Genomic DNA, 51,096 nt, shown 5'->3' on the forward strand with positions numbered 1-51,096 from the left:
TTCACGAAAGCCCCCAGCATCGCTGGGGGCTTTCGTCGTTTTCCGACCCTTCCCACATGCGCCTGTCGGATGCTGTTCTCTCCGTAGTCGATTCGCTGTGGGTTCGCCGCTGTAGCGTGCGTGCTCTCGACGTCGTCCGGCTACGGAGGTTGTGCGGTGTGGGCAAAATTGGTGCGTCTCGGGTTACTGCTGCTGTTCACCATTTCGCTGCCCGCGCTGCCCGCGCTGCCCGCGCTGCCCGCGCTGCCCGCGCTGCCCGCGCTGCCGGCAGCGCACGCGGACACGGATCTGCCCACCGAGATATCCGGCGGGACATGGAAATCCGGTCATGTGCAGGGCATCGCGATTGATACCCGCAAGGGCTTCATGTACTTCTCGTTCACCGATCTGCTGGTGAAAACAGATCTGAACGGCGCGGTGATCGGTACGGTGACGGGATTCACCGGTCACCTCGGTGATCTGGCGTTCGACGAACGGGACGGCCGGGTTTACGGCTCCCTCGAATACAAGGCCGCTTCCGCGTTCTATATCGCGATCATCGACGTCGACCGGATCGATCAGCAGAACATGGACGCCGAAGCCACGGGCATCGTCAGCACCGTGTATCTGCGGGAAGTGGTGGCCGACTACACCGCTGACATGAACGGTGACGGAAAGTTCGACGGTGACGTCGCCGCGACCGCGGATCACCGGTACGGGTGCAGCGGCATCGACGGTGTGGCGTTCGGTCCCGCGTTCGGCAGTCGCGACGGTGCGCCGAAACTCACTGTCGCCTACGGGATCTACTCCAACAACGGTCGCACCGACAACGACTATCAGGTGCTCCTGCAGTACGACACCGCGAACTGGCGTGCGTACGAGCGCCCGCTCACCCAGCGTGCCCCGCACACCAGCGGGCCGCAGACGCCGGACGGAAAGTTCTTCGTCCGCACCGGCAACACCACCTACGGCGTGCAGAACCTCGAATTCGACGGCCACACCGGAAACTGGTTCCTCGCCGTGTATCCCGGCAAGAAGCCGCAGTTCCCGAACTACCCGTTCTTCATCATCGAGGCCGGTGCTCAGCCGCAACGCCAGGACCTCGCCGGCCAGCCACAACCCGAACAAGGGTCCGTGCTCCCCTTGGCACCAGGCGGCCTACAGGACGAACGATCGGGCACCCGCGGCTGGAAGTTCACGGCACCCTACGGTCTGATCGCCCTCGGCGACGGCCGCTACTACGTAGCGACCTCGAGCACCTCGAAATCCGACGGCACCACATACCAGTCCGGCGTCGCCCATCTGTTCCACTGGACCGGAAACACTCCGACACCGTTCGAGAAGATCGGTTGAGCACTGCCGCGCACTTCTCGTCACCCCGCGCACTTCTCGTCACCCCGCGTGCGTGTCAGTCGACCGACACGCACGCGGGACGCTGAAACGTGCGCGGGACGCTGAACGCTGCGAGATGCGGTCCGGTGTCGCTCACCTGTACGGGGGCCGAGTGCGCTCCGGCGTTGTTCGAGAAGGGCGAAGGGTAGCGATGCGGCGCGTGTCGCTGGGTGGCGTGCCACGATGGGACGGCATCGGTCTCGGAAGGGCCGAGCATCGGCCTCGAGGAGGGCGCGTGTCGGACAGCCGTGCAGAGGATCCGTTCGGGGGGCGTGCGCCGACCAGCCACGAGCGGATGACCGGCTTACCCTGGGACGCTTCGTATCATGACGGCCCCGCACCCTGGGACATCGGCGGTCCGCAGCCCGCGATCGTGCAGGTCGCCGCGTCCGGCGGATTCACCGGGGCAGTACTCGACGCCGGTTGCGGCTCCGGAGAGAACGCCCTGCACCTCGCCGCGCTGGGCCTATCGGTGCTGGGAGTCGATGTCGCCGAAACAGCTTTGGCCATTGCCCGCGCGAAGGCCGCTGCCCGTGGACTCGCCGTCGAGTTCACCATGGCCGACGCATTCGAGCTGAGCCGCCTCGGGCGCATGTTCGACACCGTACTCGACAGCGGAATGTTCCACACCTGCGACGCCGACGAACAGCTCCGCTACGCAGACAGCGTCGCCTCGGTGACCAACCCCGGCGGCACCCTCTACATCCTCTGCTTCAGCAACACCGGCCCCGACCCCGGCCCCCACCCCATCAGCCAGCAAGCCCTCACCGCCGCATTCGCCACCAACTGGGCCATCACCGCAATCGCCCCCACCCGAATCCACACCACCTTCCACCCCACCGGCGCCCCCGCCTGGCTAGCCACCCTCCACCGAACCTGACCAATCCCCACCCCACATCCCAGCCGCAGAGGTGCCTTCCAAACGGTGCGCACGCTCTGTGCTCACTGCGCCGGGCGGTCCTCGAGGTCGTCGTGATAGACCTCGTCTTCAGGCTCGCGGCCACCTCGCCGCACGGCCGTACGCGGAACCACTGCTTTCATCGGGACGTCGGGACAACTCCCGGAGAAGGCGCCACCTTCGTCGTCCTCACCGGAGACGCCGGGCCGGGTTCCGGGTCGTCCGGAGGCGAGGGGTCAAAGGACCGCGAGGGTGGTGGTCAGGTGGCGGGCGGCTTCGGTTACGGCTGAGATGTATTCGTCGCGTTCGGGTTTCGTGGTGGAGGGTTGGAGGGGGCCTAGTTGGACTTCGTGAGTGGCGGTGCCGGCGGGGTCGAAGACGGGGGCGGCGAGGTAGCTGAGGGGGAGGGGGCCGGGGGAGTCGAGTTCGGGCTGGGTGAAGGGGCGCGCGGTGAGTTCGGCCAGTTGGCGCAGGGCGCGGGCGCGCAGATGCGGTTGCAGGAGTTCGGTGCCGACGGCACCGAGCAGGTCGGCGAGGAGGTCGACCAAGCCCGCGTCGTCGGCGCGGGGACGGAAGACGGCGACGCCGCGGGCGCGGACGAGGGTGAGCAGTGCGCCCGCCGTGCGCCGGTCGGCGCCGGTGGCGGTGCGGATCCAGGCGTTCTGTTCGGCGGCCGGACGCCACGGCATGACGCTGGCGCCGGCCGGGAATTGCAGTGGAATGCGGTGTCCGACCGGGATTCCGGGGACGACGCGGGTGCGTCCGTGCCGGATGTCGAGGACGGTGAGCCGATCGGGTTCGATGCGGCTGAAGGTGGCGCCGAATCCGGTGCGGGCGGCGAGTGCGGCGAGTACCTCGCCGACGCCGGGCGGTAGTGCGGCACTGGACAATCCGGCCAGTTCCGGGCCGATGGTGTAGCCGCGCTGCGGGTCTCGGCGCACCCAGCCTGCTGCGGCGAGTTCGCTGAGGATCGCGGTCGCGGTGGCTCTGGCGATGCCGAGGCGTTCGGCGATGCCCGCGACACCGATCGGTTCGTTCGCGGTGGTGAGCAGCGAGACGATGTCGACGACCCGGCGGGTCGGCGGCGACGCGGACCGTTCCGGCATGACGGGACCTCTTGTTTCTGCTCGGGTGGGCAACCTACGATGTGTCGAATATTAGATCACCGAGCGTCGAATATTCGACACTCGTGGATTTCGGCGGGGACGACCCCGCATCGGATGGAGCGCGAATGATCCTGGATCGGTTCCGGATAGACGGACAGGTCGCCATCGTGACCGGCGCCGGCCGCGGCCTGGGTGCGGCGATCGCACTGGCCTTCGCCGAGGCGGGTGCGGATGTGGTGATCGCGGCCCGCACGAAGAGCCAGTTGGACGAGGTGGCCGAGCGGGTGGCCGCGACGGGACGGCAGGCGCATGTCGTCCCGGCCGACCTGAGCGATCTCGACACCACCGCGGCGTTGGCGGCAACTGCGGTGGAACGTTTCGGCAGGCTGGATATCGTGGTGAACAATGTGGGCGGCGCGATGCCGTGCACACTGCTCGATACGACGCCGCAGGCCCTGGTCGACGCGTTCAATTTCAACGTCACCAACGCGCACGCACTGGTGTGCGCCGCGGTCCCGCGCATGCTGGAGACCGCGGGCGGCGGTTCGATTCTCAACATCACCTCCACCATGGGCAGGCTGCCCGGCCGCGCGTTCGCCGCCTACGGCACCGCCAAGGCGGCGCTGGCCCATTACACGAAACTTGCCGCGCTGGACCTGAACCCGCGCATCCGCGTGAATGCCATTGCGCCCGGCTCGATTCTGACCTCCGCGTTGGAGATCGTCGCAGGCAACGAGGCGATGCGTACCGAACTGGAGACCAAGACGCCGCTGCAACGAATCGGTGACCCCGAGGACATCGCCGCGGCCGCCCTGTATCTGGTGTCTCCCGCGGGCAAATATCTCACCGGCAAGGTCATCGAACCCGACGGTGGTTTGATCATCCCGAACCTCCATCTCCCGATTCCGGATCTGTGACATGACTTATCGCGTAGTGCAGTGGGGTACAGGCAACGTCGGCCGGCACGCGCTGGCCGGTGTGATCGCCAATCCCGATGTGGAATTGACCGGCGTGTGGGTGTCCGGTGCGGCGAAGGCGGGCGTGGACGCGGGAACGCTGGCCGGGCTGGAACATTCGGTGGGGGTGCCGGCGACGACCGACGCGGACGCGTTGCTGGCCACCCGGCCGGACTGCGTCGTCTACTGTTCGATGACCGACAACCGCCTGTTCGAGGCTGTGCAGGACCTGCAGCGGATTCTCCGCGCGGGCGTCAATGTCGTCGCGTGCGCACCGGTGTTGTTCCAGTACCCGTACGGCGTGGTCCCCGACGAACTGTTGAAGCCGGTGCAAGAGGCTGCGGCGCAGGGCAATTCGACCCTCTGGGTGAACGGCATCGATCCGGGTTTCGCCAACGATCTGGTGCCGTTGGCCTTGGCGGGCACCTGCCTGCGCATCGATCAGCTGCGCTGTATCGAGATCGTCGACTACGCCAGCTACGACAATCGTGAAGTCATGTTCGACATCATGGGTTTCGGCAAACCGCTCGACGATATCCCGATGTTGTTGCAGCCCGGCGTTTTGTCGCTCGCGTGGGGCGGTGTGGTCCGCCAGCTGGCCGCGGGCATCGGCGTCGAACTCGACGCCGTCACCGAGACCTACGAGCGTGTGCCTGCGCCGCATGCCTTCGATATCGTCACCGGCCATATCCCCGAAGGTTCAGCTGCCGCACTGCGTTTCGAGGTGCGCGGCATGGTCGGCGACACCCCGGTCACCGTGCTCGAACACATCACCCGGCTGCACCCCGACCTCTGCCCCGACTGGCCGCAGCCGGCGCACCGGGAGGGCTCGTATCGGGTGGAACTGACGGGCGAGCCGAGTTACGCCTTGGACCTGGTCACCTCGAGCCGCAACGGCGACCACAATTACGCCACCCTGGTGGCCACCGCCATGCGTATCGTCAACGCGATCCCGGCGGTGGTGCAGGCGCCCGCGGGCATCATGACCGCACTGGACCTGCCGCTGATCACGGCACCGGCCCAGCGTCATTCGCGGGAGCGATAGCGTTCGAGCAGCCGGACGTGCGACGGCTCGAGTTCCTCGATGCTGGCCACGCCCAGGAGTTTCAGTGTCCGCGACACCTGGGTGCGCAGGATGTCGATGGCGCGGTCCACGCCGGGTTCGCCCCCGGCCATGAGTCCGTAGAGGTAGGCGCGCCCGATCAGGGTGAAGCGGGCGCCGAGCGCGAGGGCCGCGACGATATCGGCGCCGTGCATGATGCCGGTGTCGAGGTGGATCTCCATGTCGTCGCCCACCTCGCGGACCACCGAGGGCAGCAGATGCAGCGGCACCGGCGCGCGATCGAGTTGCCGCCCACCGTGATTGGACAGCACGATGCCGTCGGCGCCGAGACCTGCGAGTCGTTTCGCGTCGTCGACGGTCTGCACGCCCTTGACCAGTAGCCGTCCGGGCCATTGCTGCCGGAGCCAGGCGAGGTCGTCGAAGGTGACGGTGGGGTCGAACATCGAGTCGAGGAGTTCGGCGACGGTGCCCGACCAGCGGTCCAGCGAGGCGAAGGACAACGGTTCGGTGGTGAGGAAATCCCACCACCACCATGGGCGGCGCAGCGCGTCGAGCGCGCCGGACAGGGTGATCGAGGGCGGCACCGTCATTCCGTTGCGCACATCCCGCAGTCTGGCGCCCGCGACCGGCACGTCGACGGTGACGACGAGGGTGTCGAAGCCGGCCTGCGCGGCGCGTTCGACCAGCGCGATGGACCGGTTCCGATCGGTCCACATGTAGAGCTGGAACCAATTGCGCGCGTCGGGACCGGTCGATGCCGCGACGTCCTCGATGGCGGTGGTGCCCATGGTGGACAACGTGAACGGAATTCCCGCTCGCTCGGCGGCCCGCGCTCCGGCCGCCTCGCCGGCTGTGTGCATCATCCGGGTGAATCCGGTGGGCGCGATGCCGAACGGCAGCGCGGCGGTGCGTCCGAGTACCTGCACCGAGGTATCGGCGGAGCTGACGTCGCGCAGGATGGTGGGCCGGAACTCGAGGTCCGCGAACGCTTCTCGGGCCCGGTCGAGACTGATCTCGGCGTCGGCGGCGCCGTCGGTGTAGTCGAAGGCGACCTTGGGGGTGCGCTTGCGGGCCAGCTCACGTAGATCCCAGATCGTCTGGGCGCGCGCGAGTTTGCGTGCACGACCACCGAACGGGCGCTCGAATTTCAGCAGTGGCGCGAGTTCCCTGGGCCGCGGCAGCCTGCGCGCGGTCATCGCGTGGCGGCGCGTAGCCGCAGCGAGTGCATACCGGCGTCGACCTCGAGCATGGTGCCGGTGATGGAGGCTGCCCCGGGCCCGGCCAGGAAGGCGACGGCGGCGGCCACCTCCTCGGCCGTGACCAGCCGTCCGTGCGGTTGCCGGGCGCGCAGCGCGGTGAGCTCGGCCGCGGGATCCGCACTGGCCGCGAGAAGCCGCTGCACCCACGGTGTGTCGACGGTGCCGGGGTTGACGCAGTTGACCCGGATGCCCTCGCCGACGTGGTCGGCGGCCATGGCGCGGGTGAGCGAGAGGATCGCGCCCTTGCTCGCGCCGTAGGCGGCCCGGTTGGGCAGTCCGGTGGTCGCCGCGATCGAGCAGGTGTGCACGATCGCGGCCGAGGGCGACCGGCGCAGATGGGGGAGCGCCGCGCGGGAAACGCGCACCGCACCGAAAACATTGACCTCGAACAGATTTCGCCATTCGTCGTCGCTGTTGTCTTCGATCGTGCCCTGCGCGCCGATACCGGCGTTGTTGACGACGATATCGAGGCGGCCGAACGTTTCGTGCACCCGTGCGACAGCGTCGCGCACCGACGCGTCGTCGACCACATCGCAGTACAGGTTGATGCCCCCGGACGGCGGAACGTCACCTGGGTCCCGATCGAGCACCGCGACTCGCGCGCCCGCCGCCGCGAGCGTGTCGGCGATGGCCTTTCCGATCCCGGACGCACCGCCGGTGACCACGGCTACCAGTCCGTCGAACTCGTCGTGCGACGACATACCGACCCCTCGCTCTCGCCTCGCCCCCGAGGCGATGGCACGCCTCGAACAGGTCCGATGTTTACCCCTGGCGAACATAACACCGATCGCGCCGGAACGCGCCAGATTGCCACGGATAAACCAGGATTGACGAATACTCACACCCCTTGCGTCGGAAGACATCCGATGTATAGTCGTGACCCAGATCACTTTCTGGAACGAGGATCATCCCATGGCGCACCTCACGGCGCTGGACACCTTCGACGTCCGGTTTCCGACGTCGCGCGAGCTGGACGGCTCGGACGCGATGAACCCAGACCCCGACTATTCCGCGGCTTACGTGGTGCTGCGCACCGATGACCCGGCCGGACCGCAGGGGCATGGTTTTGCGTTCACCATCGGCCGCGGCAACGACGTCCAGCGGGTCGCGATCGAGTCGCTGGCCGCGCTGGTGGTCGGCCGTTCGGTCGCCGAGATCGCCGGGGACCTCGGAGGATTCGCCCGCGCACTCACCGCCGATTCTCAACTGCGTTGGCTCGGCCCGGAAAAGGGCGTCATGCACATGGCGGTCGGCGCGGTGGTCAACGCCGCGTGGGATCTCGTGGCGAAGCTGGCCGGAAAACCGGTGTGGCAGTTGGTCGCCGAGATGTCGCCGGAGCAGATCGTCGACCTGCTCGACTTCCGGTATCTCACCGATGCGCTCACCCCGGAAGAAGCGTTGGAACTGCTGCGGCGCGCGGAACCGGGTCGGCAGCAGCGAATGGACCGGCTGCTCGCGACCGGATATCCGGCATACACCACCTCGCCGGGGTGGCTCGGCTACTCGGACGAGAAGCTGGTCCGGCTCGCCCGCCAGGCGGTGGCCGACGGTTTCCGCACCATCAAGATCAAGGTCGGCCGCGACGTGGACGAGGACGTGCACCGGTTGCAGATCGCCAGGGCGGCGATCGGGCCGGATATCGGCCTGGCGGTGGACGCGAATCAGCGCTGGGACGTCGACGCCGCGGTGCAGTGGATCTCCCGCCTGGCGCCCGCCGACCCGGCCTGGGTCGAGGAGCCGACGAGCCCGGACGACATCCTCGGCCACGCCGAGATCCGCCGTCGCGTCGCACCGGTGCGGATTTCGACCGGCGAGCACGGCCAGAACCGCATCCTGTTCAAGCAACTGCTCCAGGCCGGCGCGGTCGACATCGTGCAGATCGATGCGGCCAGGGTCGCCGGGGTGAACGAGAACCTGGCAATCCTGTTGCTGGCGGCCAAGTTCGGGATTCCGGTCGTGCCGCACGCAGGCGGCGTCGGGCTGTGTGAGCTGGTACAGCACCTGGCGATGATCGATTACGTCGTGGTCTCCGGCAGCGTCGAGGGCCGCGCGATCGAGTTCGTCGACCATCTGCACGAGCACTTCCGATTTCCGGTGCGCGTGGTGGGTGGGCACTACCTCGCGCCACGTGAACCGGGCTTCAGCGCCGAGCTGCTGCCCGCGTCGCTGCGCGAGTACGAATACCCGACGGGAGCCGCCTGGCGCGCCACGCCGTCCGCACACCACCAGGAGAATTCATGAAAACCGCCAGCCTTGTCGGCGTCGCGCTGGGCGCTACCTTGATCATCGCTTCGGGTGCCGCGTGCTCGCGCGAATCGGTCGGCACCGAGACCGGCCCGGCCGTCACCGTGGGCAGCGGCGCGGACAACGGGGTACTGGTCGGCGCGGACCAGCCCCGGTCGGACTCCGACTTCTGGAGCGCCTACGCGGGCTACCTCGGCCCGAAGGCGGCGTCGGCCGGGGTGAAGCTGGAGAACACCTCGTCCGACAACGACGCCAACCGGCTCAAGTCCAACGTCGACACTCTGCTGTCGAAGAACGTCGCGGCGATCATCATGGCGCCGCAGGACACGGCCGCGGTGAAACCGGCTCTGGCCGCGGCCGCCGCGAAGAAGGTGCCCGTGGTGAGCGTGGACACCCGGCCCGACAGCGGCGGCGTGTACATGGTGGTGCGGGCCGACAATCGGGCCTACGGCACCAAATCGTGCATCTACCTGGGCGAAACCCTGAAGGGCGCCGGCAAAGTCGTCGAATTCCAAGGTGACCTGAGTTCGATCAACGGACGCGATCGCTCGGAAGCGTTCGCCGACTGCATGAAGACGCGCTATCCCGGGATCGAGGTGATCGAGATCCCCACCGATTGGAAGGGCGATCGCGCCGTGTCGGGTCTGCAGGACAAACTGCTGACCGACCCCGATATCAACGGCATCTACATGCAGGCGGGCGGCGTCTTCCTGCAGCCGACACTGGCGCTGCTGCGGCGCAGCGGAAAACTGGTGAAAGCCGGTGCGCCAGGGCATATCACGATCGTCTCGAACGATGGCATCAAGGCCGAGTTGGATGCCATCACGGCGGGCGAGATCGATGCGACCATCTCCCAGCCCGCCGATCTCTACGCGCAGTACGCCGCGTTCTACGCGAAGGCCGCAGTCGAGGGCCGCACGTTCACGCCGGGGCCGACCGATCACGGCTCGACCATCATCGACACCGGCGTCGGCGGCACGCTGGAGGATCAGTTGCCTGCGCCGGTCGTCACCCGCGCCGGAGGCAAGGTGGGCGAACTCGACACAGTGCCGCCCACCGCGCCGGGACTGTGGGGTCACGGCGGATGAGCGGCGAACCGATCGCGGAGGCGATCGAGGTATCGAAACGCTTCGGCCGCAACGTGATCGCGCTGAACCGGGTCGGGCTGCGGGTGGCGGCGGGGCGCACGCACGCGCTGGTCGGCCGCAACGGCGCCGGGAAGTCCACGCTGGTGTCGATTCTGACCGGGCTCGCAACTCCTGATGAGGGGGAGGTGCGGTTCAACGGTCGCCCGGCGCCCGCGCCCGCCGACCGGGACGCATGGCGCGCCAGGGTGGCGTGCGTGTACCAGAAGTCGACGATCATCCCCGATCTGTCGGTGGCGGAGAACCTGTTCATCAACCGGCAGGGCCTGGACCGGCGGATCATCAACTGGCGCAGGCTTCGTGGCCGCGCCCGGGAGTTGCTCGACACCTGGTCGGTGCCCGTCGACGTGGACACCGTCGCCCGTGACCTGTCGGTCGAGCACCGCCAACTGGTGGAGATCGCCCGGTCGCTGTCGTACGGCGCGCGTTTCATCATCCTGGACGAACCGACCGCGCAGCTGGACGGACCGGCGATCAAGCGGCTGTTCGACCGGATCCGAGATCTGCAGGCGCAGGGCGTCACGTTCCTGTTCATCTCCCATCACCTCGACGAGACCTACGAAATCTGCCAAGACATCACGGTTTTCCGGGACGCCGAGCACGTGCTGACCGCCCCCGCCGCCGAACTGGGCAAGCAGGACCTGATCGCGGCGATGACCGGTGACTCGGTGGAACTGCAGACCGCCGCCCCGCGCGGCGCCCCTGACCTGGCCGCGACGCCCACGCTCCGGGTCGAGGGACTCAGCGGCGCAGGGGAGTTCACCGACGTGACGTTTCAGGTGTCCCCGCGCGAGATCGTCGGCCTGGCGGGCGGCGGTAGCAGCGGGCGGATCGAGGTCGCCGAGACGATCGTCGGATTGCGCAAGGCCGCAGCGGGTTCCGTGCTGGTGTCCGGGCGGATGCCGCCGCGCGGCGGGGTGCGGGCGGCCCTGGACGCAGGTATCGGTTTCGTGCCGCGGGATCGCCACGAGGAGGGACTGATCCCGGAAATGAGCGTCGCGGACAACGCCACCCTCACGGTGCCGCGCCGCGTGGGCCGCCTCGGGCTCCTGTCCCGCCGGACCCGGAACGCGGTGGCGGACCAGGCGATCGACGCGCTCGGGATCAAGACGTCCGGCCCGGACCAGAGCGTCGCGGAGTTGTCCGGCGGCAATCAGCAGAAGGTGGTCTTCGCCCGCGCGCTGGCCACCGACCCCGCGGTGCTGGTGCTGATCACACCGACCGCGGGCGTCGATGTCCGATCGAAGCAGACCCTGCGCGCCGTGGTGCGGGCCGCCGCCGACCGGGGTACCGCGGTGCTGGTGGTCTCGGACGAGCTGGACGATCTGCGCGACTGCGATCGCGTCCTGGTGATGGTGCAGGGCCGGATCGCTCAGGAATTCGAGAAAGGCTGGGGCGACAAGGAACTCGTCGCCGCCATGGAAGGACTGTGATGACCCCGACCACGACCGGCCAGCAACCGGCGACCCGTACTGCCGCCGCGCGCCGGGGTGCGCCGGTCACCGTGCGCTGGGGCGCACTGCGCGATTTCCTGCTCGTGCCGCCGATCCTGCTCGTACTGGTGGTCGGCTACTTCATCAACGCCAGCTTCGTCTCACCGGCCAACCTCACCAATGTGCTCACCACGATGAGCGGTATCGCGCTGCTGGTGCTGGCCGAGGTGCTGGTGCTGGTGGTCGGGCGGATGGACCTGTCGCTGGAGTCGACGTTCGGGCTGGCGCCCGGCGTCGCCATCTGGGCCACCATGGGCACCGCGAAAGTCGGCGCCTTCACCTGGACTTCGCCGTGGATGACCATTCCGCTGGCCCTGCTCGTCGGACTGGCGGTCGGCGCGGTGAACGGGGTGCTGATCGTCCGGTTCGGGTTGAACGGGTTCATCGTGACCTTGGCGATGCTCATCGCGCTGCGCGGCCTGCTCACCTTCCTGACCGAAGGTTTCACCCTCACCAAAATTCCACCGTCGGTCGAATGGCTCGGTAACACCAGGGTATTCGGCGTCCCGGTCGATGTGGCGCTGTGCCTGCTCCTATTCCTGGTGGGGTACCTCGTGCTCACCTATACGACGGCCGGGCGCGCGCTGTACGCGGTGGGCGGCAACGAGGCCGCCGCGCGGGCCGCGGGCATCCGCACCGATCACGTCGTCATCGCGGTGCTGGTGGTGGCGGGCGGGCTCGCCGCCATCGGCGGGTTGATCTATTCGGGGCAGTTCGCCAGCGTGCAGGTCAGCCAGGGCGACGGCATGATCTTCCAGGTGTTCGCGGCCTGCGTGATCGGTGGTGTCGCACTGAACGGCGGACGTGGTTCAGTGCTCGGCGCGTTCTTCGGCGTGCTGATCCTGACGTTGATCCAGAAGCTGTTGTCCTACGGCGGCGTCAGTGCCGACTCGCTGAAGTTCATCAACGGCGCGCTGATCCTTGTCGCCCTCGTGATCACCCGCGTCGCCAGCGGGCGGCGACAGGAGTGATCATGACTGATCTGACGGACATCGTGCTCGGCGGCGCGGGATACGCCGGGCTGTACCGGGCGGTGGACCCTGCGGACGCGCACGCCGCATTGTCCGCCGCGTGGCACGCGGGCATCCGATCCTTCGACACCGCACCGCATTACGGTGTGGGCAGCGGCGAAGAACGCCTCGGCGAATTCCTGCGCACCCGTCCGCGCGCGGAATTCACCGTGTCCACCAAGGTCGGTCGGCTGCTCTACGACGATCCGCAGGCCGCCGATGGCGCCGACGGCTTCTACGGCGCCCCGAAACGCTCCCGGCGGCGGGACTATTCGGCGTCGGGCGTCCGCCGGTCCCTGGAGGACTCGCTGACCCGGTTGGGCCTGGACCGGGTGGATCTGTTGCTCATCCACGATCCGGAAGATCATCAGCCGGAGGCGCTTTCGGCGGCGGTGCCCGAGCTGGTGCGGATGCGGGACGAAGGCCTGGTCTCCGGTATCGGGATCGGCGTCAATTTCGTCGATCTCGCGCTGCGCTTCGTCCGCGAAGCTCCGATCGATCATGTGCTGATCGCCGGTCGCTACACCCTGCTCGATCGTGGCGCAGAAGCCGAGCTGCTGCCGGAATGCGGCCGGCGCGGCATCCGGGTGCTGGTCGGCGGGGTGCTCAACAGCGGCATTCTGGCCGATCCGCAGCGTCGGGCCACCTTCGACTATCACCCGGCGGACGGCGAAATCATCAGCAAGGCGCGTGCGATGGCGCGGCTGTGCGCGGAATACGAAGTGCCGCTGCGTGCGGCGGCACTACAGTTCCCGCGCAGGCACCCGGCGGTGACCCGCACGGTGGTCGGCGCGAGCACCCCGGACCAGGTCGCCGACACCGTCGCGATGCTGAATCACCCAGTCCCCGAGGAGCTCTGGGGTGCGTTGGCGGGGCGCGGATGATCCGATGCGTGCCCGCTGCTCTCGCACACCCGCGCCGGCACGCGCAGCGGGTGCGCAATATCGCGTCAGGGTGCGGCGCGGCGCAACCACTCCATCACACCCGCCACGTGGGCGAGGGCGCGCGCGTGCGCGAGTTCGGGGTCGTGGGCCGCGATCGCGTCGCAGATACCGCGGTGCTCGGCGACGGTGCGCTCGAACGCGCCTTCCTCGGTGATACCGCGCCAGATCCGGGCCCGCATGGTGGGCATGGACAGCGATTCCAGCAGCGAAGCCAGCACCTTGTTACCCGAGGCGGCGGCGATCGCGGCGTGGAACTCGAGGTCGAGCGCGACCAGATCCGTGACCGAGGAGTGCTCGGGCACCACCAGGGTGCGCAGGTGCTCGACCTGGTCCTCCGACATCGACTGTGCCGCAAGGGCGGTCGCGGCGGGCTCGAGAATGCGCCGCACGCCGAGAATGTCGAGCACCGAGTCGTCCTGGTGGAATTCGAGCAGAAAGCTCATCGCGTCCAGCAGCGACTTGGGTTCCAGGCTGGACACATACGTGCCGTCGCCCTGGCGCACGTCCAGGATGCGCACCAGGGAGAGCGCGCGGACGGCTTCGCGCAGCGAGTTGCGCGAGACCCCGAGTTCGGCGGCGAGGTCGGCTTCCCGGGGCAGTCGGGAGCCGGGCTCGAGATCGCCCGAGATGATCATCGCCTTGATCTTCGCTATCGCATCGTCGGTGACCGACACCCTGTTTCCTTCGACCTCGAGGATGTGAACGTATGCCTCCGATGACTGTAGACGCCCACATGCATGTCTGGCGGGTAGACGGGGGAGAATTCGACGTCGAGTACGACTGGCTGACAGAAACATCCGATGTTTTGTACCGCAACTACGCCCTACCGGATGTGCAGCCGGAGTTCGCCGAGCACGGGATCGGCGCGCTGGTGCTGGTGCAGGCTTCGGATTCGGCGGCCGAGAACCGCGCGCTGCTGGCAGCCGCCGCCGCGACACCGTACCCGGCCGCTGTGGTCGGCTGGCTGCCGCTGCGTCGGCCCGAGGTGGTGGCCGCCGAACTGCCCCGCCTGCGTGCGCATCCGGAGTTCGTCGGCGTCCGGCACATGATCCACCGCGATCCGGATCCCGAATGGCTGCTGCGGCCAGAGGTTTCGGACAGCCTGACGTTGCTGGCCGAGGCGGGCCTGGTCTTCGACGCGGTCGCCGAGCGGCCGGATCTGCTGGCCCAGGTCCCGGTGATCGCGCACGCGCATCCGGATCTGACGATTGTGCTCGACCATCTCGGTAAGCCGCCGATCGCCACGGGCGCGCGGCAGCCGTGGGCCGACCTGCTCGCCGACGCGGCGGCCGCGCCGAACGTGATCGCCAAGATCTCCGGCCTCGCGACGGTGTCCGGCAGCGAAATCAGCGCCGCGCGTTGGCAACCCTATGTCGATCACGCCCTCGAGGTCTTCGGGCCGGGACGGTTGATGGTGGGCGGGGACTGGCCGTTCACGCTGACCGCCGCGTCGTATCGAACCGTATGGCAGACCACCTTGGCGACCTTGGCCGCGCTGGATCCGGTCGATCGGGTGCAGATTCTTACCGAAGTAGCCTGGCGCACTTATCAATTGCCGCTGGCTCCGACCTGGATGACCGAGGGGGTCACCGAATGAAGTTGCAGCGCATCGGCGAACGCGGTGCGGAGCGACCGGTGGTGGTCGACGGCGCGCACGCTTACGACCTGACCCCGCTCACCCGGGACATCGACGGCGAATTCCTGGCCGCGGACGGCATCGCCGCCACCGCCGCCGCACTCGCGGCCGGTGAACTACCTCGCGTCGAGATCGACGGCCAGCGCATCGGCCCGCCCGTCGCGCGGCCGCAGGCGGTGTGGTGCATCGGCATGAACTACGCCGCCCATGCCGCGGAATCGGGTGCGGCGCCGCCGCGGACGCCGGTGGTGTTCTTCAAGACCCCGAACACGGTGATCGGACCATACGACGACGTGCTGATCCCGAAGGGGTCCGAAAAGACCGACTGGGAAGTGGAACTCGCGGTGGTGATCGGGAAGCGCGCCCGCTATCTCGACTCGGTCGAGCAGGCGCTGGATTACGTCGCGGGTTACACGGTGTCCAACGACGTCTCCGAACGCGCGTTCCAGCTGGAGGAGTCGGGCGGCCAGTGGTCAAAAGGCAAGTGCTGCGAGACCTTCAACCCGCTCGGGCCCGCCCTCGTCCCGCGCGATCGGCTCGATCCGGCGAACCTGCGCCTGCGCTCCTTCGTCAACGGCGTGGCGCGGCAGGACTCCACCACCGCGGACCTGATCTTCGATGTCGCGTATCTGGTCTGGCATCTGTCGCAGTACGCGGTGCTGGAACCGGGCGACATCATCAACACCGGCACACCGGCCGGGGTGGCGTTGTCCGGCCGCTACCCGTACCTGCGCGCCGGTGACCTGGTTGAGGTCGAGATCGAGGGCATCGGCAGGGCCGGACAGCGCTGTCGTGCCGCGGGGTGATGAAACCTATTTCGTCGCAAGAACTTCCAGCGCGCGGTCCACGTCGTCGGCGCTGTTGTACAGATGGAACGAGAAACGCAGGCCGCCGTTGCGCGCGGAGGTGATGACGTCGGCGGCTTCCAGCCGCGCCTGCACCTCGCCCGCACCGGGCACCGTGACGATCGGGGACTGCTTGGCGACGTAGTCGAGGCCCAGTTCGGTGAGCCCCGCGCGGAAACGGTCCGCCAGCGCGAGGTCGTGCGCGCCGATCCGCTCGACGGTCAGTTCCTCGATGAGCGCGATGCCCGCGGTCGCCGCGATGATGCCGAGCAGGTCCGGGGTCGAGTCGAAGCGCCGGGTGGTCTTCGGCAAGGCGACCGGGTTGTAGAGCTCCGCCCACCGATCCTCGGCGGCGTACCAGCTCGGCCCGACCGGACGCACCGACTCGGTCGCCTCCGGCCCGGCGGCGAAGAAGGCCACCGAACGCGAGCCGATCAGCCATTTGAACGTCGCGCACACCCAGTAGTCGGCGTCGGCGAACGACAGCGGCAGCCAGCTCGCCGCCTGCGTGGCGTCCACCAGCAACCGGGCGCCGTAGGCATCGGTCGCCGCGCGCAGCGTGGACAGGTCTGTGGTGCGTCCGTCCGCGGACTGCACCACGCTCACCGCGACGAGTGCGGTCTCCGCGCGCACCTCCTCGGCCAGGCGCTCCAGCGGCACCGTCCGCACCCGGAGATCGCCGCGATGCAGAAAAGGCATGGTGACAGAGGAGAATTCGCCTTCGGCGACCAGGACCTCGGCCCCGGACGGCAACGCGACCGCGACCGGGCCGATCAGCGGGCCCGCACCACTGCCGAGCGCGATATCGTCCGCGGTCGCACCCGCCAGCAGCCGGGCGTAGGCGGTCCGCAGCTCGGGCACCAGGTGGTCCTGCGTCATCGGCCCGCCCCGGCCGGCCGCCCATCGGGCACTCGCATCCCGTACCGCGGCCAGCGCGCGCTCCGACGGCAACCCGTACGAGGCGGTGTTCAGGTAGGTGACTTCGGGAGAGAACTCTTCGGGCGCAAGCGAGGACATACCGGTAGCCTGCGCCGTCGCGCCCGACCCGTCCAGCACCAGCGTCCCGAAACTGGACCGATCGCGGGCGCGCCGGTACGTCCCGATTGGTCGGCGGAATCCGCTTTCGTGTATTCGACCGTTCTGTGTCATGTTGTCCTGTTGGGTAATTCGGCCGTTCGCCGAATCGGCGCACCGTCGAAACCTGTGTGAAAGATGGGTGAATTCGCCGCACGCCCGCGGCCTGTCATCGGTCGCGCCAAGTAATTCCCGGCGATCGTTGGCGCATGCGAACCGAGAAACGATTCAACCGATACCTGGTCGGCATTTCCCTTGTCGCCGCAGGAATTACCTCGACGGCTTTGGCCGCGGGTGTGGCGTCGGCGACGCCGCCGAATATCCCGACCAAGGCCACGGCGCAGTCGATGCTGGACGGGATCGCCGTCGCGCCGGAGGGGGCGATGACCGGATACTCGCGGGACAAGTTTCCGCACTGGATCACCGTCTCCGGCCAATGTTCAACCAGGGAAACCGTTTTGATGCGCGACGGTACCGGCGTGAAAGTCGGCGCGGACTGCTATCCCACCGCCGGCTCCTGGTATTCGCCCTACGACAGTGTGACCGTGACCGATCCCGGCGCGGTGGATATCGACCACGTGGTGCCGCTGGCCGAAGCGTGGCGCTCGGGTGCTTCCGAATGGACCACGCAGCGGCGCCAGGATTTCGCCAATGACCTGAATCACCCACAGCTCATTGCCGTATCGGCGTCGTCGAACAGATCCAAAGGCGATCAGGATCCGTCCCAGTGGTTACCGCCCGCCACGGGTTATCGCTGCACCTATGCGAAGATATGGATCGCCTCGAAGTCGGCCTGGCAGCTTTCCGCGCAGCAGGCGGAAAAGAACGCTCTGCAACAACTCCTGAACGGATGTGCTTCATGAGCAACGAAATGACCACTACCCTCACCGCGGCCCCCGGCGGCATCATGACCGACGAAGTAGGCGTCATCACCGGCGAGGTCGAGATCCGTTCCACCGTCACCGAGTCCGGCCAAGCCACCGCACAGACCCGCTACGCGGGCGCGGACGAGTGGTACACCATCAGCGAAGCCGCCGAACACCTCGCCTCGCCCACCGAACTCCCGATCTACCACACCAAACTGGTAGCCAAATACCTCGGGCCCGAACAGTAGGCAGTCTTCTTTGCAGGCAGCAAGATCAGGTTCTCACCTGCGCTGATCACGATAGTTTGAGCATTTACTAGAAGAGTCTTGACTCGATTAGTGGATGCTGAGACGCTGTTCTCGTGTGGACGAGAGATGTTGAGCTGCCGACGGTGCGGGGCGGGTTCCCGGAGTTGTCCGGTGTCATCGAGCGACGGCTGCTGGTGAACTACCGGGTCGACCCGGCCGTCATCGCGAGGGTGCTGCCCGCGCCCTTGCGCCCGCAACTGGTCGGGGAGTGGGCGGTCGCCGGGATCTGTTTGATCCGGCTCGGGCAGTTGCGGCCGAGCGGGCTGCCACGCTGGGTCGGGTTGCGCAGCGAGAACGCGGCGCATCGGGTCGCGGTCGAGTGGGACGGTCCGGGCGGACGCGGGACGGGGGTCTACATCCCACGCCGTGACACCGGCTCGGTGCTCAACGTGCTGGTCGGCGGTCGGCTCTTTCCGGGCGACCACGAGCACGCACGGTTCCGGGTGCGCGAGACCGCCGACGATGTGCAGGTGGCCTTCGCGAGCCGGGACTCGGCCACGAAAGTGCACGTGGACGTCCGGCGGACGACAGGGTGGCCGGGCAGCGAGCTGTTCGCCGATCTGGCGCAGGCTTCGGAGTTCTTCCGTCGCGGCTCGGCCGGGTACTCCGCGACCCGCGGCGGAGCCGAGCTCGCCGGACTCGAATTGCGCACGGACGCATGGCAGGTCGAGCCGGTCGAGGTCGCCGCGGTGCACTCCACGTTCTTCGATGACGCGGAAGTCTTCCCGCCCGGCAGCGCGCAACTCGACGGTGCGCTGCTCATGCGCGACGTGCCGGTCACCTGGCACCCCCTCGCACCATTGCCCCTCGCCGCGCGGGGCCGGAACCGGTAGTACGTCCCAGTTTGTCGGACCCCCGTGTCACGCTGGGGAAGTACCAGCGCTCGACGGCCGGAGGGGAACGATATGGCCGACACCGACGACCGTGCCACGGTCCGACTCGTCACACACTGCCGCCGCTGCCACGGCTGGCTCGTCTCGGCCGATTCGGTAGCCCAGGGCATCGGGCCGACCTGTGCCGTTCGCGAACGTGCCGAACAACGCGCGAACCGAGAACTGACCCTGTTCGACATCGCAGCCTGACCGGGGCGACAGGCGGCCCCGGCCAGGGAGCAGCTGCCGCCGTTATGCCTCGGCGCCGGCGAGCAAGGCGCGCTTGGCTTCCGCGACGCACTCTGCCCAGGGGCGGTCGAGTTCGATGACGCCCTTGTCGCTCATGAACGCGCTGGACACGACGACGTCCGGAGTGAGGGCGGCGAGCAGGTCGAGGGTGGTGAGCAGGGTGTCGCGGTCGCTGTGGCCCTCGATGTAGCCGGCCCACCAGGCGCCGTTCTCGCCGAGGATCAGGGTGTCACCGGTGAAGAGATGGCGTTTGCCGTCGATCATCGCGAGATAGCAGGCGCTGCCCGCGGTGTGGCCGGGCGTCGGGATCACCTCGAGTCCGGCGATCGCGGTGTGCCGGGTGTCGAACGGATCGTCGACGGTGGTGACGGTGACCTCGCCCGCGTCCGCGCGGTGGATGTGCAACTGCGCGCCGAAGCGTTCGCGGACGAGCGCGAGCGACGAGGCGATCTCGTCGCGGTGGCTGAGGTAGTGCTGGGCGACGCCGCCGAGTTCGGCGATCTTGTCGAACTCCTCGGTGCGCGTGGTGTTGTAGAACAGCACGTTCCCGTCGGGTGTGGTCCAGAGATAGGCGTGCGTGTTCAACCCGGGGAAGGGGCTCAAGGTCTCGGTCTCCCACAGATTCGCGGTGATCTGGTGCATCGTCTGTTCCTTCCGTGCGTGGTCTGTCACCCGGAAGGCGCGAGATCCGATCTCGCGGCGCTAGATCGCGGCGACGCGAATTCACAGCCGCCAGCTGATGTCGCGCTGTGGTTGGTACCGGCAGACCAGTCCGAGCGAGACGGTCGCGCGCAGGTGTTCGGCCAGTTCCGGATGGATCCGGTCGATCCGGCGCAGGGTGTCGCGCACCCGGGCGGACACGGTTTTGCGCGCCCGCTCGGCGTCGTCGCCGAGGTGACGGGTGCGTCCGGCCAGGCCCGCGGTGCGGCGCAATTCGTCCAGCAGCGCCGCACGCTCCCGATCCAGTTCGGCGGCGCGGTCGTCACGACCGAGGGTGACCGCGCGGTCGATTTCGGCATCGAGGGTGGTCAGGCGCCGGTGGTAGGCGGCCTTCGCCTGGTCGTCGAGCACGGGGTCGGCGCCGAAGGACTTGGCGGCCTGCACCACCGCGCCGGGATCGGTGGTGCCGAACAGTTCGAGGCTGGGGATGTCGCTGTCCCGGTGGCCGAGCAGCACGTGCAGGTCGCGTAGCCCCTTGGCGTCGGGCAGGTGCACGGTCCGCTCGGCGAAGCGTAGCGTCCAGACGTCGCCGTCGCGCCGGAACTCGTTGTCCGCGAGCATGATCGGCGCGCGCGAAGCGGGTTGTGCGCGGTGCGAGAGCAGGTGTAGCTGCTGCCGTGCCGCGTCGACCCACGGCCGCGCCCGTAACTTGTGCGCCGAATCCGCGGCCGCGGTGAGGTATTCGACGGCGGCCGGGTGGTCACCCGCGGCCGCGGTGAGACGGCCCAGCCAGTAGGAGTACGGGCCGTAGACCGCGCCGCCGCCCGCGACCACCGCCCACCAGGCGGCCAGCGGAATCAGCCTGGCGCGCACCGTCTCGCGCAGTTCGGGATCGTCCAGCACGAGGGCGGCATACGCCTGGGCGACCAGGATGGACGGATGGAAGTGGCGCGGGTGCAATTCGTACATCGCTTGGATATCGCCGACCAGGCCGCGCACCCGGTCGAGGTCGCGGCGGCGAGCGGCGGTGATCAGTTCGGGGACCGCGGTATACGCGACGGCGGTGTCGCGATACCGGTCGACGAACGCCTCGGCCTGCGTCAGATCGCCCGCGAGCAGCGCCAGCGCCCAGCGTTGTTCGAGCCAGAGCGGGCTCAGATCGACCTCGCCGAGCCGCTCGCCGAGCGTGTACGCCTCGTCGATGGCGATGCGCGCGTCGGTGAATCGCCCGGTCAGGGTGGCGAGTGTGCCGGTGCGTGACAGCGCGATGAAACGGAACCGGAGCAATCGGGCCCGCTCCGCGTGGGCGCCGAAGGCGGCCAGTTCGATATGTGCCGCGGGATCGCCGAGTTCCAGCAACGCCGTGAAACGCAATAGCGCGCCTTGTAATTCGAGTTCATCGCCGTGTTCGCGGCGGCCGATCGCGGCGAGTTCGCCGGCGAGCGACAGACGCTCCGCCGCAGTACCGGGCTGCCAGATCGCGTCGTGCCGCGCGAGCAGGGCCGAGGCGAGGGCGGTGTCGTCGCCGGATTCACGTGCCGCTCGGACGGTTTCGGCGCTGACGTGCTCGGCCGCGGCGTGCCGCGCCCGTCCCGTGTGCACCCGCACCCGGGTCGCCGCGGCGCGCACCCGGACCGCGAGCGGGTCGGAGGGCGGGCGTTCGGCGAGCAGCATGCGATACGCCTGATCCATCAGGGCGATCTCGCGCTCGGCCTGATGCTCCGGATCCGGCATCCCGAGTTCGTGCAGCCCCAGGGCGGCCTCGGCGAACAGCTCGGCGGCCGCGCAGGTTCTGGCCGTTGCCAGCAAAGCCTCGTAAGTGCGCCGCGCCGCGGCGAGTTCGCCGGCACCGCTCTGCGCCGCCGCCAGCCCCAATCCGACGGTGCCGCGCAGCTCGGCCTGGTCCGCGGGGAGCAGGGCGAGGGCGCGCCGATAGTGGACGGCGACCTCGCCCGCCGCGAGCCGGCCGCAGGCGTCCGCGGCCGCGTCCAGCAGATAGCGCAGCGTGCGCTGCGGGTCGATCGCGTCGGCCGCCAGATAGGCGTGATGGGCGAGATCGCTCGGGGTCGCCCCGGACACCTCCCGGGGCAGCCGTTCGAGCGCGCCGAGCACGGCCGCGTGCCGCTTCCTGGCCTCGGTGTCGCCGATCCGCGCGATCAGATTCTCCCGCACCAGGTCGTGCACGAACGCGTAACGGTCCGGGCCCGGCGTCGTCAGCAGCCTGGCGCGCACTGCGAGTGCGACGAGGTCGAGCACCTCGCCGAGATCGCGACCCGAACCGGCGGCCACCACCTGCGCGGCGAACTCCCGGCCGACGAGTGCGGCGGTGGTCAGGACGTCGAGCGCGGCGGCGGGCAGCGGGGTCAGTCGCGCGTCGAGCGTTTCGCGCACGCCGGGGGTGAGCGTGTCCAGTGCGCTGCCCGCCTGCCACAGGCGGGCCGCCTGCTCGACCAGGAACGGATTGCCGCCCGAGAGGGTGTGCACCGTGCGGGCGATCTCGTCCGGCGCGCGTGTGCCCGTCGTCTCGTGCACGAACTCGGCGACGTGCTCGACCGGTAGTCCGGTCAGCTCGATCAGTCGCGCCGCAGTCGTCAACTCGCCGAACACTTCTCGCAGCGGATGGCCCGCCACGTCGATGTCGTTGTCCCGCGCGGCCGCGACGATGGTGAGTCGCTCGAACCACGAGTGTCGCGCGACGAACGCCAGCACCGTCAGCGATTCCGGATCCGCTCGATGCAGGTCGTCGATCACCACGATCACCGGGCGCAGCGCGCAGGCGGTGACCAGGGCCTCGGTCACCGCGTCGGCGATGCGGAACAGCGCGCCCTGCGGCGCTTTCGGAAGGCCCGGGTCACCGATCAAGAAGGACAACGCATTACCCGCGGCGGCGTCCACCGCGGCCCACTGCTCGGGTGTCGCGGCGCGGCGCAAACCGCGCAGCACCTGTACCCACGGCCAGAAGCCGGGGGTGCCGTCCCCACTCCAGGCCGTAGCGGTCAGCACGAGCGCGTCGCGCGGGTCCAGGCCGCCGACGACCTCGCCGAGCAACGCCGTCTTGCCGATGCCCGCCTCGCCGGTCACCAGCACCAACCCGCCATGACTGGCGGTGGTGCGCCGTAACTCCTCGCGCAGCAGTGCCGCGTGATGGTCCCGGCCGATCAGCCGCGCTGCCGGCACGCCTGCCTCCTTCGGCGGTGCTATTGCGGAGCCGGTGCCGCCCACATGTTCGTCAGCAGCTGGAAACTCGGCGTGTCGACGAGCGACTGCATGGATTCGTAGATGCGCTGATAGCCGGTCGAGGCGATCCGCCACTGACCGTCGTCGTCGCGCCGGTAGGTATCGGTGTAGTAGCCCGCGCCGCGAATTTTCAGGCCGTACTTGGTCTCCAGCACCGTGTCCTCGAAAGCCCAAGAGCCGACGGCGGTTTTCCCGTCGACGGTGATCTCCGGGTGATTCGCGATATGGACCGTGACGACGGTGGGGCCGAGATTTTCGCGCATGAAGTCCGTGACCGCGACGCGGCCGTCCAAGACGAGCGGTTCCCCCAGCGCGTGCGTGCCGTAGCGCCCGGCCACATCGACGGTGAGGGTGTCGGCGAACTCGTCCCACTGTTTGAGATCGAGGGTCCGGAAATACCGATACTTGAGCTGCCGGACGGCTTCTATGGCGTCGAGATCCATGGCACCAGCGTGGCACGGGCGTACGTCGCAGACAACAACCGGCGCCGGGTGTCCGCCGCGGCCCACTGGGTACTCGGTGTGATGAGGCATGGGCGCGCCAGCGCATGCGCTCACCGTGCCGAATGCCGCACCACCACACAGGAGTCCGCCGTGCACAGTCCGGTCACCTCGGTCCGTCCCACTGATCTCGCCCTCGACCAAGCAGTCGCCCTGCATGCCGCCGCCGTCCGGCTGGCAGACGAATTCGACGGCCTCGTCGCCGACGAGGCCATCGAACAATCCCTGCATTCGGCCTACGAACACGTCGCCGAGCACGCCACGATCGACAATTTCCTGCCGCTGCTCGCCGAGCGCTATACGCGAGAATGGTTGTACGCCTTGGTCGGTCAGCGCAGCTAGCGCAACACCTCGGCGACGATGGTGATACAGCCGCCGGTGGAGATGTGGCCGAGGGCCTCCGCCAGTTCGGCCCCGGTGCGCGGACCGTCGAGCAACTCCTGGATCAGCGCGTGCCGCGGGTCGGCGTATGGGCGCGGCTGAAAGATCCGTAGTCGTCTCCGTAGTTTCCGGGATTTCACCGACCGCCTGGCTCGAGGCACTGTGATGGGCGACACAAAGTGGTGTGCCGGAAACGCACATGCCTAATAGATGTACTTCTAAGCTCTAGGCGAGCACGTGGTGGAGGTGAGCTATGACGGTCGAGGCGGTGCCCCATCCCGAGTCCGGAGCATTGTGGACGGGATCGGTGCCGGCGCCCGCCGCCCGGCCGCCGGTGTCCATGATCGAGCGAATGACGCTGATACTGGACGCTTTCGACGGCTCTACGCCGACCCTGACCCTGCTCGGGCTGTCCGAGCGCACCGGCCTGCCGCGCTCCACCGTGCATCGCATCCTCGACCAGATGATCCGGTTGCGCTGGCTCGCGCACGCACCGGGCGGCTACCGGCTCGGCCTGCGCACGCTCGAGCTCGGCGGACTCGCCGCCGACCACAACGAGATTCGGGACGTGGTCAGCCCGTTGCTGCACGACCTCTGTCAACGCACCGGCATGGGCGGGCATCTCGGTGTGCTGGACGGACGCGAAGTGCTCTACCTGGACAAGGCGGGCGGCCGGTTCGCGGCGAACGTCCCGACCCGGCTCGGCGGCCGGATGCCCGCGCACAGCACCGCGCTCGGCAAGGCGCTGCTGGCCTCGCTGGAACCGAGCATCGTCGAGACCTCGTTGCGCGATCGACTACCTCAGCTGACCGCCCGAACCATCTGCGACAGAACCGATCTACATCGCGAGCTCGGCAAGATCCGGCAGCGGCAGGGCGTGGCGGTCGACAACGAAGAGTCGGTTGCCGGCATCGCCTGTGTCGCCGTCCCGATCCGCGGCCGCGGCGCCGCCGTAGCCGCCCTTTCCCTCTCCGCTCACCTCGACGGCGACCGGAAGTCCCTCGACACCACCCGCCTAGCCCGCGTCCTCATCGAAGTAGCCCACGAGGCGGGCCGCTCCCTGTTCCCCCGCCACGCCCGCTGGCGCTGAGCACCCCGGTACCCGCACCGAGACGGGGCGGGACGGTCAGTGCGGGATGGCGTCGATGATGGCTCGGGCGCCCTGGCGGAGCAGGTCGGCGCCGACGAAGAAGCCGAGGGCTTGCGGGTCTTCGGGGACGCCCCAGTGTTTGGAGTCGAGCCACTGCGCGCCATCGGCGCTGAAAACCTTGCCGTGCAAGGTCAGTCGGCCGGTGCGATCGGTGGTGGCGTAGCCGGCGATGGGGGAGTTGCAGTGGCCCTGCAGGGCGTGCAGCATCGCGCGCTCGGCGTCGGCCTGGCGATGGGTCTCGGCATGATCGAGCTGAGCGCCGAGATCGCGGAGTTGGCTGTCGTCGCTACGGCATTCGAGTGCGATGATGCCCGCGCCGATGGGCGGGCACATGGTCTCGAGGTCGAGCGTCTCGGTGATCCGGTGCTGCTGGCCGACCCGATGCAGGCCGGAGACGGCGGCGATCAACACGTCGACGTGTCCCTCTTCGAGACGCGCCAGCCGGGTATTGACGTTGCCGCGCAACGGCCGCACCGTCAGATGCGGGTAGTGCAGCAGCAACTGCGCGGTCCGGCGCACCGAGCTGGTGCCGACCACGGTCCCCGCGGGCTGCTCGGCGAGCGGGGCGCCGTTGCCGGTGATCACGGCGTCGTGCACGTCGTCGCGCGCCAGGTAACCGGCGAAGGCGAGGCCCTCGGGCACCGGGATATCGCCGGGGATGTCCTTGAGGCAGTGCACCGCGAGGTCGGCGTCGTCCACGAGCAGCGCGTGGTCGATCTCCTTGACGAAGGCGCCCTTGCCGCCGAGCTTGGACAGGTCACCCATCCAGCGGTCACCGGCGGTGGTGACCTTGACCAACTCGCTCTGCACGCCGAGCCGGCCGAGTAACTCGGCGACGTGTTCGGCCTGGGCCAACGCCATGGGGCTGGATCGGGTGGCGATCCGAATAATGCGCGTACGCGACATGTTCGGCACCTTACTCCCAGCCGAACTCCGTTGAGCACCGAGCCTGGCCCGGCGTGACCTGCCACACGTCGGGTCGGATGGCCCCGGTGTGCTGATTATCCGCCCGCGTGACGTTGGCAAGGCGACAATAAGGGCATGTACAGCGACGAACATCAGGAGTTCCGGGCCATGGTCCGGCGTTATCTCGAGCAGAAGATCAACCCGCACGTCGACGAGTGGGAACAGACGGAGATGATGCCGCTGCACGAGATCTTCGCCGATATGGCCAAGCTCGGCATCCTCGGTCTCGAGTACGACCCGGCCTACGCGGGGCAGGGTGCCGACCATTTGTTCACCGTGGTGCTCTGCCAGGAGCTGGGCCGCGTCGCGCACGGCTCGTTCCCGATGGCGCTGGGCGTGCACGTCGCGATGGCGACGCCCTCGTTGCACGCGCACGGCAGCGAGGAACTCAAACAGGAGTATCTGGCCCCGGCCATGCGCGGCGAGACCGTCTGCGGTGTCGCGGTCACCGAGGCCGACGCCGGGTCCGATGTGGCCGGTATCAGAACCCACGCCCGCCGCGACGGCGACGATTGGGTGATCAACGGCTCGAAGATGTTCATCACCAACGCGGTTCAGGCGGACTGGCTGTGCACGCTGGTGCGCACCTCTCCGGAGGGCGGCTATCGCGGCATGAGTCAGATCATCATCCCGACCGACACGCCGGGCTTCCGCGTCGATCGCAAGCTGGACAAGCTGGGCATGCGCGCGTCCGACACCGGCCTGCTCACCTTCGAGGATGTGCGAGTTCCGGTGCGCAACACCATCGGTGAGATCGGCCGCGGCTTCCAGCAGCAGATGTCGCAGTTCGTGATGGAGCGCATGTTCGCCGCGTACAGCGCACCGATCAGCTGTGCCGTGCAATTGGAGTTGACCCGTGACTACGCCAAGCAGCGCAAGGTTTTCGGACAACCGTTGACGGCCAATCAGTATCTGCAGTACACCTACGCCGAACTCGCGGCGCGAGCGGACATGCTGCGCGTCTACACCGAGACCACCGGCCGGTCGTATCGGGACGGCCAGGACGTCACCAGAATGGCGACCATCGCCAAACTGGAGGCAGGGCGACTGTCTCGTCAGGTGGCGGACTGGTGCCTTCAGGTACACGGCGGCATGGGCTACATGACGGAGACTTGGACCTCGCGCGCCTTCCGGGACAGCAGGCTGCTGAGCATCGGCGGCGGTGCCGACGAGGTCATGTTGCGGGTGCTGTCGCTGATGGACGGCTTCGCGTAGCACCGGTGCCGCGAGCGTATTGCGCTGGGGTGCGTGGCATTACGGAGCGGTACGCACACCGGATGATTTCCGGCAGGCTGCGGGAGTGTCCAGGAGGATGCTGGGGATTTGCTTCACGCTTGCTGAAGCGAATGCCTTTCACTGTGTAGATTTTTCGTTCACCGCGTGCGCGCGCCGTTCGGCTGCTTTCCTATGGACGTCAGGATGGAGAGTCCATGAGCAGGTGAACCGGAGTCGGGAGCGATGCACCGGATACCGATCAACCAGCGACACGTCCGTTCGGGGTGGCTGTGGTCCGCGATCGGCCTGGCGGCCATTGCGGGCGTAGCGGTGTGGGTGACCCGGCCCGAGCCGGTGCACTGCGACGTACCGAATGCGATGGCCCAGTCGGCGACACCGTCGAATCCGTTGACCGCCAACAGTATTTGGCCGTCCACCAGCCCGTTGCCGGAGTCGCAGCCCGTCGTGTCGGGTGAGGCGCGGTTCTATTCGTTCGGTCCGGGGGTCTCGTGTTCGTACCCCGACCTTCCGCTGGACGGCTTCTTCGTGGGTATGTCGACATCGGAGTACGGCACGGCCGATCCGTGCGGGGCCTACCTCGACGTCGAGGGCCCGCGGGGCAGCGTGCGGGTGCAGATCGTCGACCGTTGCCCGGGATGTGCTCCGGGACAACTGGATTTGAGCACGGCCGCGTTCACCGAGATCGCCGACCTGTCCGACGGAGTCGCGAAGGTTCGGTACCACGTGGTGCGCAATCCGGAGCCGGTGGCGGAGCTGACCTACGAGGTGAAACCCGATGCCACCGCCGCCTGGTTCGCCATCCTGTTCGGTGGTACCGGGAATCCGTTGCGCGAGGTCGCGATTCGGCCTGCGACGGGCGGGGCGTGGCAGCCCCTGACCCGCGGCATGGACAACTACTGGACCGTCTCCCGGGCGGGGACGGGTCCGTTCGCCGCGCGTCTCACCGATATCCACGGCAACCAGGCCGAGATCACCGGCATCACGGTGGAACCGGGGATGCGACCGACCGGTGCGCGTCTCTACCGCGAGTCACCGCCCGTGGTCGTGCCGGAGCCGACCGAGCCGCCGGTCGTGTCGCCGACCAGCCTGGCCGCCGCGCCGCCGCCGCAATCATCGTCGAACGCGACCCCGGCGGGCTGTAAACCGTGACCGTGCTCAGTCGCGAATGCTCTTGCGCAACTGGCGGAATCGGTCGTCGGTGAAGACCGGACCGGTGTACAGGGGAGCGTCGCCTTGGCCGTAGACCCGGATGGTCAGGTGCTGGGTCGCCGCGTACTCCTCGCCGCGCCGGTCACTGCGGAACAGCACGTCCAGAATCTCGTCGGACCGTGCTCCGGCGGCGCGCAGCCGGTTCATCGTGCGTAGGTACGGCAGCTCGAGATCGGTTGTGGCGGCGAAGGTATGGGCCACGAGATTTACCGGGACCGCGGTGCCGTCGCGGTCGCGGACCTCCACCCGGGTGACGCCCGGCGCCACCGCCCCGCACAATCCGGCCGGCATCACCCAGCGGATGGCGAACGGGCGCAGCGTGAAGTCCTCACGGTGTCCGCCCGCGGTGGTGATGCTGAAGAGCGCGAGCTCGCCCTCCCGGAAGACGAAGTCGGCCTCGTCGCCCGAGTCGTGGTAGGCGAGCAGCCTGCCCTCGGTCGTGCCCGGTGCGATCCGCGCGCCCGGGTGCCAGCCGGAATGCGAAACCTGCAGCACTGGTGCGCCGTTCAGCTCGGCCGCCCGGTAGGCGCCGGCGAAGCCCTGCAGCGCGGCCAGCCATTGCCGCCGGTGCCGCTCATCGTCGTCCGGCTCGAACCGGGAGAGGCGTTGTTGCTCTCGCCGGCCGATCGATGTACTGGGCGCCGACCCCCGCCGTCGGCCCCGATCGCACTTTCTCCACATCTCCCTGGCCTCGTTTGTCGAACTGTCCCTCGCCGACGAGGCCCTGCGCCGGGAATCGCTGCCGAAGGCTGCCCGAGCCTACGGGTGCCGTGCGGACCGGACAACCACCGTGACCTGCGGGATGATCTGCCGATTATGCGCCGATCACCGCAATGTCGCGGCCAATGCCAAACCTGCGGCCCGCCCGGAGAAGATGCAGCCGCCGAGGAAGGTGCCCTCCAGCGCGTTGTAACCGTGCACCCCGCCGCCGCCGAAACCGGCCACCTCGCCCGCGGCGTAGAGACCGGGAAAAGCGCTGCCGTCCTGCCGGATCACCTGTGAGTCGAGGTTGGTCTGCAAGCCGCCCAGCGTCTTTCGCGTGAGGATATTCAACCGCACCGCGATGAGCGGGCCCGCGGCGGGGTCGAGGATCCGGTGCGGCTTGGCGACGCGTCCTGCCTTGTCGCCGAAGTACTGGCGCGCGTTGGTGATCGCCATCAGCTGGCTGTCTTTGGAGTACTTGTTGGTGACGTCGCGGTCCCGCGCGACGATCTGCCGCTCCAGCGTGTCGTGATCCAGCTGCGGACCGCGGGCGATCTTGTTCATCCCGGCGACCAGCTCCCGCAGCGTGTCCGCGACCACGAAGTCGACGCCGTGCTGCTTGAACGCTTCGACCGGGCCCGGCGCACCCTTGGCGATGCGGCTCTTGAGGGTGAGTTTGAGGTCCTTGCCGGTGATGTCGGGGTTCTGCTCGGAACCCGACAGCGCGAACTCCTTCTCGATGATCGACTGGGTCAGTACGAACCAGGAGTAGTCGTAGCCGGTGGACAGGATCTCCTTCATGGTCGCGTTGGTGTCGTAACCCGGGAAACACGGCGCGGGCAAACGCCTTCCGTTCGCGTCGAACCACATCGAGGACGGGCCGGGGATGATCCGGATGGCGTGATCGGGCCAGATCGGATCCCAGTTGACGATGCCTTCGGTGTAGTGCCACATGCGATCCCGGTTGACGATGGCGCCGCCGGCCGCCTCGGTGATGCCGAGCATCCGTCCGTCCACGTGCGCGGGCACGCCGGAGATCATGGTCTCCGGGCATTTGCCGAGCCGCTCGACCGGCCAGTTGCGCCGGATCAACTCGTGATTGTGCCCGATGCCGCCGGAGGTGACGATCACTGCCTGCGCACGGAACTCGAACTCGCGCACTACGTTTCGAGGCGACGCGTGGCCACGCGCCAAATCGCTGGGCTCCAGCACCCCGCCGCGGACGCCGACGACCGCGCCGTCCTCGACGATCAACTCGTCGACCCGGTGGCGGAAGCCGAAGCCGACCAGTCCGCGCCGTTCCCCATCGAGCACGGGTTCGGCGAAGACCCGCACCACCTCCGGCCCGGTGCCCCAGGTGAGATGGAACCGCGGCACCGAGTTGCCGTGCCCGTCCGCGAAACCACCGCCGCGCTCGGCCCAGCCGATCACGGGGGTGATCCGCAGGCCGAGTTCGTGCAGGTAGTCACGCTTCTCGGTGGCGGCGAAACGGACATAGGCCCGGGCCCACTGCCGTGCCCACAGGTCCTCGTCGTCGCGGTCGAAACCGGCCGAGCCGAGCCAATCCTGCAGCGCCAGTTCGTAGGAGTCCTTGATCCCGAGCCGGCGCTGCTCGGGGGTGTCCACCATGAACAGCCCACCGAGTGACCAGAACGCCTGCCCACCGAGATTGTTGCGGTTCTCCTGATCGAGCACGAGCACCTTGCGGCCCGCCTTGACCAGCTCGTGCGTCGCGACGAGGCCGGCCAGCCCGGCGCCGACGACGATGACGTCGGCCTGCTGTGCGAATTCGGCGGTGCTGTCGGTCATCTTCATCCTTCGGTTCCGGTGCTATAGGCCAGCACGACGTGGTAGATGAGCTCGGTGCGCCGCTTGCGCACCGCGCGGCTGCGCGGTTCCATCAGGACCTGCACGCTGGTGCCGTCGTGCACCGCGACGAGGGCCTGGCCGAGCGCCGCCGGATCGGGGACCGCGCGGCCGATCCGGGCCAGGCCGGCGACGACGGCCGGCATCAGCGCGGCGCTGATCGCCTCTTCGCGCGCGGCCATCACCCGGCGTAGTTCGGGATGGCGCAGCGCGTGCGCGGTGAACTCCGCGGTGATCCGGTACCAGCCCTCGTCGATGGGCACCGCGCGTGCCATCCGTTCGATCGCGGTGCGCAGGTCGTCGTCACCGCCGATCAGCATGTCGTCGAGGACGCGCTTGATATCGGCGAGCATGGCGGCCGACCGCTGTTCCCACATCGCCAGGAACAGTTCGTCGAGCGAGACGAAATTGGAATAGAAGGCGCCGCGGGTGAAGCCGGCGCGTTCGCAGACCCGTTCCACGGTGGCCTTGCCGAAGCCCTCCTCGCTGAAAGCCTCGTACGCGGCGGTCAGCAGCCGCTCGCGGGTTTCGGCGCGGCGGCGGGTGACCCGGCTCGTCGCGGTTCCCGGTGGGGTGGACGACGCCATGGGCACCTCCTCGGGCGGGACCGGCCGCGAAGGTTCGAGCCGGTCGGTTGGATACAAAACTGTATTCAATACACAAATGTATCAGAACCGGTGCGGCGACAGTCTGAAATCGGTTGAGTAGGGTTTACGCAGCATCGAATTGCCAGTGCGGCTCGGCCAGGTGTCCCGGGGACGAGGAGAGTTGAGCATGAACGAGGTTGCGCGGTCGGGATCGATGACCGGATGGCGGGTCCGTCGCCCGGGGCCGATCGATGCGGGGCCGCTGGATCGGGTGCGCGAACCCGTGCCGGAGCCGCCCGCCGACGAACTGCTGGTGCGGGTGCTGGCCTGCGGCGTCTGCCGGACGGACCTGCACGTCGCCGAGGGGGATCTGCCCGTGCATCGCGCCGGGGTGGTGCCCGGGCACGAGGTGGTCGGGGAGGTGGTAGCGGTCGGCTCGGCGGTCGGCGCGAGTGCCGACGAGCGTCGCGCGGACGGCTTCGCCGTGGGCGACCGGGTCGGCATCGCCTGGCTGCGGCACACCTGCGGCGCCTGCAAGTACTGTCTTCGCGGACTCGAAAACCTTTGTCCCCGTTCGAATTACACGGGCTGGGACGCAGACGGCGGATACGCCGAATATGCCACTGTGCCAGCCGATTACGCGCTGCGCCTGCCGGAGAACTACACCGACGAGGAAACGGCGCCGCTGCTCTGCGCCGGCATCATCGGCTATCGCTCACTGCAGCGCGCGCAGCTGCCGCCCGGTGGTCGCCTCGGCATCTACGGTTTCGGCGGCAGCGCGCACATCGCCGCGCAGGTCGCCCTCGCGCGCGGCGCCGAGGTGCATGTGATGACCCGGGATCCGGCCGCGCAGGAGCTGGCGCGCGCCCTCGGTGCCGCGTCGGCGCAGGGCGCGGCGGATCCGCCTCCGGTGCAACTCGATTCGGCGATCTTGTTCGCGCCGGTGGGCGCGCTGGTGCCGCCTGCGCTGGCCGCGCTCGACCGGGGCGGCATTCTGGCGATCGCGGGTATTCATCTGAGCGACATCCCGGCGTTGAATTATCAGCGGCATCTGTTCCAGGAGCGGGAAATTCGCTCGGTCACCGCGAACACCCGGGCCGACGCGCGTGAATTTCTCGCGCTCGCAGGCGAACACCGCATAGAAGTGACCGCCCGTGGGTACTCCCTGGGCAGGGCAGATCAGGCCCTGGCCGATCTCGCCCACGGACGATTCACTGGCGCAGCGGTTCTCGTTCCGTAGAAAAGATTAGCCAGGACACGATTCGGCGTTGAGTCCGCATCGTTCGGGTCGACTTCCTTGACGACCTACTCAGCCGTTCTTACCTTCGCAGATATAGCCGAGTGGCACTTGTCGCTGACAAGTGTCACTCGGCTTCTCACAACGGCGTGAGTGGGTGATCACGATGGCAAACCGGAAGGTAATTCATTTCGAAAAGTGGCGGGTGGTACGAGTATTCATCGTGCTACTGCTGGCCGCGGGTTTCGGAGCGACGACGGGATCGCCCGCATGGGCGTCACCCTGCGCCGCGATCGACGTGGTAGTCGCACGGGGAACACAGGAACCCGGCTACCTCGGCGCCGCGGTCGGGGACCCGCTCTACGGCACGTTGCTGCAGGCGCTACCGGTGAGCTCCACCGCGTATCGTGTGAATTATCCTGCGGACCTGCTGGATCCGGCGTCGGTGAGCCGCGGCACCCACGACATGACCGCTCACCTGCTGTGGCAGGCGGCGGCGTGCCCGGACCAGCGGTTCATCCTGGTCGGCTATTCGCAGGGTGCGGTCGTCACGCACGGCGTCCTCGGCACCGGCGCGGTGACGGCACTCGGCGGCATGGCGGTGTTGCCGGGCGAACTGGCATCGCGCGTGGCCGCGGTGCTGCTCTTCGGTGATCCGGTCCGGCTGATCGGCTGGCACGTGCCCGGCCAGTACGCCTGGCGCACCGGAAACTACTGCACGGGTGGCGATCCCGTCTGCGGCGGTGGTCTCGACCCGACGCAGCACGGCAACTACGGCTGGGCCATGTGGCCGGCCGCCCAGTTCGCGGCGGACCGAGTGTAGTTCCCCGCCGGGAAATCCGCGGTGGGGCCGATCCGGCCCCACCGCACCGGCATTTTCCCCGCCGGGCGCCGCAATTTCTCTGAAACACCGGTAGTCCTTTTCGATTCGGACACGGTGTGGCGAAATCCCGTGGAACGCGCGGAGTTCGGGTGGTGTGGCCGCGAGCGGGCGTGATAGGAACAGCGAATGTCCGATGATCCCGACATCGCACAAGCCCGGGTATTTCTCGACTTGCTTGCCACCCACGCGCGCGGGCTCGCCCGCGCAATCAGTACTGCCGAACGGAGTTTCCAAACGCAGCGGCTGCGTGAACTCCATGCGGAGATGCACACGGTTCGGCACTGCATCGCGCGAATACACTATCGGTATCCCGATATCGTGCCGAACCGTCAGGCCCGCGTCTGATCCGGTCGCCCGCAATTTGCGCATGGGCGTCACCGGAATTCAAATGTCGGTGACTACCACTGCAATCCGGGCACCACCCGGGCCACCCGCGCCGCGGGGCCGGGCAGTGCCATCAGTGGCATGAGCACCGGCGCGAGCATGGTCAGCGGGCTGCGGCCGCGCTCTCCGGACGGTTCGGCCGCTGCGGACCGCGCGGGCGCGACGGCTTTGTTGCCCTGTGCCGCATGGGATTCCCCGAACAGGCGGAAGCCCTGGTGCAGGATCGTCCGCTTCACCGACGGCATCAGCAGATCGACGGCCTGGGCGAAGGTGCCGACCGGGGTGTCGATGCGGTGCGGGCGATCCTCCAGCGCGCGCACCACGATGGCGGCGGCCTGGTCCGGATCGGGGACCGGCAGCGAACGGTAGAGATCGGTCGGCGCGATCATCGGCGTGCGCACGAGCGGCATCCGCACCGAGGTGAAAGTGATGCCCGCGTCCCGGTTCTCGACCGCCGCGATCTCGCTGAAGTTGTCCAGCGCCGATTTGCTCGCGACATACGCCGCGAAACGGGGCACCTTGGTCTGCACGGCGATCGAGGAGATGTTGACGACGTGGCCGAAGCGCCGGGCCCGCATCGACGGCAGCAGGGCCAGGATCAGCCGGACCGCGCCGAAGTAGTTCACCGCCATGGTCCGCTCGAAATCGTGCATGCGATCGGTGGAGTTGAGCACCGAGCGGCGGATCGATCGGCCCGCGTTGTTCACCAGGTAGTCGACGTGGCCGTGTTCGGTGAGCACGGCGCGCACCAGCGACTCGACCGCGTCGGCGTCGGTGATGTCGCACGGATAGTCGTGGGCCACACCGCCTTCCGCGCGCACAGAGTCGGCGGCGTCGGACAGGTCGTCCTTGCCGCGGGCCACCATGAGCACGGTGGCGCCGCGCCGGGCGACCGCGTGCGCGGTGGCCAGCCCGATACCCGAGGAGGCGCCGGTGATGAGCACGATCCGGCCGCTGAGCGGATCGTCGCTGATCTCGGGGCGGTCGCGATGGGTGTCCAGATGTGCACGCCAGTAACTCCAGAGCCGCTCGGCGTAGCTCTCGAACGGCGGCACGCTCAGCCCGGAGCCGCGCAACTGCGCCCGGGTGGAATCGGAGATGAACTCGGCGGCGAAGGAGGTGTGCGGTGCGACGGCCGCGGGAATGCCCAACTGCTCCAACAGGAAATCGCGCACCGAGGCGACGCCGGGCAACTGTGCCAGCCCGGTCAGCGCCAGCGCGCTACCCGGCACCACGCCGATGCCGGTGGGGGCGCCCGCCGCCGCGGCGAGCGCGCCGTACACCGCGCTGAACGGCTGCGGCTCCGGGTTGACCAGATGGAAGGTGCGCCCGTCGAGCCCGGGCCTGCGGATCAGCGTGGCCATAGCGGCGGCGACGTAGTCGACGGGGACGATGTTGGTCGCGCCGAGATCGGGCAGCGGCATCGGCAGTTCCGACGGCAGCGCCGCGAGCTTGGCGATGGCGGAGAAGAAGTAGTAGGGACCGTCGATCTTGTCCATCTCGCCGGTGCGTGAATCGCCGACCACGATCGCGGGCCGGTACACCCGCCAGCGCAGGCCCTGCGCCTCGCGCACCAGCTGCTCGGCGGCGAACTTGGTGCGGTGGTAGGGCGAGGTGAGCCGCTGACCGAGGTCGAAGTCCTCTTCGAAGAACTTGCCCTTGTGGTCGCCGGCCACCGCGACCGATGAAACATGGTGCAGCACAGCGCCGATCCGGCGGGCCAGGGCGATCACCGAGCGAGTGCCCGCGACATTGGCGGCGTGCGCGGTGTCCTCGTCGGCGGTCATGTCGTAGACGGCGCCGAGATGGATCACGTGCTCGGCCGCCGGCGCCTCCCGGGTGAGCCCGAGTTCGTCCGCTGTGAGGTCGCCGACCAGGGAGAACACCCGTTCGCCGCCGTGCCACGCGGTGGCCAGGTCAGCAAACTTCTGCAGCGAGCCCGCGCGCACCAGTACATGGACCACGGCGTCGGGATCGTGGTCCAGCAGCTCCTGGACGACCCGTCGTCCCAAGAATCCGGTACCGCCCGTGACGATGTAGGTAGCCATCGGCCTCTCCTGCTGTTCACTCGAACCATGTTGTCGCACAAAGTAATCCGGCATGCAACAGTGAATGCGGAGATACTGGTCCGGCCGCGACGTGCCCCCTGACGCGGTAACAGCGGTCGGGCCGAAAGTAGGAACCCCTTCGTCCTGACTTATAGGAAACAGTAATGGATTCCGCGCGACCCCGGCAAGCGTTCCGGTCGGTCTGCGGCTGTGGGACTGGTCACCTGTCTGCGCAGGTCAAAGGGTAAGTGTTACAACAATTTCCAGGTATACCTTTACTGGTCATTTGACCAGTAGTTGGCCGGCATCCGATGAGCTAACGCCGCTCCACCCGGGCGGCCGGCGGCTGCACCGTGGGATGGTCCCGGAAGTAGGCCTCGAAGGCGTCCAGGTCGGTCGGGCCGGGGACGCTGTCGACGCCCTCGGTGAAAACGGCGAACCCGTCGCCACCCGAGGCGAGGAAGCTGTTCGTCGTGATCCGGTACGTCGCAACGGGATTGAGCGGTTGTCCGGCGATCCGCACGCTGTCGGCCGACACCTTCGCACCCTTCGGTGCGGATTCGGTGTAGGCGTAGGTGATACCGGCGGGGGAGAGCACGGCGGGCTTGCTCGCGTTGGTCCACTGCTGTTCGAGCAGTCGCAGCACCTGCGTCCCGGTGAGCGTGAGCGTGACGACCTGGTTACCGAACGGCTGGACGGTGAAGATATCGCCGTAGGTGACCGGGCCCGCCTTGATGTCCGCGCGGACCCCGCCCGGGTTCATGAACGCCGCCACCGCACCCGCCGGTCCGGCGGTGGCCGCGAGCATCGAATCGGCGATGACGTCGCCGAGCGGTGCGGTACCCGACGGCCCGGGATCGTGTGACAGCACCGCGGTGGCCGTGCCGACCACCCGGGCGGTGCGCGGCCGCGCCTGTTCGGCATAGAAGTCGACGAGCGCGGTGGTGGGCCCGTCGGGCGTCACCTCGCGGGTCACTACCCGGTTGACCGCGGATGCCCGCACGCCGTCCGCAGTGAAACGCAGCGTCAGATCGGTGATGAGCCTGCCGTAGGACGCGGCCTGGGTGACCACCTTGCCCTCGATCGTGCACACATAGGACTGATGGCTGTGCGCGGTGAACAACGCCTGCACCGCCGGGTCGATCGCCTTGGCCAGGGCCGTGACGTTCGGGCTGATGTCGGCGCACCCGTTGTAGTCGACCGGCACATCCTTGGGCGGCTGCTGGCTGCCGCCGTCGTGCATGAGCGCGACGATCGTCTCGGCGCCCGCGGACTTCACCTCCGGCACGTAGCGGTTGATCGTCGCGGCCTCGTCGTCGAACCGGTACCCGCGGATGCCCGCGGGCAACACGAGATTGGTGGTGTCCGGGGTGACCGTGCCGATCACGCCGATCTTGTGCCCGCCGACCTCCAGCATGGTCCACGGCCGCAGCGCGGGCGGCAGCTTGCCCTCGGCGTCGGTCACGTTCGCGGCCAGGTACGCGAACTTCGCGCCGGTGAACGGTGCGCCGGGCGAACAGCCGTCCGGCGCGCAGCCGCCCTGCTGGATGCGGGCCAATTCGAGGACACCGCGGTCGAATTCGTGATTGCCGACCGACGAGGCGGCCACCCCGATGGTGTTCATGAAGGTGATGGTCGGTTCGTCGTGGAAGAGACCGGAGACCAGCGGGCTCGCCCCGATGTCGTCACCGGCCGCGACCACCGCGCTCGCGGGATACGCGGCTTTCAGCCGGGCGAGGTGGGTGGCCAGATAGGCGGCCCCGCCCGCGTCGTGCCCGGCGATCTTGCCGGTCGAGCCGGCCGGCGGCTGCAGATTGCCGTGCAGGTCGTTGAGACCGAACAGATGTACTTCGTCGGTCCCGGCCGGGCCGAGATCGTCGGTCGAGATCAGCGGCACCACGCCGGGCGCGGTCGCGGTGACCGGCCCGCTGCCCTGGTCGTTCGCCGTGCCGCACCCGGCGACGAGCGCCGTGCTCACGAGTCCGGCAACGACCACGGCAAAACGACGGCGCGCGTTCATGTTCTGACTGTGCCACGCGGGGTCGGCCGGGGCCACCGTTCGCGCGCGCCGCCGTCGCTGTTCGCTCTGCGATCTCGCCGAGTTCACGGGATATTCCGATTGGGTGGATAGCCAGGAAATGAATACCTCTGTCCCGCTGTGCACACGATCGGAGTGATGGTCACCATGACGAGTTCGATGACACGACGCGATGCGATGAAGTGGTTCGGGGCGGCGGGCGGCGCGCTGGCCGTGGGTGCGGCGATGCCCCTGGCCGCCGCCGCACCCACGGCCGAGCAGATCCGAGTGCTCGCGATCAATATCTGGATGGGCGCCGGCAAGATCCCCAACGGGATCGGTGTGGTGGCTGATCTGATCATCGATACGCGCGCCTCGGTGGTGCTGCTGTCGGAGGCGAACAAGGCGACGAAGGCGATCGCGGCGGCACTGGAGCAGAAGGGCCAGAAGTTCGAAGCGGTCGCCTCGGGCGATACCGGTGTGCTGTCGGCGTTCCCGGTCGAGGAGAGCGCGGATCTGGGCTGGATGGTCAAGGCCCGGTTGAGCGTCGGCGGCAATCGTATCACCGCTTATGCCGCGCACCTCGAATATCGTTGGTATGCCACCTATCTGCCTCGCGGCTACGGAGCCGGCGTGCCCGCACCGGGGGAATACTCCGAATTCGGCTGGAACAAGCTGCCGGGCGGGCCGGTGACCGATCCCGCCGCCGTGCAGCGGGTGAACAACGCCTCCGGGCGCCCCGAAGCGATCGGCGCCTTTCTGGAGGACGCGAAAGCGGAGGCGGCGGCGGGCAGTTCGGTGCTCATGGGCGGCGATTTCAACGAACCGTCCGCATTGGACTGGACGCCCGCGGCGGCGAATCTGTTCGACCACAACGGCGTGGTGCTGCCGTGGGAGAGCACGCGCCGACTACAGCAGGCCGGGTTCGTCGACGCCTACCGCTCCCGCTATCCGGATCCCGTGACGCATCCGGGCTTCACCTGGCCCGCGAGCAATCCCGACGCGCCGGTCTCGCAGCTCACCTGGGCGCCCGAGGCCGACGAACGCGACCGGATCGACTACATCTTCGCCGGACCGGGCGCCGCCCTGCGGCTCACCGACGTGGGCATCGTGGGACCGCGCGGCTCGATCGTGCGCAATGCCCGGCGCGAGGAGAATACCCAGGACAATTTCCTCGCGACGCCGCAGAAATGGGTCACCGACCACAAAGCCGTCCTGGCGGCATATCAGCTCATCTAGAACACGACCGCGCCGTTTCACGACACGGCGCACCGAGGTGTACGGGAGTTTCCCGAGCGACCGGTTGGTGAATGTAATACTGCGTAGCCGAGAAGCAGTCGAAAGTTCACGACCATTTTGGAGGGCTCGGGTCTTTGAAATTCTCACGCACGACCTCGATGATGACCTGTGCGCTCGGTGCCGCGTTGCTGGTGCTCGGACCGGCGGCGCGGGCCGATGCGGTGATCTTCGGCGTGGCGATCGAAGCCGACGAGCACATGTGCGACGGCTCCGACCACGACGGCCGCTGGTATCAGGAGATCGGCGAGTGGCTGGAGCTCTCGCCGTTGATCTTCGACAAACCGGTGCACACCGAAACGCGGCGTGCGCTCTACGGAAATCCGGTATTCGACAAAGACACCCGAAACGCCATGTGCGCGGGGGAAGCGGCCTACAACGAAAAACTCCAGGCCTTGATCACGGAGAGTTACGTGGTCGGAAATCTGCACGAACTGTGTGAGACGAACGAAGGACTGCTGCGTTATATGAAGCGGCGATCCGCGGTGTTCCAGTGGATCACCGTGAACGACTGGAACGCGCCGAAACCGCCGGCGCCGACCTGCCTGGCCTGAACCGCCTCAGCGCAGCAGTTCGGTCACCGCGTCGGCCATGCTGGCGCGGAAGGCGGTGGGGGAGAAGGTTTCCGCGTGCGCGCGGATGGCCTCGGTCCGGTAATCGGCGGGGGTGCAGCCGCGCATCGCCGCGGCCAGGTTGTCGACGACGGTCTCGTCGGCGCCGTGCGCGACGTGCTCGCCGGTCACGCCCGGCCGGACCGTGTCCAGCGCGCCGCCGCGATCGACGGCGAGCACCGGGGCGCCGCAGGCCATCGCCTCCACCGGGACGATGCCGAAATCCTCGACGCCCGGCATGAGCAGCGCGCGACAGCGGCGGTAGGTGTCGACGAGGACGTCGTGGGAGGTCGCGCCGAGGAAGGTGGTCTCCGGTCCGGCCAAGGATTCCAGCTGCGCGCGGAAGCGGCCGTCGCCGAGCACGACCAGCTTGCGGCCGGCGCGCTGCGCGGCCCGAATGGCCAGATCCGGCCGTTTGTACGGCACCAGTCGGCCCGCGAACAGGAAGAAGTCCTCTCGCGCTACCGCGGTATCGGGCGTGAAGCTGTCGACCCGCACCGGCGGATAGACGACCGTGGCAGGCAGCCCCCACCAGTCGTGCACCCGCGCGGCGACGGCGCGGGAATTGGCGACGATCCTGGACAGCCGAGGCGCGGCCCGCAATTCGGCGCGGCGGGCCAGCCCGCCGAGCGCGGACAGGGCGAGCCGGCCCGCGGGCCCGCCCGCCTCCTGCGCGCGGAAGTCCTTGTCCCACGCCCAGCGTGCCGGGCTGTGCACATAGGCGAGGACCGGTACGTCGGCGGCGAACGCGGCCTGGGTGGCGAACGCGTGATGGCTGATGACGACGGCGTCGAAGCGGTGCGCGAGGGGCAGGCGGCGCAGCGCGCGCGGCGCGAAGGGCAGCAGCGGAGCGTGCGAACGGCGGCCGGTGACGGCATACGCGCGACTGAGCCAGGTATCGTGCACCGAGGTCAACGGCGCCCGCACGCCCGCCGGATCGACGATCGGCGCGAAAACCTCCGTGCGCTCCCAGGTTTCGGCCAGTTCGCCGACCACGGCCTCGGAACCGCCGAACTCGGTGAAGCGTTCGTGCACCACCGCGACGCGCGGGCCGCTCATCCGTTCGGCCAGGGGAAGCGCGGTGCGGCAAGGGCTTTGAGCGTCACCGCCGCGGCGTGCGGTGCGTGCTTGGCCGCACGGACTGCCGGGCTGCCATGACTGCAAGTTTGCATGCTGTGCCATTCCGGCGGGTGTTTCGGCGCTCGAATCGCCTTGTTCGGCTGCATCATTCGTCGTCCCGTCGAATTCGGCGCGGCGCGGCGTGCCGGCGGATGGCCGGCGCGACCGGGCGGCCGACGAGCAGGCCGTCCACACTGCCCTGGTCGATGGCCTTGCGGTACACCGCGGCCGCTTCGCGGCAGGCCGCGACGGTCTCGTCGATATCGCCGTCGGTGTGCGCGGCGGAGGTGACGAACGACTGCCCGAGCACACCCCGTTGCAGCAGCTCTTGCAGGAACAGGGTGCGGAACTCCTGCGAGGGGCGCCCGTTCGGGTCGCGAGTGACGAAGATGAGACACGAGGGGCGGCCGAGTACCTGGAGGTAGTCGGCGATGCCGAGATCCGCGGCGATCAGGTTGACTCCGTCGGCGAGACGTCGACCGGCCCGCTCCATGCGCGTGATGGGATCGCCGGTGCGGTACTCCCGCACCACCGCACGAAAGGCGGCCAGCGACGCCGATTCCGGGCCGTGCGTGGTGGACAGCAGGAAGACCCGATCGTCGTCGGTGCGCAGCCCGCCGAGTTCCATGTACTCGCGCTTACCGGCCAGCGCGGAGAGCGGGAATCCGTTGCCCATCGCCTTGCCCCAGCAGGACAGGTCCGGCCGCACGCCGTAGACCGCTTGCGCGCCCCCAGCCGACCAGCGGAAGCCGGTGATCATCTCGTCGAAGACGAGGAGCGTGCCGTGCCGGTCGCAGAGGGCGCGAACGCCTGCCAGGAAGCCGGGCGCGGGCTCGGCGAGCGCGGTGGCCGCCTCCATGATCACCGCGGCGACCCGTCCCGAATCGAGCACCGCCGCCAGCGAATCGAGATCGTTGTAGCGGAAACGCAGGGTGTCGGCGGCCAACTCGCCGGGGATGCCGCTGCGCATCGCGGTGGTGCCGATGAACCAGTCGTCGACCGAGAAGAACGGCTGATCGCAGACGGCCAGCGCGGTCCGGCCGGTGGCGGCACGGGCGAGACGCACCGCGGCGGTGGTCGCGTCGGAGCCGTTCTTGGCGAACTTCACCATGTCGGCGCCGGGCACGAGGGCGAGGAAGTCCTGTGCGGCCAGCAGTTCCAGTTCGGTCGGCCTGCTGAAGCTGACCCCGTCGGCGATCGCGGCGCGCACGGCGTCGAGCACCGGTGCGAATCCGTGCCCGAGGGTGACCGAGCGCAATCCCATGCCGTATTCGACGTAGCAGTTGCCGTCGGCGTCCCACACCCGGCAGCCGTTGCCGCGCACCAGCACCGGGGCCATCTGTTCGGGATACTGGTCCGCGCCCCTGGCGTAGGTGTGCGCGCCACCTGGGACGAGTTCGTGCAACCGCGCCTGGAGTTCGTTGCTGCGGGCGAACCGGCCGTGCGGCGTCGCCGGCTGCTCGGGATCGGACGCCATGATGATCTCCCCGCGGTTCGGCACACTCACCCGTGCGAATCCTCCGGTGCGCGACGGGTTCTGCGCCTCACTGTACGTCCGGCCCGCCGGGCTTGTCCGCGCAACGACGGCAGTGCCGCGCATGCCACAAAGCGGCCGGTCGGTGTGTCCGAACGGGCCTCAGCCGAACCGGTCGGCGCGACTCATCCGAGCCCGCAGACCATCGGTCAGGCCGAGGCGGGCACCGATATCGGTGAGGCTCATACCCTGATCGTGGGCGTCCTCGATCGCGGTCTGGCGGATGCCGGAGAGCTCGGCGATCCGCAGTTGGTAGTGCGTGATGAGGCTCGCGGCGAGCTGTGCGCGCCGGATCGGATGGGCCACGGCCCTGATCTCGTCGACATCGTCCTCCACCTGTTCGGCGACGCGGTGGGCGGCGCCGTCGCCGACGAAGGTGCCGCGCCGCGCGACGGTGTGCACGAGGCGCTGGTCGCGCAACAGCTCGAGCGCCCGGCGGACGGCAGCGCGGGAAACGCCGTGCCGCGCGGCCAATTCGGCCTGGCTCGGTAGCCGGGCGCCCGCGGCGAGGGCACCCTCGCGGATCTGCCGTGCGTACTCGGCCGCGACGGCGACGTGGGCCGGTTCGGCCATCGGGTCGATCCCTTCATCAGCGGTGCGTCGCCTTCGAGGGTAGGCGCGCGAGCCGGTCTAGCGGAGATCGAAAGAGGGAACAGGCGTTGCCGAATGCCGCGCTCACTGTTTCCCGGAACTTCGGGGTGACGGATCGGTGGACAGAGACGGTGCCGAGGTGTGTTCGGGTGGACTGGGTGTGGTGATCGCCCACAGATCGTGATCGGCGCGGCGGCCGGTGGCGTCGACCGAATCGCGCATCTGCCCTTCGTGTGCCATGCCTACCTGGGCGGCGATCGCGGCGGCGACTTGATCGCCCGGCGCGATGGTGGTCGCGACGCGGCACAGCCCGAGCGGTCCGAAAGCGAGCGTCAGCAACCCCCTGGTGGCCGCGACGCGGACGTGCTCGGCGTGCGCGGGATCGGCCCAGACGAACATGCGGGCGTTGCGATCGAACATGTCCCGATCGAACAACCGGGCCTCGCCGGCATACTCGCCGTCCACCTCGATCGCGAGGACCAGGCCACCCGCCGAGCGGAGCCCTGCTCGGGTGCGCAGGTACTGCCGTACCCATTGCCACCAGGAGTGCTGTGCGGCCCAGATGGGCTCGGGTCCCGACGCGTCCGGATCCAGCTCGGTCCGGCAGCGCGACCGCGCGGCCCGCCAGCGCCGCCAGTCGGTGGGCTTGCGGGTCCGGAGGACGACTTCCGGATGGTCCGGGTCGGCGAGCCGGATCGGCGGCGGTGTGCCGAGCGGATCGAACAGGTGCACCGCGCGCCCCACATAGAAGCGTGCGCCCGCGATCACCATGGCGAGCTTGGGCAGGCCGGGCGGCACCGGATCGGCGGGTGCGGGCAGCGGCGCGGCGCCTGGCGCGTCGTGGCGCGCGAGCCAGTGCCCGGTGAACCCGTCCGGCGGGCGATCGCCCGCCGTGACCGCCCAGAGTTCGTGATCGCGGCGCGCCCCGCCCACGTCGAAGTACCTGCCCATCAACGCTTCCCGGCGGAAGCCGACCCCGGCCGCGCCGTGGGCGGCGGCGACGTTGGCGGGTGAGATCGGCGCGGTGATCCGCTGCAGCCCGAGCCGGGTGAAGCCGTGGTCCAGCAGCATGGCCGCCGCCAGCCCGCCGATGCCGTGCCGGGCCACCGTGGCGTCGACCCAGATGCCCATTTCCGCGGCGCCGGTCGCGGCGTCGATCGTGCCGAGCTCGATCTGTCCCGCGAACCGGCCGTCGACCTCGATCACGGTGGCCAGCCGACGACCCGTCCTCGCCTCCGCGCGGATCATGAGACATTCACGCACCCAATGGGTTCCGCAGTGTCGTGCGTCCCAGTCCAGCGCCGAGCTGTACCAGAACGGCTCGATGTGCCGCCGGTCGCGCAGCCGGATGTGGCGCCAGTACGGGTAGTCGGCGAGCCGGGGCGGGCGCAGCACGACCGTGCTGCCGCGCAACGACACCGGCCCGAGTCTGCTGCGCGCCAACGATTTCGGTCGGGTCATGGCGGCTACTCGCGCGGCCGCTGTTTACCCAGGGACATGGTCTTCAAGGTGCCCTCGGTGGAGATGGACACCCGCCAGTATGTCCCGGACGCGTCTTTGAGCACGAGACCTCCTTCGCTGTGCTCGGAGAGCCAAGTTCCGCTCCCCAGGACGGCCGCGCGTACGGAGCCGTCGGCGGACTGCGTTTGGAATACGTCGGCATCGCTGCGCCCCGCCTTGATCACGACCGTGCCGGTGAAGGCCGGGGTGTGCATGCTGGTGCGCCCCAGCACATGCCAGCGATCGGGGAACACCGCCGGGTTGAGATCGTCCGCGGCGGTGGAGATCAGGTTCACCGCGGTGCCCTCGGGGCAGCCTGCCGGATCGATCCGCAGCTCGGTCGGCGGTCGGTCCAGGTCCTTGTCGAACTGCACGTTGGCGAGATACGGCTGGCGGCAATAGATCAGGTCCAGCCCGACGCTGCGCGCCGCCACCTTGCAGTTGATCATGCCGAACTGCGCGGGACCGCCCCGGTCGGCGTGCCCGATGGACAGCGCGACCTCGGCGCCCTCGAACCAGACATTGGTCAGCCACCAGTCGTTGGCCGCGCCGTCGACGAGGATGTGGCGATCGGTGGTGTGCGGATCGGCGTCGGACACGAATTCGACGTTGGTGAGCGCCAATCCGGCGTTGTGATCGTTGCCGGTGCCGAGCACGCCGACGTAGTTGCTGGTGAGTTTGGACGAGGTGACGTAGTTCTGGATGCAGGACGTGACGATGCCGTAGCCGAAATTGTTGATGTCGCAGTTGACGAACGAGGTGCCGCCGGTGTTGCCCTCCAGCACCACACCGCGCTGGGCCAGGTAGCGCGGATGGTTGTCGCTGAGGTGATTGCCGCGAATCACCACCGAGTCGAACGAGCACCGAAAGCATTCCGACAGCACGATCCCGGTCGCCTTGGGCCCGGCCAGGTAGAAGCCGATCCGGGCGAACCGCACCCGGTTGCGCTGATGTAGGTGAATGAGCGTCGTATCGGTCTCGCAGCTGATCACCGTCACGTCGGCGCCGTCACCGAGAACCGTGGCGTAGTCGTTCAATTCGGGCCACGCCGTCACTCGGTAGTGGCCGGCGGGTAGATACATGACGAGCGGTTTGTCCGTGACGGCGGCCGCCGCCGCGATGGCGGCCGTATCGTCTGCGAGACCGTCACCGACGGCGCCGAAGTCGCGGACGTTGCGCGCCGCGGGTGCGTCGGTGACGTGCGGCGAACGGAATTCGATCGTGGGTGGCCCCACCTCGGGTGTGCTGCCGCAGGCGGCCAGTACCGGCACCGCACCGACCGCCCCGAATGCGGCCGCCAACATACCCCGCCGACCGACTGCCTCTTTGCTCATGACCCTGCCTCGCCAACGCTGGGATCCGTCATGCGCCCGTTCATAGCCGCAGCCTGTCGCCGAGCCGCTGCAGCCGGTTGCCCGGCTTGCTGTACGCTACCGCGCCGGTCAGCTTGTTGTCGCCGAAAGTCGCCAGCGCACCGCGCAATTGCGGCGCGGTGGTGCTGCCGAGCGGGACGACGGCGATGGTCCGCCCGCAGAGCGGTGCGACCGCGATGGCGTCCGCGGCCCGGGTCACCGGTGCGGTCTGCACGATGAGGTGGTCGTATTCGGTGCGCAGCTTCGCGACGACCGAGACGAACCGATCCGAGGCGAGCAGGTCGGGGGTCTGCGCGTCGGCCGCGCCCAGCGGCAGCACCGTGACCTCGGTGTCCGGCAGTGCGGTGAGCGCGTCGGACACCGGGGTGCCGTCGCGCAGCACCTCGGCCAGCCCGAGCTTCGCTTCCGGGACGGTGCCGGAGCTGCCGTCGCCGGAGGTGTCCGCGTCGATCAGTAGCACGCCGGCGCCGGTGTCGGCCAGTGATTTCGCGAGGGCCGCCGCCACTTCCGGCTCCGACCGGGACGACAGGCTGGTGAACTGCACACTCCCGGAATCGTTTTCGCGCAGCAGCCGGGTGCGCAGCCGCCGGGTCTCGTCGGGCGCGCCCGGTCGGCCTGCATCGATGATCCCCAGGATCGGTACGGGTAGCAGCGCTTCGAGATCGTTGGATGTGCGCAGGGTGCGATCGGTGCGGTCCCGGACGAACGCACCCGCGCAGCCGAGCGCGAGCCCGGCGAGCACGCCCAGTATCAGAAGGCGTTTCGTCTGCGGTCCGCTCGGCGCGGTCGGCAGTTCGGCGCGGTCGACCACCGCGACCCGCGCCGCCGGCGCCGCGTCCCGCTCGATCGTCTCCAATTCGTCGACGAGTCTGCGGAATTGGGCCACCACCGAATTGGCCAGATCGCGCGCGCCCGCCGCGGTGCCGGACTCGACGGTGATGACCAGGTTGGTGGTCGCGGGCGGGGAGAACGCCTTGATCTTGCTCTGCACCTCGCCGACCGACATCTGCAGTCCGAGGTCGTCGATGACCCGCTTGGCGACGGTCGCGCTGGTGGCCAGGTCCAGGTACGAGCGGACGCGCTGCTGCGCGGCCAGGCCGCCCTGGTACGAGTCGTTGACCGAGGTACCGGTCGCCATCGACACGTACATGCTGCTGGCGGCGAGGTAGGTGGTCGGCAGCGTGCTCGCGTAGGCGCCCGCCGCCGCTAGGCACACCATCACCGCCGCGACGATGATGACCCAGCGGCGGCGCACGATGTGCCAATAGTCGATCAATCCCATGGGGTGGACGCTTTCTCGGTAAGAGGGACAGCCCCGACAAGGTCTGGTTCCGCGCGGCGCGCAACCGGTGCGGCTCGGCGCCGGTACGCACGTACCAGCAGCGAGATGAGCCACGCGAGCACGGCCGCCTGGAGAAATTTGCCGAGATTCTCCATGCTGCCGAGGATTCCGCGCTCGAACAGCGCGGAGGCGCCGGTCATGGCCAGCCCGAGGACCACGATCGGAAAGAAGCGGGAGTGCAGCGCTGCGGCCCAGGCGAGCAGCAGCGCGAAGGTGAACACCGCGCAGACGAGCACCCCGGCGTAGCCGCCGAGCACGTACCCCTCGTTGAGATTGCCTTCGGCCAGCGACACCGACACCTTGGTCATGTCGACCGAAGCGCCGCGTACGTCCTGCGCCCATGCCGTGCCGGACTGGAACTTCTGGCTGCCGAGCAATTGACCCGGGATCAAGCTCGTGGCGGCGTGGCGCAGTGCCTCGGTGGGGGTGAGCCACAGACCGGGGCCGTGAAAGTAGGCGTCGGTGGCCGCTTCCAGCAGGTCGAACCGGCGCAGGATGCTGAGGAACGGCTGGACCAGCGGCGGGTAGCCCGAATCGATCACCGCCGCTTCGGCTTTGGCCACCTCGGTCTGTTTCAACGACTGCAACCAGCCGAACCCGCCGATGCCCAGCACGCCGATGGCCGCGACGGAGCACGCCTTGGTCTTGGTCCAGCCGAGGATGGCGAAGCGGATCGCGATGGCCAGTGCCGCACCGATGATCGGCGTTTTCGATTCGACGACCGCGGTCCAGGCGAGTTCTCCGAGCAGCAGGCCGCCGATGATCAGCGCGGTGGTCTTCGGCTGTGCCGGTCGAATGAAGATGATCAGTCCGAGCGCGGCGATGGTGGCGAGAATCGCGACGAAGGACAGGATCGGATCGGCGCTGTCGACATCGCCTGCGCCGCCGATGGATCCGGTGGCGACCGAGGCGGCCCGGCCGCACAGTCCGACGCCGTACATGGCGGCGAGGGTCGGCACGAAGTCCGGGTCCCGGGTCAGCGCCGGCTGCGGCGGCGGTGGCTGCTGGCGGGCCCACAGCGCATAGGCGACAACGAGTCCCGCGTAGATCCAGAGGCCGAACACGACGTGCTCGAGCACCAATGCGATGCCCCGGTCGTACCCGAATTCGGCCAGGCGGGGATCGGGCACGTTGTCGCCGTAGTGCGGCTCGGGCTGCACATGCAGCAGCACCAGCGGCCGCCCAAGGTAGGACAGCGACCAGAACGCCGCCTGCGCGATCAGGAAGACCCGCGCCACCCCGGGGATCGCCGTGGCCGCGACTACGATCGTCAACAGGGCGAGGGCGATCAGCAGCACTTCGGTGGTGGCCGTCACGACGGCGCCGGTTCACGCGATCGCATCGATGATCTCCCTGGCCCGGTCGACGTAGCGATGGTGACCGTCGACGATTCGCCGGTATCCCGCCGCGGCGACCGCGGCGGCCTTGTCGGGATGAGCCGCGCACCAGTCGAGGATCTCGCGCAGTTCGCCGGTGTCGGAGAACAGGAAGCATTCGCTGGTGTCGGTGAGCAGCTGCGCGTGTTCGTCGGTGCGTTCGCCGACGAAGAGCCCACCGGCCGCGGGGACTTCGAACGAGCGGCAGGTGTGGGTGTCCCGGTTGTCGGAGTTCAGCAGGACCAGGTTGGCGGTGATGCTCGCGACGACCTCGGAGTACCGCTGGCCGTACACGGCGCCGCCGACCACCGCGCCGGTGGTGTGTAACTCGGGCACCCGTCGCCAGCCTGGTCCCCGCACCAACATCCGGGCACCGTACGTACGGGCGAGTGCGACCAGGTCGGCGCGGCGGTCAGGGCGGCACACCCCGATGAAACCGACGAGGAACTGCCGGGTGCCCCGCCGCGCGGTGGGGTGATGCCAGGCCGGGTCGTAGGCGCTGCGCACGAAGACGACGCCGCGGGCGCCACGCTTGCGCAGCTCCGCCACATTATGCCGCTTCGTGGTGAGCACATGATCCCACTCGTGTTCGTGCGCAAGGTATTCCGGACTGATGTTCGCCGGGTTCGCGACGTCGTCCGGGCTGTAGTGCACGTGCACGGGCGCCGGCACGTCGAGCAGCCTGCGCTGGTCGAGATGGACGCCCTTGAAGACGAAGACCAGATCCGGGCGCAGCGCCGCGGCGGCGCGGTCGATCTCGTCGTGCAGCGCGGCGAGATCCCACGGCGCGCGGCGGTGATTCAGCTTGGCGTAGATCCACGGCGGAGAAAGCCTGCGCGGCAACGTGACCCGGGTGGTGTCGAGGACGACGACATCGTGCCCGGCCTGCCGGAAGCCGTCCGCGAGCGAGCGGGCGTTGCTGCCGACCCAGTCGTCGCCGAGGTAGAGAATTCTCATGATCCGCCCTCCTCCCGCATCAGCACAATCGCGGGACCGGCGGCGGTCGTTACCCGCTCGCGGCGGATGAGCGTCCGGATGCGCAGCAGATACCAGGCGGCGACGGTGAATTCGACGACGACGGTGCCGTAGACCAGCGTCCACACCGAGTGGGTGCGGAACGCGATGGCGAGTGCGGTGGCCGCCACGGCGGTGCCGAGCACCGCCCCGATCAGCACACCGGTGGTGTCCTGGCGCACCGGCAGGACGGCCGTGGTGACGAACGAGGTGATCGCGGTGGCCGGGAGCACGAAGGTCTCCACCCGCAACAGTCCGATGGCGGCCGTGAAATCCTTACCGAACACCAGATGGATCAACGTCGGCGCGGCCAGCCACACCGCGGCGGCGGCCACGGTCGCGGTGCAGACGCAGGCGAGCAGCGCCTGCATGGCATGGCGCCAGAAGTTGTTGTCGGCGCTCTTGCGCGCCATGCGGGGTAGCAGCGCGAAACCGATGGGATCCAGGGTGGATTGGATCGCACGGACCAGTCGGTCCCCGGCGGAGTAGAGGCCGAGCGACACCGCGTCGAGCACCGCCGAATACACCGCCGCCGCGCCCTGCCCGTACGACGTGACCAGTAGCCGAGAGGTGAAAACCGGTGCGCCGGTGCGTAACACGGTGCGGATGCCGCGGGGGCGGGCCGGACGCCCGAAGGTACGCAACGAATCCCACCAGGTCAGCGCGACGGTCGGCACAGACGATACGAGCAGGCACAGCAGCGCGACCTGTGCGCTCGGTATCCGGGGCAGCACGGCGACGAGCAGCACGAGATATCCGATGCGGCCGACCGCCTGATAAGCGGTCGAAGCGCCGAAGCGGCCCTGACCGATCAGCAGCCAGTCCTCCGAGACCGACCAGAAGCCGCCGGCGAACAAGCCGAGCAGGATCATCTCCAGATGTTCCGGCGCACCCACGGCATAGCTGAGCAACAGCGCGGCACCGAGCACGCCGAGCGT

Annotated in this window: 48 protein-coding genes; 24 read left to right on the top strand and 24 right to left on the bottom strand. The window is 68.6% G+C overall.

Annotation, left to right across the window (positions count from 1 at the left end; genetic code table 11):
• Window positions 1-156 precede the first annotated feature (156 nt).
• A complete protein-coding gene (locus NBRGI_RS27750; RefSeq protein WP_029900149.1) occupies window positions 157-1,332 on the top strand; it encodes a hypothetical protein in 1,176 nt (391 codons plus the stop codon).
• Between the two features lie 334 nt (window positions 1,333-1,666).
• On the top strand, window positions 1,667-2,251 hold the full coding sequence (locus NBRGI_RS27760) for a class I SAM-dependent methyltransferase (RefSeq protein WP_036561180.1): 585 nt from the start codon (window positions 1,667-1,669) through the stop codon (window positions 2,249-2,251).
• A 254-nt stretch (window positions 2,252-2,505) separates the two neighbouring features.
• Here NBRGI_RS27760 and NBRGI_RS27765 read toward each other — a convergent pair whose 3' ends face one another.
• A complete protein-coding gene (locus NBRGI_RS27765; protein ID WP_029900152.1) occupies window positions 2,506-3,375 on the bottom strand; it encodes a helix-turn-helix domain-containing protein in 870 nt (289 codons plus the stop codon).
• 125 nt (window positions 3,376-3,500) lie between these two features.
• Here NBRGI_RS27765 and NBRGI_RS27770 point away from each other — a divergent pair, with 125 nt between their 5' ends.
• Both NBRGI_RS27770 and NBRGI_RS27775 read left to right on the top strand, forming a co-directional pair.
• Window positions 3,501-4,292: an SDR family oxidoreductase gene (locus NBRGI_RS27770; protein ID WP_029900153.1), complete on the top strand. Its 792-nt coding sequence runs from the start codon at window positions 3,501-3,503 to the stop codon at window positions 4,290-4,292.
• Between the two features lies 1 nt (window position 4,293).
• Window positions 4,294-5,376: an NAD(P)H-dependent amine dehydrogenase family protein gene (locus NBRGI_RS27775; protein ID WP_029900154.1), complete on the top strand. Its 1,083-nt coding sequence runs from the start codon at window positions 4,294-4,296 to the stop codon at window positions 5,374-5,376.
• Here the strand turns inward: NBRGI_RS27775 and NBRGI_RS27780 are convergent.
• Together NBRGI_RS27780 and NBRGI_RS27785 are read right to left on the bottom strand one after the other, a co-directional pair.
• Window positions 5,358-6,590, bottom strand: coding sequence for an alpha-hydroxy acid oxidase (locus NBRGI_RS27780; RefSeq protein ID WP_036561183.1), 1,233 nt, complete (start codon window positions 6,588-6,590; stop codon window positions 5,358-5,360). The two genes, NBRGI_RS27775 and NBRGI_RS27780, sit on opposite strands and share 19 nt — an antisense overlap.
• Window positions 6,587-7,354, bottom strand: a complete 768-nt coding sequence (locus NBRGI_RS27785) for an SDR family NAD(P)-dependent oxidoreductase (protein ID WP_029900156.1) — start codon at window positions 7,352-7,354, stop codon at window positions 6,587-6,589. The genes NBRGI_RS27780 and NBRGI_RS27785 overlap by 4 nt, the downstream gene beginning before the upstream one ends.
• A 211-nt stretch (window positions 7,355-7,565) precedes the next feature.
• Here NBRGI_RS27785 and NBRGI_RS27790 point away from each other — a divergent pair, with 211 nt between their 5' ends.
• Genes NBRGI_RS27790 through NBRGI_RS27810 form a run of 5 tightly spaced genes read left to right on the top strand, consistent with a single transcriptional unit; the run spans window position 7,566 to window position 13,429 of the window.
• Window positions 7,566-8,894, top strand: coding sequence for an enolase C-terminal domain-like protein (locus NBRGI_RS27790; protein WP_029900157.1), 1,329 nt, complete (start codon window positions 7,566-7,568; stop codon window positions 8,892-8,894).
• Complete coding sequence (locus tag NBRGI_RS27795; protein WP_029900158.1) at window positions 8,891-9,985, top strand: sugar ABC transporter substrate-binding protein; 1,095 nt, start codon at window positions 8,891-8,893, stop codon at window positions 9,983-9,985. Before NBRGI_RS27790 ends, NBRGI_RS27795 begins: the two co-directional genes overlap by 4 nt.
• Window positions 9,982-11,475 carry a sugar ABC transporter ATP-binding protein gene (locus NBRGI_RS27800; RefSeq protein ID WP_029900159.1) on the top strand — a complete coding sequence of 498 codons (1,494 nt, stop codon included), beginning with the start codon at window positions 9,982-9,984 and terminating at the stop codon, window positions 11,473-11,475. Before NBRGI_RS27795 ends, NBRGI_RS27800 begins: the two co-directional genes overlap by 4 nt.
• A complete protein-coding gene (locus NBRGI_RS27805) occupies window positions 11,475-12,506 on the top strand; it encodes an ABC transporter permease (protein WP_029900160.1) in 1,032 nt (343 codons plus the stop codon). Before NBRGI_RS27800 ends, NBRGI_RS27805 begins: the two co-directional genes overlap by 1 nt.
• 2 nt (window positions 12,507-12,508) lie before the next feature.
• Window positions 12,509-13,429: an aldo/keto reductase gene (locus NBRGI_RS27810; RefSeq protein ID WP_029900161.1), complete on the top strand. Its 921-nt coding sequence runs from the start codon at window positions 12,509-12,511 to the stop codon at window positions 13,427-13,429.
• 65 nt (window positions 13,430-13,494) lie between these two features.
• On the opposite strand, the gene NBRGI_RS27815 is transcribed toward NBRGI_RS27810, so the two are convergent.
• The gene (locus NBRGI_RS27815; RefSeq protein ID WP_029900162.1) at window positions 13,495-14,163 is read right to left on the bottom strand and encodes a FadR/GntR family transcriptional regulator; all 669 of its coding nucleotides are present in this window, start codon (window positions 14,161-14,163) and stop codon (window positions 13,495-13,497) included.
• Window positions 14,164-14,204: 41 nt separating this feature from the next.
• On the opposite strand from NBRGI_RS27815, the gene NBRGI_RS27820 reads away from it, so the two are divergent.
• Both NBRGI_RS27820 and NBRGI_RS27825 read left to right on the top strand, forming a co-directional pair.
• Complete coding sequence (locus NBRGI_RS27820; protein WP_235211128.1) at window positions 14,205-15,086, top strand: amidohydrolase family protein; 882 nt, start codon at window positions 14,205-14,207, stop codon at window positions 15,084-15,086.
• The gene (locus NBRGI_RS27825; RefSeq protein WP_029900164.1) at window positions 15,083-15,931 is read left to right on the top strand and encodes a fumarylacetoacetate hydrolase family protein; all 849 of its coding nucleotides are present in this window, start codon (window positions 15,083-15,085) and stop codon (window positions 15,929-15,931) included. The genes NBRGI_RS27820 and NBRGI_RS27825 overlap by 4 nt, the downstream gene beginning before the upstream one ends.
• A 6-nt stretch (window positions 15,932-15,937) precedes the next feature.
• Here the strand turns inward: NBRGI_RS27825 and NBRGI_RS27830 are convergent, their stop codons facing one another.
• On the bottom strand, window positions 15,938-16,987 hold the full coding sequence (locus NBRGI_RS27830; RefSeq protein WP_029900165.1) for an aminotransferase class V-fold PLP-dependent enzyme: 1,050 nt from the start codon (window positions 16,985-16,987) through the stop codon (window positions 15,938-15,940).
• Between the two features lie 341 nt (window positions 16,988-17,328).
• On the opposite strand from NBRGI_RS27830, the gene NBRGI_RS27835 reads away from it, so the two are divergent.
• From NBRGI_RS27835 to NBRGI_RS48550, 4 genes are all read left to right on the top strand, one after another.
• On the top strand, window positions 17,329-17,907 hold the full coding sequence (locus NBRGI_RS27835; protein ID WP_200882228.1) for an HNH endonuclease family protein: 579 nt from the start codon (window positions 17,329-17,331) through the stop codon (window positions 17,905-17,907).
• Window positions 17,904-18,158, top strand: coding sequence for a hypothetical protein (locus NBRGI_RS44315; protein ID WP_036561186.1), 255 nt, complete (start codon window positions 17,904-17,906; stop codon window positions 18,156-18,158). The genes NBRGI_RS27835 and NBRGI_RS44315 overlap by 4 nt, the downstream gene beginning before the upstream one ends.
• A 113-nt stretch (window positions 18,159-18,271) precedes the next feature.
• Window positions 18,272-19,051 (top strand): DUF2071 domain-containing protein, encoded by a 780-nt coding sequence (locus NBRGI_RS27845; protein WP_235211129.1) that lies wholly within the window; start codon window positions 18,272-18,274, stop codon window positions 19,049-19,051.
• 72 nt (window positions 19,052-19,123) lie between these two features.
• A complete protein-coding gene (locus NBRGI_RS48550; protein ID WP_014984330.1) occupies window positions 19,124-19,300 on the top strand; it encodes a DUF6011 domain-containing protein in 177 nt (58 codons plus the stop codon).
• A 42-nt stretch (window positions 19,301-19,342) separates the two neighbouring features.
• On the opposite strand, the gene NBRGI_RS27855 is transcribed toward NBRGI_RS48550, so the two are convergent.
• From NBRGI_RS27855 to NBRGI_RS27865, 3 genes are all read right to left on the bottom strand, one after another.
• Window positions 19,343-19,981 carry an MBL fold metallo-hydrolase gene (locus NBRGI_RS27855; RefSeq protein WP_029900169.1) on the bottom strand — a complete coding sequence of 213 codons (639 nt, stop codon included), beginning with the start codon at window positions 19,979-19,981 and terminating at the stop codon, window positions 19,343-19,345.
• A gap of 81 nt (window positions 19,982-20,062) precedes the next feature.
• Window positions 20,063-23,176 carry an ATP-binding protein gene (locus NBRGI_RS27860; RefSeq protein WP_029900170.1) on the bottom strand — a complete coding sequence of 1,038 codons (3,114 nt, stop codon included), beginning with the start codon at window positions 23,174-23,176 and terminating at the stop codon, window positions 20,063-20,065.
• A gap of 20 nt (window positions 23,177-23,196) precedes the next feature.
• On the bottom strand, window positions 23,197-23,679 hold the full coding sequence (locus NBRGI_RS27865; protein WP_029900171.1) for a nuclear transport factor 2 family protein: 483 nt from the start codon (window positions 23,677-23,679) through the stop codon (window positions 23,197-23,199).
• Between the two features lie 150 nt (window positions 23,680-23,829).
• On the opposite strand from NBRGI_RS27865, the gene NBRGI_RS48480 reads away from it, so the two are divergent.
• Window positions 23,830-24,078, top strand: coding sequence for a three-helix bundle dimerization domain-containing protein (locus tag NBRGI_RS48480; protein WP_162483027.1), 249 nt, complete (start codon window positions 23,830-23,832; stop codon window positions 24,076-24,078).
• Here NBRGI_RS48480 and NBRGI_RS47690 read toward each other — a convergent pair.
• Window positions 24,075-24,257, bottom strand: a complete 183-nt coding sequence (locus NBRGI_RS47690; protein ID WP_200882229.1) for a hypothetical protein — start codon at window positions 24,255-24,257, stop codon at window positions 24,075-24,077. The genes NBRGI_RS48480 and NBRGI_RS47690 overlap by 4 nt on opposite strands.
• Before the next feature lie 113 nt (window positions 24,258-24,370).
• Between NBRGI_RS47690 and NBRGI_RS27880 the strand changes: the two genes are divergently transcribed.
• Window positions 24,371-25,207 carry an IclR family transcriptional regulator gene (locus tag NBRGI_RS27880; RefSeq protein ID WP_029900173.1) on the top strand — a complete coding sequence of 279 codons (837 nt, stop codon included), beginning with the start codon at window positions 24,371-24,373 and terminating at the stop codon, window positions 25,205-25,207.
• Window positions 25,208-25,243: 36 nt separating this feature from the next.
• On the opposite strand, the gene hemC is transcribed toward NBRGI_RS27880, so the two are convergent.
• Window positions 25,244-26,173 carry a hydroxymethylbilane synthase gene (gene hemC / locus NBRGI_RS27885; RefSeq protein ID WP_029900174.1) on the bottom strand — a complete coding sequence of 310 codons (930 nt, stop codon included), beginning with the start codon at window positions 26,171-26,173 and terminating at the stop codon, window positions 25,244-25,246.
• 135 nt (window positions 26,174-26,308) lie between these two features.
• Here hemC and NBRGI_RS27890 point away from each other — a divergent pair, with 135 nt between their 5' ends.
• Complete coding sequence (locus NBRGI_RS27890) at window positions 26,309-27,448, top strand: acyl-CoA dehydrogenase family protein (protein ID WP_029900175.1); 1,140 nt, start codon at window positions 26,309-26,311, stop codon at window positions 27,446-27,448.
• A 243-nt stretch (window positions 27,449-27,691) separates the two neighbouring features.
• Window positions 27,692-28,618 (top strand): expansin EXLX1 family cellulose-binding protein, encoded by a 927-nt coding sequence (locus NBRGI_RS27895; protein ID WP_051728076.1) that lies wholly within the window; start codon window positions 27,692-27,694, stop codon window positions 28,616-28,618.
• 6 nt (window positions 28,619-28,624) lie between these two features.
• Here the strand turns inward: NBRGI_RS27895 and NBRGI_RS27900 are convergent, their stop codons facing one another.
• The 3 genes from NBRGI_RS27900 to NBRGI_RS27910 all read right to left on the bottom strand — a co-directional run bounded on the left by NBRGI_RS27900 (window position 28,625) and on the right by NBRGI_RS27910 (window position 31,833).
• Window positions 28,625-29,359, bottom strand: a complete 735-nt coding sequence (locus NBRGI_RS27900) for a hypothetical protein (protein ID WP_051728077.1) — start codon at window positions 29,357-29,359, stop codon at window positions 28,625-28,627.
• A 144-nt stretch (window positions 29,360-29,503) separates the two neighbouring features.
• On the bottom strand, window positions 29,504-31,195 hold the full coding sequence (locus NBRGI_RS27905) for an FAD-binding dehydrogenase (protein ID WP_081878260.1): 1,692 nt from the start codon (window positions 31,193-31,195) through the stop codon (window positions 29,504-29,506).
• Window positions 31,192-31,833 carry a TetR/AcrR family transcriptional regulator gene (locus tag NBRGI_RS27910; protein WP_029900179.1) on the bottom strand — a complete coding sequence of 214 codons (642 nt, stop codon included), beginning with the start codon at window positions 31,831-31,833 and terminating at the stop codon, window positions 31,192-31,194. The genes NBRGI_RS27905 and NBRGI_RS27910 overlap by 4 nt, the downstream gene beginning before the upstream one ends.
• 214 nt (window positions 31,834-32,047) lie before the next feature.
• Between NBRGI_RS27910 and NBRGI_RS27915 the strand changes: the two genes are divergently transcribed.
• The 3 genes from NBRGI_RS27915 (at window position 32,048) to NBRGI_RS47695 (ending at window position 34,298) form a co-directional block, all read left to right on the top strand.
• Window positions 32,048-33,073, top strand: a complete 1,026-nt coding sequence (locus NBRGI_RS27915; RefSeq protein ID WP_029900180.1) for a zinc-binding alcohol dehydrogenase family protein — start codon at window positions 32,048-32,050, stop codon at window positions 33,071-33,073.
• Window positions 33,074-33,275: 202 nt separating this feature from the next.
• Window positions 33,276-33,893 (top strand): cutinase family protein, encoded by a 618-nt coding sequence (locus tag NBRGI_RS27920; RefSeq protein ID WP_029900181.1) that lies wholly within the window; start codon window positions 33,276-33,278, stop codon window positions 33,891-33,893.
• A gap of 186 nt (window positions 33,894-34,079) precedes the next feature.
• Window positions 34,080-34,298, top strand: a complete 219-nt coding sequence (locus tag NBRGI_RS47695; protein WP_148310968.1) for a hypothetical protein — start codon at window positions 34,080-34,082, stop codon at window positions 34,296-34,298.
• Window positions 34,299-34,351: 53 nt separating this feature from the next.
• Here NBRGI_RS47695 and NBRGI_RS27925 read toward each other — a convergent pair whose 3' ends face one another.
• Window positions 34,352-36,385 carry an SDR family oxidoreductase gene (locus NBRGI_RS27925; protein ID WP_029900182.1) on the bottom strand — a complete coding sequence of 678 codons (2,034 nt, stop codon included), beginning with the start codon at window positions 36,383-36,385 and terminating at the stop codon, window positions 34,352-34,354.
• Between the two features lie 316 nt (window positions 36,386-36,701).
• Complete coding sequence (locus tag NBRGI_RS27930) at window positions 36,702-38,405, bottom strand: bifunctional metallophosphatase/5'-nucleotidase (RefSeq protein WP_029900183.1); 1,704 nt, start codon at window positions 38,403-38,405, stop codon at window positions 36,702-36,704.
• 177 nt (window positions 38,406-38,582) lie between these two features.
• Here NBRGI_RS27930 and NBRGI_RS27935 point away from each other — a divergent pair, with 177 nt between their 5' ends.
• Both NBRGI_RS27935 and NBRGI_RS27940 read left to right on the top strand, forming a co-directional pair.
• Window positions 38,583-39,641 (top strand): endonuclease/exonuclease/phosphatase family protein, encoded by a 1,059-nt coding sequence (locus tag NBRGI_RS27935; protein WP_235211130.1) that lies wholly within the window; start codon window positions 38,583-38,585, stop codon window positions 39,639-39,641.
• Window positions 39,642-39,775: 134 nt separating this feature from the next.
• Window positions 39,776-40,252, top strand: coding sequence for a hypothetical protein (locus NBRGI_RS27940; RefSeq protein WP_029900185.1), 477 nt, complete (start codon window positions 39,776-39,778; stop codon window positions 40,250-40,252).
• A 6-nt stretch (window positions 40,253-40,258) separates the two neighbouring features.
• Here NBRGI_RS27940 and NBRGI_RS27945 read toward each other — a convergent pair whose 3' ends face one another.
• From NBRGI_RS27945 to NBRGI_RS27985, 9 genes are all read right to left on the bottom strand, one after another.
• The gene (locus NBRGI_RS27945; protein ID WP_029900186.1) at window positions 40,259-41,368 is read right to left on the bottom strand and encodes a glycosyltransferase; all 1,110 of its coding nucleotides are present in this window, start codon (window positions 41,366-41,368) and stop codon (window positions 40,259-40,261) included.
• A 166-nt stretch (window positions 41,369-41,534) separates the two neighbouring features.
• Window positions 41,535-42,905, bottom strand: coding sequence for a glutamate-1-semialdehyde 2,1-aminomutase (locus NBRGI_RS27950; RefSeq protein ID WP_029900187.1), 1,371 nt, complete (start codon window positions 42,903-42,905; stop codon window positions 41,535-41,537).
• 159 nt (window positions 42,906-43,064) lie between these two features.
• Window positions 43,065-43,535, bottom strand: coding sequence for a winged helix-turn-helix domain-containing protein (locus NBRGI_RS45490; protein WP_051728078.1), 471 nt, complete (start codon window positions 43,533-43,535; stop codon window positions 43,065-43,067).
• A gap of 102 nt (window positions 43,536-43,637) precedes the next feature.
• A complete protein-coding gene (locus NBRGI_RS45495; protein ID WP_081878261.1) occupies window positions 43,638-45,014 on the bottom strand; it encodes a GNAT family N-acetyltransferase in 1,377 nt (458 codons plus the stop codon).
• Between the two features lie 5 nt (window positions 45,015-45,019).
• A complete protein-coding gene (locus NBRGI_RS27965; protein ID WP_029900190.1) occupies window positions 45,020-46,387 on the bottom strand; it encodes a glycosyl hydrolase family 28-related protein in 1,368 nt (455 codons plus the stop codon).
• Window positions 46,388-46,427: 40 nt separating this feature from the next.
• Window positions 46,428-47,708, bottom strand: a complete 1,281-nt coding sequence (locus NBRGI_RS27970) for a Wzz/FepE/Etk N-terminal domain-containing protein (protein ID WP_029900191.1) — start codon at window positions 47,706-47,708, stop codon at window positions 46,428-46,430.
• On the bottom strand, window positions 47,699-49,084 hold the full coding sequence (locus tag NBRGI_RS27975; RefSeq protein WP_029900192.1) for a hypothetical protein: 1,386 nt from the start codon (window positions 49,082-49,084) through the stop codon (window positions 47,699-47,701). The genes NBRGI_RS27970 and NBRGI_RS27975 overlap by 10 nt, the downstream gene beginning before the upstream one ends.
• 12 nt (window positions 49,085-49,096) lie before the next feature.
• Window positions 49,097-50,101, bottom strand: coding sequence for a CgeB family protein (locus NBRGI_RS27980; RefSeq protein WP_029900193.1), 1,005 nt, complete (start codon window positions 50,099-50,101; stop codon window positions 49,097-49,099).
• A partial coding sequence (locus NBRGI_RS27985; protein ID WP_036561216.1) for a lipopolysaccharide biosynthesis protein occupies window positions 50,098-51,096 on the bottom strand: 999 nt, incomplete at its 5' end. The genes NBRGI_RS27980 and NBRGI_RS27985, both read right to left, overlap by 4 nt.

The organism is Nocardia brasiliensis IFM 10847 (assembly GCF_000710915.1).
GTDB classification, from domain to species: Bacteria; Actinomycetota; Actinomycetes; order Mycobacteriales; family Mycobacteriaceae; genus Nocardia; species Nocardia brasiliensis_A.

What these genes read in the sequence shown, in the direction of transcription:
- NBRGI_RS27760 (WP_036561180.1), top strand. Translation starts at nt 1,667, where the DNA reads ATGACCGGCTTACCCTGGGACGCTTCGTATCATGACGGCCCCGCACCC.
- NBRGI_RS27765 (WP_029900152.1), bottom strand. Translation starts at nt 3,375, where the DNA reads ATGCCGGAACGGTCCGCGTCGCCGCCGACCCGCCGGGTCGTCGACATC.
- NBRGI_RS27770 (WP_029900153.1), top strand. Translation starts at nt 3,501, where the DNA reads ATGATCCTGGATCGGTTCCGGATAGACGGACAGGTCGCCATCGTGACC.
- NBRGI_RS27775 (WP_029900154.1), top strand. Translation starts at nt 4,294, where the DNA reads ATGACTTATCGCGTAGTGCAGTGGGGTACAGGCAACGTCGGCCGGCAC.
- NBRGI_RS27780 (WP_036561183.1), bottom strand. Translation starts at nt 6,590, where the DNA reads ATGACCGCGCGCAGGCTGCCGCGGCCCAGGGAACTCGCGCCACTGCTG.
- NBRGI_RS27785 (WP_029900156.1), bottom strand. Translation starts at nt 7,354, where the DNA reads ATGTCGTCGCACGACGAGTTCGACGGACTGGTAGCCGTGGTCACCGGC.
- NBRGI_RS27790 (WP_029900157.1), top strand. Translation starts at nt 7,566, where the DNA reads ATGGCGCACCTCACGGCGCTGGACACCTTCGACGTCCGGTTTCCGACG.
- NBRGI_RS27795 (WP_029900158.1), top strand. Translation starts at nt 8,891, where the DNA reads ATGAAAACCGCCAGCCTTGTCGGCGTCGCGCTGGGCGCTACCTTGATC.
- NBRGI_RS27800 (WP_029900159.1), top strand. Translation starts at nt 9,982, where the DNA reads ATGAGCGGCGAACCGATCGCGGAGGCGATCGAGGTATCGAAACGCTTC.
- NBRGI_RS27805 (WP_029900160.1), top strand. Translation starts at nt 11,475, where the DNA reads ATGACCCCGACCACGACCGGCCAGCAACCGGCGACCCGTACTGCCGCC.
- NBRGI_RS27810 (WP_029900161.1), top strand. Translation starts at nt 12,509, where the DNA reads ATGACTGATCTGACGGACATCGTGCTCGGCGGCGCGGGATACGCCGGG.
- NBRGI_RS27820 (WP_235211128.1), top strand. Translation starts at nt 14,205, where the DNA reads ATGACTGTAGACGCCCACATGCATGTCTGGCGGGTAGACGGGGGAGAA.
- NBRGI_RS27825 (WP_029900164.1), top strand. Translation starts at nt 15,083, where the DNA reads ATGAAGTTGCAGCGCATCGGCGAACGCGGTGCGGAGCGACCGGTGGTG.
- NBRGI_RS27830 (WP_029900165.1), bottom strand. Translation starts at nt 16,987, where the DNA reads ATGTCCTCGCTTGCGCCCGAAGAGTTCTCTCCCGAAGTCACCTACCTG.
- NBRGI_RS44315 (WP_036561186.1), top strand. Translation starts at nt 17,904, where the DNA reads ATGAGCAACGAAATGACCACTACCCTCACCGCGGCCCCCGGCGGCATC.
- NBRGI_RS48550 (WP_014984330.1), top strand. Translation starts at nt 19,124, where the DNA reads ATGGCCGACACCGACGACCGTGCCACGGTCCGACTCGTCACACACTGC.
- NBRGI_RS27855 (WP_029900169.1), bottom strand. Translation starts at nt 19,981, where the DNA reads ATGCACCAGATCACCGCGAATCTGTGGGAGACCGAGACCTTGAGCCCC.
- NBRGI_RS27865 (WP_029900171.1), bottom strand. Translation starts at nt 23,679, where the DNA reads ATGGATCTCGACGCCATAGAAGCCGTCCGGCAGCTCAAGTATCGGTAT.
- NBRGI_RS27880 (WP_029900173.1), top strand. Translation starts at nt 24,371, where the DNA reads ATGACGGTCGAGGCGGTGCCCCATCCCGAGTCCGGAGCATTGTGGACG.
- hemC (WP_029900174.1), bottom strand. Translation starts at nt 26,173, where the DNA reads ATGTCGCGTACGCGCATTATTCGGATCGCCACCCGATCCAGCCCCATG.
- NBRGI_RS27890 (WP_029900175.1), top strand. Translation starts at nt 26,309, where the DNA reads ATGTACAGCGACGAACATCAGGAGTTCCGGGCCATGGTCCGGCGTTAT.
- NBRGI_RS27895 (WP_051728076.1), top strand. Translation starts at nt 27,692, where the DNA reads ATGCACCGGATACCGATCAACCAGCGACACGTCCGTTCGGGGTGGCTG.
- NBRGI_RS27900 (WP_051728077.1), bottom strand. Translation starts at nt 29,359, where the DNA reads ATGTGGAGAAAGTGCGATCGGGGCCGACGGCGGGGGTCGGCGCCCAGT.
- NBRGI_RS27905 (WP_081878260.1), bottom strand. Translation starts at nt 31,195, where the DNA reads ATGAAGATGACCGACAGCACCGCCGAATTCGCACAGCAGGCCGACGTC.
- NBRGI_RS27910 (WP_029900179.1), bottom strand. Translation starts at nt 31,833, where the DNA reads ATGGCGTCGTCCACCCCACCGGGAACCGCGACGAGCCGGGTCACCCGC.
- NBRGI_RS27915 (WP_029900180.1), top strand. Translation starts at nt 32,048, where the DNA reads ATGACCGGATGGCGGGTCCGTCGCCCGGGGCCGATCGATGCGGGGCCG.
- NBRGI_RS47695 (WP_148310968.1), top strand. Translation starts at nt 34,080, where the DNA reads ATGTCCGATGATCCCGACATCGCACAAGCCCGGGTATTTCTCGACTTG.
- NBRGI_RS27925 (WP_029900182.1), bottom strand. Translation starts at nt 36,385, where the DNA reads ATGGCTACCTACATCGTCACGGGCGGTACCGGATTCTTGGGACGACGG.
- NBRGI_RS27930 (WP_029900183.1), bottom strand. Translation starts at nt 38,405, where the DNA reads ATGAACGCGCGCCGTCGTTTTGCCGTGGTCGTTGCCGGACTCGTGAGC.
- NBRGI_RS27935 (WP_235211130.1), top strand. Translation starts at nt 38,583, where the DNA reads ATGACACGACGCGATGCGATGAAGTGGTTCGGGGCGGCGGGCGGCGCG.
- NBRGI_RS27945 (WP_029900186.1), bottom strand. Translation starts at nt 41,368, where the DNA reads ATGAGCGGCCCGCGCGTCGCGGTGGTGCACGAACGCTTCACCGAGTTC.
- NBRGI_RS27950 (WP_029900187.1), bottom strand. Translation starts at nt 42,905, where the DNA reads ATGGCGTCCGATCCCGAGCAGCCGGCGACGCCGCACGGCCGGTTCGCC.
- NBRGI_RS45490 (WP_051728078.1), bottom strand. Translation starts at nt 43,535, where the DNA reads ATGGCCGAACCGGCCCACGTCGCCGTCGCGGCCGAGTACGCACGGCAG.
- NBRGI_RS45495 (WP_081878261.1), bottom strand. Translation starts at nt 45,014, where the DNA reads ATGACCCGACCGAAATCGTTGGCGCGCAGCAGACTCGGGCCGGTGTCG.
- NBRGI_RS27965 (WP_029900190.1), bottom strand. Translation starts at nt 46,387, where the DNA reads ATGAGCAAAGAGGCAGTCGGTCGGCGGGGTATGTTGGCGGCCGCATTC.
- NBRGI_RS27970 (WP_029900191.1), bottom strand. Translation starts at nt 47,708, where the DNA reads ATGGGATTGATCGACTATTGGCACATCGTGCGCCGCCGCTGGGTCATC.
- NBRGI_RS27980 (WP_029900193.1), bottom strand. Translation starts at nt 50,101, where the DNA reads ATGAGAATTCTCTACCTCGGCGACGACTGGGTCGGCAGCAACGCCCGC.